The organism is Gammaproteobacteria bacterium (assembly GCA_016200485.1).
Taxonomy (GTDB): domain Bacteria; phylum Pseudomonadota; class Gammaproteobacteria; order Tenderiales; family Tenderiaceae; genus JACQEP01.
This window is the reverse complement of sequence record JACQEP010000011.1, coordinates 1-57,671: the sequence shown is the minus strand read 5'-3', so window position 1 is coordinate 57,671 and position 57,671 is coordinate 1. Positions and strand designations below refer to the sequence as shown.

General features: G+C 53.3%; 58 protein-coding genes and 1 pseudogene. 26 read left to right on the top strand and 33 right to left on the bottom strand.

The features are described from left to right. Window positions 1-86: 86 nt before the first annotated feature. The 3 genes and pseudogenes from HY272_07725 to HY272_07715 all read right to left on the bottom strand — a co-directional run bounded on the left by HY272_07725 (window position 87) and on the right by HY272_07715 (window position 2,018). Entirely contained in the window at window positions 87-878 is a 792-nt protein-coding gene (locus HY272_07725) for a methyltransferase domain-containing protein (GenBank protein MBI3772573.1), read from the bottom strand. Window positions 879-1,054: 176 nt separating this feature from the next. Next, window positions 1,055-1,626, bottom strand: a pseudogene (locus HY272_07720) (tyrosine-type recombinase/integrase). Between the two features lie 2 nt (window positions 1,627-1,628). Beyond that, entirely contained in the window at window positions 1,629-2,018 is a 390-nt protein-coding gene (locus HY272_07715; protein MBI3772572.1) for a hypothetical protein, read from the bottom strand. A gap of 99 nt (window positions 2,019-2,117) precedes the next feature. Between HY272_07715 and HY272_07710 the strand changes: the two genes are divergently transcribed. Beyond that, complete coding sequence (locus HY272_07710; protein MBI3772571.1) at window positions 2,118-2,285, top strand: hypothetical protein; 168 nt, start codon at window positions 2,118-2,120, stop codon at window positions 2,283-2,285. Between the two features lie 238 nt (window positions 2,286-2,523). After that, window positions 2,524-2,673 carry a lmo0937 family membrane protein gene (locus tag HY272_07705; GenBank protein ID MBI3772570.1) on the top strand — a complete coding sequence of 50 codons (150 nt, stop codon included), beginning with the start codon at window positions 2,524-2,526 and terminating at the stop codon, window positions 2,671-2,673. Window positions 2,674-2,897: 224 nt separating this feature from the next. Here HY272_07705 and HY272_07700 read toward each other — a convergent pair whose 3' ends face one another. The 3 genes from HY272_07700 to HY272_07690 all read right to left on the bottom strand — a co-directional run bounded on the left by HY272_07700 (window position 2,898) and on the right by HY272_07690 (window position 6,246). Continuing rightward, window positions 2,898-4,049 carry a calcium:proton antiporter gene (locus HY272_07700; protein ID MBI3772569.1) on the bottom strand — a complete coding sequence of 384 codons (1,152 nt, stop codon included), beginning with the start codon at window positions 4,047-4,049 and terminating at the stop codon, window positions 2,898-2,900. 234 nt (window positions 4,050-4,283) lie between these two features. Continuing rightward, the gene (locus HY272_07695; GenBank protein ID MBI3772568.1) at window positions 4,284-4,508 is read right to left on the bottom strand and encodes a CsbD family protein; all 225 of its coding nucleotides are present in this window, start codon (window positions 4,506-4,508) and stop codon (window positions 4,284-4,286) included. A 259-nt stretch (window positions 4,509-4,767) separates the two neighbouring features. After that, a complete protein-coding gene (locus tag HY272_07690) occupies window positions 4,768-6,246 on the bottom strand; it encodes a phosphomannomutase (protein ID MBI3772567.1) in 1,479 nt (492 codons plus the stop codon). A gap of 175 nt (window positions 6,247-6,421) precedes the next feature. Between HY272_07690 and HY272_07685 the strand changes: the two genes are divergently transcribed. From HY272_07685 to HY272_07655, 7 genes are all read left to right on the top strand, one after another. After that, entirely contained in the window at window positions 6,422-6,607 is a 186-nt protein-coding gene (locus HY272_07685; protein MBI3772566.1) for a hypothetical protein, read from the top strand. An 11-nt stretch (window positions 6,608-6,618) separates the two neighbouring features. Continuing rightward, complete coding sequence (locus HY272_07680; GenBank protein MBI3772565.1) at window positions 6,619-6,792, top strand: hemin uptake protein HemP; 174 nt, start codon at window positions 6,619-6,621, stop codon at window positions 6,790-6,792. Window positions 6,793-6,866: 74 nt separating this feature from the next. Beyond that, window positions 6,867-9,104 (top strand): TonB-dependent siderophore receptor, encoded by a 2,238-nt coding sequence (locus HY272_07675; protein ID MBI3772564.1) that lies wholly within the window; start codon window positions 6,867-6,869, stop codon window positions 9,102-9,104. Between the two features lie 150 nt (window positions 9,105-9,254). Continuing rightward, window positions 9,255-9,938 carry a Fe2+-dependent dioxygenase gene (locus HY272_07670; GenBank protein MBI3772563.1) on the top strand — a complete coding sequence of 228 codons (684 nt, stop codon included), beginning with the start codon at window positions 9,255-9,257 and terminating at the stop codon, window positions 9,936-9,938. A 1-nt stretch (window position 9,939) separates the two neighbouring features. Continuing rightward, window positions 9,940-10,599, top strand: a complete 660-nt coding sequence (locus HY272_07665) for an energy transducer TonB (protein ID MBI3772562.1) — start codon at window positions 9,940-9,942, stop codon at window positions 10,597-10,599. Window positions 10,600-10,723: 124 nt separating this feature from the next. Further along, window positions 10,724-11,461 carry a MotA/TolQ/ExbB proton channel family protein gene (locus tag HY272_07660; GenBank protein ID MBI3772561.1) on the top strand — a complete coding sequence of 246 codons (738 nt, stop codon included), beginning with the start codon at window positions 10,724-10,726 and terminating at the stop codon, window positions 11,459-11,461. A 1-nt stretch (window position 11,462) separates the two neighbouring features. Further along, complete coding sequence (locus HY272_07655) at window positions 11,463-11,876, top strand: biopolymer transporter ExbD (protein ID MBI3772560.1); 414 nt, start codon at window positions 11,463-11,465, stop codon at window positions 11,874-11,876. Between the two features lie 137 nt (window positions 11,877-12,013). Here the strand turns inward: HY272_07655 and uvrA are convergent, their stop codons facing one another. After that, entirely contained in the window at window positions 12,014-14,878 is a 2,865-nt protein-coding gene (gene uvrA, locus HY272_07650) for an excinuclease ABC subunit UvrA (protein MBI3772559.1), read from the bottom strand. Window positions 14,879-14,967: 89 nt separating this feature from the next. Between uvrA and HY272_07645 the strand changes: the two genes are divergently transcribed. The 11 genes from HY272_07645 (at window position 14,968) to lpdA (ending at window position 29,026) form a co-directional block, all read left to right on the top strand. Beyond that, the gene (locus HY272_07645; protein ID MBI3772558.1) at window positions 14,968-16,347 is read left to right on the top strand and encodes an MFS transporter; all 1,380 of its coding nucleotides are present in this window, start codon (window positions 14,968-14,970) and stop codon (window positions 16,345-16,347) included. A 70-nt stretch (window positions 16,348-16,417) separates the two neighbouring features. Further along, a complete protein-coding gene (ssb, locus tag HY272_07640) occupies window positions 16,418-16,891 on the top strand; it encodes a single-stranded DNA-binding protein (GenBank protein ID MBI3772557.1) in 474 nt (157 codons plus the stop codon). A gap of 847 nt (window positions 16,892-17,738) precedes the next feature. After that, on the top strand, window positions 17,739-18,515 hold the full coding sequence (locus HY272_07635; GenBank protein ID MBI3772556.1) for an HD domain-containing protein: 777 nt from the start codon (window positions 17,739-17,741) through the stop codon (window positions 18,513-18,515). Between the two features lie 29 nt (window positions 18,516-18,544). After that, window positions 18,545-18,826, top strand: a complete 282-nt coding sequence (locus HY272_07630; protein MBI3772555.1) for a peptidylprolyl isomerase — start codon at window positions 18,545-18,547, stop codon at window positions 18,824-18,826. Between the two features lie 170 nt (window positions 18,827-18,996). Further along, a complete protein-coding gene (gene sucC, locus HY272_07625) occupies window positions 18,997-20,166 on the top strand; it encodes an ADP-forming succinate--CoA ligase subunit beta (GenBank protein ID MBI3772554.1) in 1,170 nt (389 codons plus the stop codon). 1 nt (window position 20,167) lies between these two features. Next, window positions 20,168-21,043 carry a succinate--CoA ligase subunit alpha gene (gene sucD, locus HY272_07620; protein ID MBI3772553.1) on the top strand — a complete coding sequence of 292 codons (876 nt, stop codon included), beginning with the start codon at window positions 20,168-20,170 and terminating at the stop codon, window positions 21,041-21,043. A gap of 170 nt (window positions 21,044-21,213) precedes the next feature. Continuing rightward, complete coding sequence (locus HY272_07615; protein ID MBI3772552.1) at window positions 21,214-22,839, top strand: NAD+ synthase; 1,626 nt, start codon at window positions 21,214-21,216, stop codon at window positions 22,837-22,839. 107 nt (window positions 22,840-22,946) lie between these two features. Then, window positions 22,947-23,285 carry a P-II family nitrogen regulator gene (locus HY272_07610; protein ID MBI3772551.1) on the top strand — a complete coding sequence of 113 codons (339 nt, stop codon included), beginning with the start codon at window positions 22,947-22,949 and terminating at the stop codon, window positions 23,283-23,285. A gap of 184 nt (window positions 23,286-23,469) precedes the next feature. Further along, window positions 23,470-26,328 (top strand): 2-oxoglutarate dehydrogenase E1 component, encoded by a 2,859-nt coding sequence (locus tag HY272_07605; GenBank protein ID MBI3772550.1) that lies wholly within the window; start codon window positions 23,470-23,472, stop codon window positions 26,326-26,328. A gap of 18 nt (window positions 26,329-26,346) precedes the next feature. Further along, complete coding sequence (gene odhB, locus HY272_07600; protein ID MBI3772549.1) at window positions 26,347-27,558, top strand: 2-oxoglutarate dehydrogenase complex dihydrolipoyllysine-residue succinyltransferase; 1,212 nt, start codon at window positions 26,347-26,349, stop codon at window positions 27,556-27,558. 40 nt (window positions 27,559-27,598) lie between these two features. Next, window positions 27,599-29,026, top strand: coding sequence for a dihydrolipoyl dehydrogenase (lpdA, locus tag HY272_07595; GenBank protein ID MBI3772548.1), 1,428 nt, complete (start codon window positions 27,599-27,601; stop codon window positions 29,024-29,026). Window positions 29,027-29,060: 34 nt separating this feature from the next. Here lpdA and HY272_07590 read toward each other — a convergent pair whose 3' ends face one another. The 19 genes from HY272_07590 to HY272_07500 form a co-directional block, all read right to left on the bottom strand. Continuing rightward, window positions 29,061-29,282 carry a hypothetical protein gene (locus HY272_07590; protein MBI3772547.1) on the bottom strand — a complete coding sequence of 74 codons (222 nt, stop codon included), beginning with the start codon at window positions 29,280-29,282 and terminating at the stop codon, window positions 29,061-29,063. 204 nt (window positions 29,283-29,486) lie between these two features. Beyond that, window positions 29,487-30,077 carry a GyrI-like domain-containing protein gene (locus tag HY272_07585; protein ID MBI3772546.1) on the bottom strand — a complete coding sequence of 197 codons (591 nt, stop codon included), beginning with the start codon at window positions 30,075-30,077 and terminating at the stop codon, window positions 29,487-29,489. A 430-nt stretch (window positions 30,078-30,507) separates the two neighbouring features. Beyond that, window positions 30,508-31,578 carry a hypothetical protein gene (locus HY272_07580; protein ID MBI3772545.1) on the bottom strand — a complete coding sequence of 357 codons (1,071 nt, stop codon included), beginning with the start codon at window positions 31,576-31,578 and terminating at the stop codon, window positions 30,508-30,510. 85 nt (window positions 31,579-31,663) lie between these two features. Further along, window positions 31,664-32,035 (bottom strand): serine hydrolase, encoded by a 372-nt coding sequence (locus HY272_07575; protein ID MBI3772544.1) that lies wholly within the window; start codon window positions 32,033-32,035, stop codon window positions 31,664-31,666. Further along, complete coding sequence (locus tag HY272_07570) at window positions 31,995-32,762, bottom strand: serine hydrolase (protein ID MBI3772543.1); 768 nt, start codon at window positions 32,760-32,762, stop codon at window positions 31,995-31,997. The genes HY272_07575 and HY272_07570 overlap by 41 nt, the downstream gene beginning before the upstream one ends. 27 nt (window positions 32,763-32,789) lie before the next feature. After that, entirely contained in the window at window positions 32,790-33,191 is a 402-nt protein-coding gene (locus HY272_07565) for a nuclear transport factor 2 family protein (protein MBI3772542.1), read from the bottom strand. Window positions 33,192-33,265: 74 nt separating this feature from the next. Beyond that, a complete protein-coding gene (locus HY272_07560) occupies window positions 33,266-33,661 on the bottom strand; it encodes a VOC family protein (GenBank protein MBI3772541.1) in 396 nt (131 codons plus the stop codon). Between the two features lie 83 nt (window positions 33,662-33,744). Further along, window positions 33,745-34,776, bottom strand: coding sequence for a choloylglycine hydrolase (locus HY272_07555; GenBank protein ID MBI3772540.1), 1,032 nt, complete (start codon window positions 34,774-34,776; stop codon window positions 33,745-33,747). A gap of 92 nt (window positions 34,777-34,868) precedes the next feature. After that, the gene (locus tag HY272_07550) at window positions 34,869-35,249 is read right to left on the bottom strand and encodes a VOC family protein (protein MBI3772539.1); all 381 of its coding nucleotides are present in this window, start codon (window positions 35,247-35,249) and stop codon (window positions 34,869-34,871) included. A gap of 43 nt (window positions 35,250-35,292) precedes the next feature. Next, window positions 35,293-35,682, bottom strand: a complete 390-nt coding sequence (locus tag HY272_07545; protein MBI3772538.1) for a VOC family protein — start codon at window positions 35,680-35,682, stop codon at window positions 35,293-35,295. Beyond that, window positions 35,679-36,830: a beta-lactamase family protein gene (locus tag HY272_07540; protein MBI3772537.1), complete on the bottom strand. Its 1,152-nt coding sequence runs from the start codon at window positions 36,828-36,830 to the stop codon at window positions 35,679-35,681. Before HY272_07540 ends, HY272_07545 begins: the two co-directional genes overlap by 4 nt. A 25-nt stretch (window positions 36,831-36,855) precedes the next feature. Then, window positions 36,856-37,299, bottom strand: a complete 444-nt coding sequence (locus HY272_07535) for a hypothetical protein (GenBank protein ID MBI3772536.1) — start codon at window positions 37,297-37,299, stop codon at window positions 36,856-36,858. A gap of 380 nt (window positions 37,300-37,679) precedes the next feature. Beyond that, entirely contained in the window at window positions 37,680-37,964 is a 285-nt protein-coding gene (locus HY272_07530) for an SHOCT domain-containing protein (GenBank protein MBI3772535.1), read from the bottom strand. Window positions 37,965-38,221: 257 nt separating this feature from the next. After that, window positions 38,222-38,908, bottom strand: a complete 687-nt coding sequence (locus tag HY272_07525; protein ID MBI3772534.1) for an ABC transporter ATP-binding protein — start codon at window positions 38,906-38,908, stop codon at window positions 38,222-38,224. 13 nt (window positions 38,909-38,921) lie between these two features. Further along, a complete protein-coding gene (locus HY272_07520) occupies window positions 38,922-40,253 on the bottom strand; it encodes a hypothetical protein (protein MBI3772533.1) in 1,332 nt (443 codons plus the stop codon). After that, entirely contained in the window at window positions 40,254-41,015 is a 762-nt protein-coding gene (locus HY272_07515; protein ID MBI3772532.1) for an outer membrane lipoprotein-sorting protein, read from the bottom strand. Window position 41,016: 1 nt separating this feature from the next. Continuing rightward, entirely contained in the window at window positions 41,017-42,243 is a 1,227-nt protein-coding gene (locus HY272_07510; GenBank protein MBI3772531.1) for an ABC transporter permease, read from the bottom strand. Between the two features lie 12 nt (window positions 42,244-42,255). After that, window positions 42,256-43,479, bottom strand: a complete 1,224-nt coding sequence (locus HY272_07505) for an ABC transporter permease (protein MBI3772530.1) — start codon at window positions 43,477-43,479, stop codon at window positions 42,256-42,258. 10 nt (window positions 43,480-43,489) lie between these two features. After that, the gene (locus HY272_07500) at window positions 43,490-43,981 is read right to left on the bottom strand and encodes a DUF2141 domain-containing protein (GenBank protein ID MBI3772529.1); all 492 of its coding nucleotides are present in this window, start codon (window positions 43,979-43,981) and stop codon (window positions 43,490-43,492) included. Window positions 43,982-44,154: 173 nt separating this feature from the next. On the opposite strand from HY272_07500, the gene HY272_07495 reads away from it, so the two are divergent. Next, on the top strand, window positions 44,155-44,748 hold the full coding sequence (locus tag HY272_07495) for a TetR/AcrR family transcriptional regulator (GenBank protein MBI3772528.1): 594 nt from the start codon (window positions 44,155-44,157) through the stop codon (window positions 44,746-44,748). 156 nt (window positions 44,749-44,904) lie between these two features. On the opposite strand, the gene HY272_07490 is transcribed toward HY272_07495, so the two are convergent. The 7 genes from HY272_07490 to bamD (HY272_07460) all read right to left on the bottom strand — a co-directional run bounded on the left by HY272_07490 (window position 44,905) and on the right by bamD (HY272_07460) (window position 53,430). Continuing rightward, entirely contained in the window at window positions 44,905-46,998 is a 2,094-nt protein-coding gene (locus tag HY272_07490) for a hypothetical protein (protein MBI3772527.1), read from the bottom strand. Window positions 46,999-47,602: 604 nt separating this feature from the next. Continuing rightward, on the bottom strand, window positions 47,603-48,460 hold the full coding sequence (locus HY272_07485) for an SPFH/Band 7/PHB domain protein (protein ID MBI3772526.1): 858 nt from the start codon (window positions 48,458-48,460) through the stop codon (window positions 47,603-47,605). 2 nt (window positions 48,461-48,462) lie between these two features. Continuing rightward, on the bottom strand, window positions 48,463-48,921 hold the full coding sequence (locus HY272_07480) for an NfeD family protein (protein ID MBI3772525.1): 459 nt from the start codon (window positions 48,919-48,921) through the stop codon (window positions 48,463-48,465). A 71-nt stretch (window positions 48,922-48,992) separates the two neighbouring features. Next, a complete protein-coding gene (locus tag HY272_07475; GenBank protein MBI3772524.1) occupies window positions 48,993-49,517 on the bottom strand; it encodes a nitroreductase family protein in 525 nt (174 codons plus the stop codon). 186 nt (window positions 49,518-49,703) lie between these two features. After that, a complete protein-coding gene (locus tag HY272_07470; GenBank protein ID MBI3772523.1) occupies window positions 49,704-50,468 on the bottom strand; it encodes an outer membrane protein assembly factor BamD in 765 nt (254 codons plus the stop codon). 212 nt (window positions 50,469-50,680) lie between these two features. Then, window positions 50,681-51,892, bottom strand: coding sequence for an outer membrane protein assembly factor BamD (gene bamD, locus HY272_07465; protein MBI3772522.1), 1,212 nt, complete (start codon window positions 51,890-51,892; stop codon window positions 50,681-50,683). 86 nt (window positions 51,893-51,978) lie between these two features. Next, window positions 51,979-53,430: an outer membrane protein assembly factor BamD gene (bamD, locus tag HY272_07460; protein MBI3772521.1), complete on the bottom strand. Its 1,452-nt coding sequence runs from the start codon at window positions 53,428-53,430 to the stop codon at window positions 51,979-51,981. A gap of 124 nt (window positions 53,431-53,554) precedes the next feature. Between bamD (HY272_07460) and rluD the strand changes: the two genes are divergently transcribed. The 5 genes from rluD to def all read left to right on the top strand — a co-directional run bounded on the left by rluD (window position 53,555) and on the right by def (window position 57,322). Continuing rightward, window positions 53,555-54,517 (top strand): 23S rRNA pseudouridine(1911/1915/1917) synthase RluD, encoded by a 963-nt coding sequence (gene rluD / locus HY272_07455; protein ID MBI3772520.1) that lies wholly within the window; start codon window positions 53,555-53,557, stop codon window positions 54,515-54,517. Further along, a complete protein-coding gene (gene pgeF, locus HY272_07450; GenBank protein ID MBI3772519.1) occupies window positions 54,510-55,250 on the top strand; it encodes a peptidoglycan editing factor PgeF in 741 nt (246 codons plus the stop codon). Before rluD ends, pgeF begins: the two co-directional genes overlap by 8 nt. A gap of 236 nt (window positions 55,251-55,486) precedes the next feature. Next, window positions 55,487-56,281, top strand: a complete 795-nt coding sequence (locus tag HY272_07445) for a ZIP family metal transporter (GenBank protein ID MBI3772518.1) — start codon at window positions 55,487-55,489, stop codon at window positions 56,279-56,281. Window positions 56,282-56,296: 15 nt separating this feature from the next. Continuing rightward, window positions 56,297-56,818 carry an ACT domain-containing protein gene (locus HY272_07440; protein MBI3772517.1) on the top strand — a complete coding sequence of 174 codons (522 nt, stop codon included), beginning with the start codon at window positions 56,297-56,299 and terminating at the stop codon, window positions 56,816-56,818. 3 nt (window positions 56,819-56,821) lie between these two features. Then, entirely contained in the window at window positions 56,822-57,322 is a 501-nt protein-coding gene (gene def / locus HY272_07435; protein ID MBI3772516.1) for a peptide deformylase, read from the top strand. Window positions 57,323-57,671: the final 349 nt, after the last annotated feature.

The following is a 57,671-nucleotide window of genomic DNA, read 5'->3' as shown; positions in this document are numbered from 1 at the left end:
TTGTATGTCTTTGACAGGTAGTGATCAACTAACAGCTTGTTGAAAAACATCCGCTCCCTCAGGGAGAAGGGACTCAAATCACTTTTTCAACGGCTGCTAACGTTATCCACTTCGCTACGTGCCAGCAAATGCACATAACGCCCAAGTGAAGCAAACGGCTCCTGCCGCGCCAGTTGTCGTTCCAGTAACACTATGTTTTCGAGAGAACATTTTTCACGGGCGTCCGGCCACATCATGTCATGGAAAAAACGCACGCCACTTTTGCGGATGATGGTCATGCCGGATTGTTCCACCCATCTGCGCACCTCATCAGGGTCGAGCGGGTGTGTTGGTGTGAGACTGTGTGGGTTGCCCTGAAACTCGCCCGCAGCCACCTTGCGCAGATTACCCTTGATCAGATTGAGATAGGCCAGCGCGTGACGATTGTAGAACAGCAGCGACAGCGCCGCGCCAGGACGACAGTAACGCATCACCGTATGCAGCGTTGTTTCTGGTTCCGCCAGCCATTCCAGTACCGCGTGAAACAGCACCAGATCAAACTGGCCTTCAATATGTTCATGCAGCTGCTGCACAGGGGCGTGAATGAACTGAATGTTGGCAGATGGCAGCTCTTTGGTGAAACACTGCTTTGCTAGCTGCAACATCTCGGTCGAGTGGTCACACAACACCACCTCATGCCCCAGCTTGGCCAGGCGCAGCGCAATTTGCCCCATGCCAGCCCCTGCATCCAGAATACGTAAGGGAGGCCCCTGTAACTCCGGCAGCGACTCCAACAGATCTTCCCACACCACTTCGAGACGGATGACCCCCTTCGGACTGTCATAGATCTTGCGCTTGAACCTGTGTGACAGGTCGTCGAAATTACGATCTTGTTTCATAAAAATATGCTCTTGATTTTTTCAGTAAAAATCAATGCTATTACAAATTAATCATGCCATGGTAAACAATTTTCCATTCACACCCGTTTCCTCCTCTCCCGCAATGCGGGAGAGGGCAGGGGAGAGGGGGATTTGCGCGCACTTATCAGTCCGTAATCTGACGTCATACACCAGGATCACAACCCATCCAGCGGACTCACCACACCGTGCCCACCGCGATTTAGCACATGGGTGTAAATCATCGTCGTCGAAACATCCGCGTGCCACAATAACTCTGTGCTGCACAGGGATGTGCGAATGCCGCGAGCGCATGGATGCGCAGGAGCGGCGACTGTACGGATATCATAACCCGATTCCAGTAGATGCGTGGAAAAGCTGTGACGTAGTGCGTGACAGTTTAATTTTTTTGCATGACAGCGACGTCCCCAGCGAGTTTGACTGCCTTCTGTAATCTACTTTCATCGATATGATGGGGCCGAGTGATGCCGCTACGTGGACCGACCGAAAGCCTGCCGCTGGGAAAAACATATTGCCAGCGCCAGTCTTTGGCAGCCTTGGAATGTTTACGCTCTAGCGCATTGGGTAATAAAACTTCACCGAAGCCGCGTTTCAGATCTTCCGTGTGTAGCTACTGAACCTTTTGTAAATGATTTTTCAGAGAATCCGCCAAACGCTTGGGCAACGGTACAACGCGGCATTTTTGGCCCTTGCCATCTCTGGTTACAATCTGCTGATACTCGAAATCTAGGCTCATTTCGTTGTTGTTTGAGCTTGATCCAGTATTTTCAATTGCGACTTCAGCAATCTCAGGCGCAGATCAATATCTCGTACATATGGGTGCGCGCTCTGATACTGCTCCAGCAGTGTAGCTCGCTCGGCCTCAAGTGATTGTATACGCTCTTCGATTTCTGCGCGGCTGCGTAAAGGATGAGAGGGCACAATAGCGTAAAGACGTTCCAGAGATTCAACGCGCTCCTCGAGTTTTTGTAGACGCTGATCAATGGAGATTGATTCAGATTTTGACAAGGGTTGTGCGCATGCGCTCAACAATAGGAACCAGGAGAGCCCCGCCAGACTGCGCCATTTTCTGGCCTCACTCAGACGCGTGGATTGTAGGACTCGGTTTGTTTTCACTGGCATCACTTTTTACCCTCCTCGCGATAGCTGAAAATTTTGCTACTATTACCAGCACGGCTGGGCCGACCCCTTTAACTTTGCCTTTAAAACTCCCCGGAATACATGGCGGGCGATTCGCTGATCGATATGATCAAAGATGATCTGGTAGCGGAACTGATCGCCATCGATAGCTATTGTGACATTATCCAGCACTTCATTGAACAAGATCTCAGTACAGACCGTCTGTCGAAAGGGTATTGGCTGTGGAAGTGCAACATGCTGATGAATTGACGGACTTACCGCAGGGTTTGCCAGTTTAATTGAAAGAAAAAATCACTCGTGAAATCGAGGTGAGCCCACCTCTTGGCCGTGCCGCCTTGAAAACTCATTAATTGCGGACTATAGATTGTAGTAGAAGATAAATAATGAAAATTAGAATTTTAATGATATTGGGGAATTCAAGTGGCAGTGATCGCTGACCACCGCTCCGGTGCGTATCGTTGCCAACTTACTAACAGAGGAGTAGGAAATGTTGGAGACTATTGCAGTCATCTTGATTGTACTATGGCTACTTGGGTTGGTTAGCTCGTACACTATGGGTGGATTAATTCATATTCTTTTAGTCATTGCCATCGTGGTGATTCTGATTCGTCTCATTCAAGGTCGTCGTGTTGTGTAGTGGCCTTGGATTAGACCTATACAACTGGGCCAGTGGGCATTGCATATATTTGTGCTCGCCATGAGATGCAATATTGCCGCGGCATATTGCGCCCTTTGATCAAATAAATCAGTGGTTCCCCAGGTGGACAAATTTCAATCCATCGGTGCGAAGGCAAGACCCAAGTTCATACCGGTACTTACCCCGATTTCTTTTGAGAAAATGGAGCCGGCGAATATCTCAAATCATCGCTGGAAAATAAGCAGAAGGTAGGCGAAAAACAACAATAAGTGGACAGCGCCGAGAAGTACGTTAGTATGACTGCTCGAAAACGTCATCGTGCTTAATACTAGAGTCAACGACAGCAACGTGATGTCGACAGGCTCAAGACCGAGAATAATCGATTTGTGTGACAACAGCCCGAACGTAAGAACTGCAGGAATCGTCGACCCAATTGTGGCGAGCACCGATCCCAGCAGGATGTTAACAGATCTTTGCAGGTCATTTGTCAACGCGGCACGCACCGCACCGAATGACTCGGGGGCGAGTACCAGTATGGCAATCAGGAATCCGGCCAGTGCTACCGGCGCGCCTAATACGCTAATCGTAAAATCAATCGGCACGGCGAGTTGCCGGGAAAGGATCACCAATGGCGCCATATATGCCAGTAGCAGCAATACATGATACGGAACCGAGTGAATCTCATGGACAATCCGCCACTTCCGTTTTGCAGTTTCCGATTCCGCTGTCGGGCGTAATACTCTAAAGTACGCACGATGACGTCCGTTTTGGATTGTAAGAAAGACACCATACAAGGCGACTGATACGATTATCAGGAACGCTGCCTGGATCGGAGAAAATGTCTGGTCAGGTGATGAACTCGTGTAGTTGGGTAGAATAAGTCCGATCACGGCCAGCGGCAAAATGACCGCCAGGAAGGAATTGGCACCCTGAAGATTGTAGTCCTGCTCTTTGTACTTTAACCCGCCGATCAGTAACGTCAGTCCGACCATACCGTTTAGTACGATCATGATTACCGCAAACATCGCATCGCGTGCCAGCGTTGGGCTACCATGTCCGGTCGTCATTGTTGCGACGATGATCATCACTTCGATGCCGGTAACGGACAACGTCAATACCAATGTACCCAGTGGCTCCTGGAGTTTCTCCGCCAGGCTTTCTGCATGTCTCACAACTGCGAAAGCCGAAATAAGCATGGTGAGTAATAGCCAGGTCAGTATGACTGTGAAGCGTACCGGATGAGAAAGATCGGCAAGCAGGCTTTGGCCGAAGATGAGGAATACCAGTGTGGTCGCCAGATTAACAAGCAGCGGCCACTCCTGCAGCAGCCCCATGCCCACTTTTTTGACGGGGATCACTACGTTCGGATATTTCATAGTGGGTCAGTTCTCATACGCGAAATTTGCACGTGCAGTGCTGTGGTTAGGCACGATGGATCATCCGGCGTCGCACTCAGTGTCAATGACAGTTTCGTGCCAGTGTGCCAACGCCGAATACGAGGCTTGTTATGGCTAGGATTGCGGCAATGTACGGTTTTGTTCATGGGTGTGGTGAACAGTGATGCATAGCGTGGGGGCGAGTGCCCCCACGCTATGCCACCCCACACTATGTCATTTGGAGTGTTCCACTTCTTTTTCTTTCTGACGCGCTTGCCATGCGGCAAGCTGCTTCTCCGCTTCTTCCTTGGTGATGCCGTACGATTCCTGAATTTTGCCGGCCAGGATATCGCGTTTACCCGCAATCACATCAAGCTGATCATCGGTAAGCTTGCCCCATTGTTGCTTGACGTTACCCTTGAATTGTTTCCAATTACCTTCAATACGGTCCCAGTTCATGTTGGATTCCTTTGTGGTTGATTGAGAATTGCGACTATCATCATCAGACAGACAGACAGAATTTTTGTCCTGTGTCTCTATGGCCGCGGAGGTGATCATCCCGCTTACTCAAAACCTTGTCTGTGCGTTAGGGCACAGAGGAAGCACTTGTGGTCGCCGCCATCCTGGTTATTACGCCCAAGCAATTCGCTAACCAGCTTGAGCGATTCGACCTCTAAAAATTAAAGGTAAAAATTATGAGGGGCCAAACTTTTAATATTTACCCCTCACTTTTCCATTTTTCAATAATCTTCATGCAAATCCGATTCATCTCCAAGGCGCGATCTTCAGTCGCCGCTTCGTTGTAACAGCGAAATTCAGGGGCATTACCTGAAGGTCGGAGGTGAATAACTTCTTCGTTGTTAAAGGTGATGCGCAGACCATCGATTTGATTAGTGGTTTTTACGCTGCCAAATAGCGCTCCAAAAATGTCTTCAATCTGGGTCGCTTCATGACTGAGCGCCGCGATTCGTTTTTGACTAAGTGTGGTGGGGAATTCCTTTACCCGATCACTGGCTGTGAAGCGTTGTGGCAGCTCGGTGGTTAATTTTGAAACGCTAATATTTTTCTGCTGTGCCAGCATCAAAATGGTCAGTGGTACCAGAATAGCATCGCGGGTGGGTAAGGCAGTGAGCGTTCGCCCATCTATGTTAATGTCTGATGCGGTGAGAAATCCACCATTGGCTTCGTAGCCAACGACGATCGTCTGTTTGTCGGTAAGCGCCTGTTGCATGGCGGCGATGACATAAGGCGAACCGATGCGTGTGCGCAGCACGTTGCGGAAGTAGCTGCATTTTTCAACAGCGCTGTTACTGCTGACGGGGGTGGCAACCACGGTGGCGCCCAGGTAACGAGCGCACAGAATCCCGGCAACATCGCCGCGTAGCCATTTGCCGTGTTCATCTCCAATCAGCGGCCGGTCGGCATCGCCATCGGCGGAGATGATGGCGTCAAACGGATGTTCTTTGGCCCATTTGGCTGCGAGTTCGATATCTTCGGCGCGGACAGCTTCGGTATCGACCGGAATAAAGGTATTGGAAAAACCAAGACGAATGACTTTAGCGCCCAACGCTTCGAGAATATCGACAAAGATTTCACGGCCGACGGTGGAGTGCTGATACAGAGCGATCGTTTTTCCGTGCAGGCATTGCTGCGGGAAGAAATCGATATAGCGTTTGACGTATTCATTACGGGCGCGGTTATCCATGGCTGGCAGGTGAAATGCCTCTGTGGCCAGAAAATTGCCCTGACTATCGAATCGATTCTCGGGAATCACAATCTGTTGCTGGCGAATCCCGTTTTCGTCATCTTTTAGTATTTCACCATCGCAGCGATTGAACTTAATGCCGTTACGATCATCCGGTATGTGGCTGCCGGTAACCATCATGCTGGGAATCTTGTGCGCGATACCGAAAGCGGCAATGGTGGGTGAGGGAATCATACCGCCGTTAAAAGTGGTATATCCCTGGTCAGTAATGGCGGCACCGATGGCGCGCATGATGCGCGGGCTGCTGGGGCGCAGATCACCAGCTATCGCAATTTCACCGCCCGCTTTTAATTGACCCATGGTGTTTAAATATTGCAGAAAGCCAACCGTGTAGGCGTAACACACGCGATCGGTCATTGCCGTGACCAAGCCGCGTGCGCCGCTGGTGCCAAAGCCGACGCCGCTGCTTTGCATAAGGTTTTCAATAGTGATGATCTGGGGGCTCATGAGTGGACTCGTGAAATCCTGGGTCTGTTGAGGTGCCCATATTCTACCTGTCGTTAGGTGTTACCCATGCATTGTCTTGTAAAAAGCTTGACAACAAATCTAAATGAGAAGTATTATCATTAGCAATAAGGCGTAGGTAGTAACGATTAGGAGTGCGTTCGTGAAATTTCGTAATGTTTTATGGGTAGGACTGGCGGCCCTTGCCCCGATGTGGTTTGCCAATCATGCTACTGCTGCGGTGAGCGAATACCGGATAGCCACTGAAAAAGTCACCTGGAACTACATCCCCAGCGGGCTGATGATACCTGAGCATGGTGGCCTGGATTTCTGGCCCGTGCTGCTGTAAGGCATAACCCTATGCATTCCCAACCCGTTCCAACGATCAAAGTGGTGGAGATGAAGTCTTCCCAGCTGCCAGTGATTGAAAGCCGCGAGCTGTTGCGCGGTGGCGGCCAAGTGCTGATCCTGCACGCTGGACAGACATATAATTTGCGCCAGACCAAGGAAAACAAGCTGATTTTGACCAAGTAATATTTTCATTCAAGAGCCAGCCACCTCGGGCGTGCGCCCTAGGCAGCCAGCCATGTTTATTTGATTTTTCCGACATGGAGACTGCAATGATGCACGCCAGAAACACCAAACAATTTTCATCCCAGCCACCTGCTCGACTGTTGCCTTTGGCGGCCATGATGGCCGGATTGTCCTTCGGCGCTATGGCTGAGGAACAACCCGCCGATGAGCCGGCCTTGCCCACGGTCACGGTGAATGCCGACGCCGAGATTCCGCGGGACGGCTTGCGCGCCACCACCACGCGGGTGGGCAAGACCCTGCAGGACCCGCACGATGTGCCGCAAGCCGTCACCACGGTGACGCGTACGCTGGTGGATGAGCAGAAGGCCAGTTCGCTGCGCGAGGCGTTGCGCAATGTCTCGGGTCTCACTTTTAACGCGGCTGAAGGCGGTCGCTCGGGCGACAACATGATGCTGCGCGGTTTCTACACCTTCGGTGACATGTATCTCGATGGCATCCGCGATACCGCCCAATACAACCGTGAAGTATTCAATCTGGAACAGGTCGATGTGTTGCGCGGTTCGGCGGCGATGCTGTTTGGCCGCGGCCAGGCCGGCGGTGTCATCAATCAGGTGAGCAAGACGCCATTCCTCGCCGACCGCAACAAGATTAGCGCCAGCCTCGGCACTGACGATTACCGGCAACTGACCGGTGACTTCAACCAGCGCCTTGGCGACACCACGGCGCTGCGGCTGAATGTGATGACGCGTGACGAGGGCAGCTGGCGCTCCAATCCGGCCAATGGCAATGAGCCGGAACTTCATCGCGATGGCATCGCACCCAGCATCGGTTTCGGCCTTGGCACCAGCGATGAATTCATTCTGAGCCACATCCTGACGCAGACCGATGACAAACCGGATTACGGTATCAGCTTCGATCCAGCCACGCGCCAGCCGGGCACCAATTTCCCCGCCAGCACTTACTGGGGCACCGATCGCAATTTCGATGAGAGCGAGACTAACATCACGACTGCAACATATACCCATTACTTCTCGCCGAGTAGTTCGTGGCGCACGCAATTGCGCAGTGCCGATTACGAACGCAGCTATTGGGCGAGAACGCCGAACCTGACTCAGGCGCCGAATGCGGAAGGGATCGTGCTGGGTGGCGGTGGTATTCCGAATGGCGGCCCGACACGGACCATGGATTACGAGACCCTGACCCTGCAGACGGATTTCAACAACGCCTTCGAGGCGATGGGCATGAAGCACGAATTCCTGGTGGGCGCGGAATATTTCAAGGAAGACAGCTTCCGTCACAGTTTGCAGAACGTGGGGGGTACCACCGTCGTCAATCCGCCGTTCTATCTGCCGTATCAGGCCAACACGACGGGCACGCCGGTCGAGTTCGATTCGGTTTCCTATGCCGTGTATGCGCAAGATACCGTCGAGTTCATTCCCAGGTGGAAGGCCACGCTGGGCGCACGTCGCGACGAACTGGATGCGGATTATTCCAGCGCCACCTCGCCCCGTCTGAAATACGATGAGTGGAGCACGCGTGCCGCGCTGTCCTTCCATCCCGTGGATGAAACCCATTATTACCTGAGCATGAGCGACTCCTTCAGCCCGACAGCGGATCTCTATCAGCTTACCGTGACGCCGATGCCGCCGGAACGCAGCCAGGTGCTGGAGCTGGGCGCCAAGTGGTTGCTCCTCGACGGTGATTTGGCGTTGCGCGCTGCGCTTTATCGTGCCGAGAAGGAATGGGAACGTAATACCGATCTCGAATCCACGGCGTCGATCCTGACCAAGAAACGCCGTACCAACGGTTTGGAGTTCGAAGTCGCCGGGCGCATCACCGATGCCTGGGAAATCTTCGCCGGCTTGGCGCTGATGGACGCGAAGATTCTGGAAGTGGCTGAGAATGTTAACGCCACTACCGGCGTGATCACTGTCGCCAACGCCGGTTACCAGGGGCAACGCGCGCGCAACACGCCGCCTTACACTGCCAACGTGTGGACGACGTACACGCTCGGTAACAGCTGGAAGGCCGGTGGCGGTGCCGAGGCGAAAGGCGAACGCTACGGTTTTAACCCGAGCGGCGCAGGGGCGATACCGACACTGCCGGGTGACACGGCGTTCCATCCCAACACTGCACCAGCGTATGTGCGTTGGGATGCGATGCTGAGTTATGAACAGCGCCTGTATACGCTGACATTGAACGTGCAAAATCTGTTCGACAAAGTTTACTACGACGCCTTGTACGACAACGGTGGTTTCGCAGTGCCCGGCCAGGGGCGCAGGCTGATTCTGTCCGGTGAATATAAGTTCTAGGTGTTGCTGAAACAAGTTCTCCCTCTCCCTGAGGGAGAGGGCTGGGGTGAGGGATGGATAACACATTACTGCTTGACTATCTCCCCTCATCCTAACCTTCTCCCTGAGGGAGAAGGAACTAAAAGCTTTTTTCAATAAAGGAAGAAAATCATGCTCATCACCATTGACGACGTACTGACAGCGCGCGAATTGGCTACTATGCAGGAGTTGCTGGCGCGTTCACACTGGGCCCATGGCGAGATCACCGCCGGGACACAATCGGCCCAGGTGAAAAACAATCAGCAGCTACCGGAGAATGCCGAACATCTGCCGGTACTGCGTCGCACGGTGCTGGGCGCACTCAATCGCAATGCACTGTTTTTCACGGCGGCGCTGCCGAAGCGGATCTTTCCACCGCTGTTTAACCGCTACGGCGGCGACACCAACTTCTTCGGCAATCATGTCGACAATGCCATGCGGCCACTGCCCGATGGTAGCGGTTACATGCGCACCGATGTCTCTGCCACATTGTTCTTGGCCGAGCCCGAGAATTACGACGGCGGTGAATTAGTGATCGAGGATATGTATGGCAGTCAACGCATCAAGCTCAAGGCGGGTAGCATGGTGGTGTATCCGTCGACCTCCATTCACCAGGTGATGCCGGTGACGCACGGCCACCGCGTTGCTTGTTTTATGTGGATGCAGAGCATGGTGCGCGATACCGGTCAGCGCCGTCTGCTTTATGAAATGGACATGGCGCTGCTGCAATTGCGTCATGCGCACGGCGACACTGACCCCGTCATCCGGCTGACTGGCACCTATCACAATCTGCTACGGAAGTGGGCCGAGATCTGATATGACGCGTATTTATCCCATCTGGCAAGCACATGGCAGCGACCGGATCGTGCCGTTAATGCTGGTGATCGTCGCGCACCTGATGTTGATTGCGTGGCTAAATAACCACGCCATGCAACCCGGGTTGTCGCTGGTGTTGCCAACCATGAGCGGAATACTGGTGGCGCCGCCTGTCGCACAGCCGCCCCGGCCTAACACAGTGTCATCACGTCCGCTGTTATCGCCCATGTCGCCAATCGAAGCGCTGCCGACTGAGCACAGTATCAGCGTGCCGCCGGTCGAGCCTGAACCATCATTAGCAACTGAATCGAAAACAGAAACACCAGTGACGGCTACAGCGCCCGCAGCGGCGGAAGCTGAGATTGCACCCGTACCGGTAATTCCACCGCGGGTGGATGCGGCTCATCTCAATAATCCAGCACCCGTTTACCCACCGCTGTCGCGGCGATTGGGCGAGCAGGGGCAAGTGTTGTTCGATGTCTACATTCTCGCCGATGGCACGGTGGGCGGGATCAGGCTCAAAGTTTCCAGCGGCTTTCCACGTCTCGATGCTGCCGCACGCGAAGCAGTGCAACGCTGGCGCTACGTGCCGGCCCGGCGTGGTAATACAGCGATCGCTTACTGGTATGTGCAACCCATCGTTTTCGCGCTGGGTCACTGATTTTATGGCTGTTCACCACAGAGGCACAGAGAAGAAAATGTGTAATGGTTATGGCGCGCACCTCTCACTTCTGCGTACTCTGTGCCTCTGTGGTGAATATTGTTAATTTCAAAGGAGACAAAAAATGACAGATTACCCGTACGGACTGGCCGCCCTCTGGGCGCAAGGCGATTTCGTCATCAAGAGCATTGCCATTTTGCTGCTGATAATGTCCATCGCCACTTGGTATGTCATCGTCAGCCGCGTCTGGCGGCTGATGAAGCTGCGCCGTTATGCTCACGCGACTGCAGATTTCTGGCATGCGCAGAGTTTCGGCGAAGGGCTGCACATCCTGAATGGCCACCGTCATCATAATCCCTTTCGCCATCTAGCCGAAGAGGGCAAGGCAGCAGTGGATCACCATGCCAACAATCGCTCGGATCTTCATGGGCAGTTGAGTCTGGCCGACTGGCTGACCGCCTGTCTGCGCGGCGCCATCGACGAATCCACGGAACGGATGCAGAGCGGGCTGTCGCTACTCGCCTCGGTCGGTTCGACCGCGCCCTTCGTCGGTCTGTTCGGTACGGTGTGGGGTATTTATCACGCGCTGGTTGGGATCGGCGCCGCCGGTCAGGCCAGCATCGGCGAAGTTGCCGGACCTGTGGGTGAGGCCCTGATCATGACCGCGCTCGGTCTTGCCGTGGCGATTCCCGCCGTGCTGGGCTACAACGCACTTATCCGCGGTAATAAAACGGTACTCGGTCGCCTCAATCGCTTTGCCCATCAACTGCACGCCTATTTCATCACCGGCGCGCCGCTGACGCGCAGTTCAAATTCGTCCACGGCCAAGGTGGTCGTGGCCGCGTTGGTGGGAGGGCGCTGAGATGGCATTTGGTAACGACTTGGCCGATGGTGATGAGGTAATGAGCGAGATCAACATGACACCGCTGGTGGATGTGATGCTGGTGTTGCTGATTGTTTTCATCGTCACCGTGCCGGTGCTGACGCATTCGGTGAAGCTGGATCTGCCGCGTGCTGATAATCGTCCCAATGAAATCAAACCGGAGACGGTGATGATGTCAGTGACCGCCGACGGCGCCATCCACTGGAACGACACATTGCTCGACGATGCGGCTTTGCAAACCCGACTCACCCAAGCCGCCCGCCAGCAACCGCAGCCGGAGATTCACATTCGCGGCGACCGCAAGGTCGATTACGAACATGTGATTCAGGTCATGGCCGCCGCGCAGCGGGCGGGGATTTTGAAGTTGGGATTTGTGACGGAGCCGGGAAGGTAATTACTACCGAAGCGAAAATCCAACGCAAAGACGCTAAGCGCTATTGATCCAGTCTGAAGAAGTTTTAAGGTCGATCTGTGCGTATCCCCCTCCCCGCTTGCGGGAGGGTTGGGGAGAGGGAGTGTTTCAACAAGCGGCTAAATTCTAGATCTTCTCCGCACTTCCGCGTTGGGTTTTTGCATCGCAAGCAATGGTTTCAGAAAACGGCCGGTATGTGAATTTTCATTGGTAGCAATCTCTTCCGGCGTGCCGACACACAGTATTTCGCCACCTTTATCGCCACCCTCGGGGCCGATATCAATCAGCCAGTCGGCAGTTTTTATGACATCAAGATTATGTTCGATGATGACAATGGTGTTGCCATGGTCGCGCAATTGCAGCAGCACGCCGAGCAGTTGTTCGATGTCATGGAAGTGGAGGCCGGTAGTCGGTTCGTCGAGAATATAAATCGTGTTGCCGGTATCGCGTTTTGATAATTCACGCGATAACTTCACCCGTTGCGCTTCACCGCCAGAGAGCGTGGTCGCATTTTGACCGAGGGTGATATACGACAGGCCGACATCCATTAATGTTTGCAGCTTGCGTTTGATCATCGGTACGGCGCTGAAGAACTCTAGTGCGTCTTCGACGGTCATTTTCAGCACTTCGTAGATGTTCTTGCCCTTGTAGCGTACTTCCAGGGTTTCACGGTCGTAACGTTGGCCTTTGCAAACATCGCACGGCACATAGATATCGGGCAGGAAGTGCATTTCGACCTTGATCACGCCGTCGCCCTGGCACGCCTCGCAGCGGCCGCCCTTGACGTTGAAACTGAAACGTCCAGGACCATAGCCGCGTGACCGTGCCTCTGCCGTGCCGGAAAACAGATCACGAATTGGGGTGAACAGGCCGGTATAGGTAGCCGGATTGGAACGCGGTGTGCGGCCGATGGGGCTTTGATCGATGTCGACGACTTTGTCGAATTGATCGAGGCCGATGATCTCGGCACATGGTGCCGGATCTTCGCCCGCACCGTTGATCAACAAGGCGGCATGGCGATACAGCGTGTCATTGATGAGTGTCGATTTGCCGGAACCGGAGACGCCGGTAACGCAGGTCATCAGGCCCATCGGAATATCGACGTTTACGCCCTTGAGATTGTTGCCGCTGGCGCCGCGAATGCTCAACATGCGCGTTGGGTCCATGGCCACCCGTTTCTCGGGAACTTGGATTGCGCGTTTGCCGGAGAGATATTGGCCGGTGACTGATTCAGGCGAGCCGAGTATTTGTTGCAATGTGCCTTGAGCGATCACTTGGCCGCCATGTACACCGGCGCCGGGGCCGATGTCGACGATGTGATCGGCGCTGCGGATCGCTTCTTCGTCATGTTCGACCACGATTACGGTGTTGCCGAGATCACGCAAATAGGTCAGCGTTTTGATCAGGCGTTCATTGTCGCGTTGATGCAGACCAATCGACGGTTCATCAAGCACATACATCACGCCTACCAAACCGGCGCCGATCTGGCTGGCCAGACGGATACGTTGCGCCTCGCCGCCGGAAAGCGTATCGGCGCTGCGGTCAAGGCTCAGATAATCAAGACCGACGTTGACCAGAAATTGCAAACGGGCGCCGACTTCTTTAACAATTTTTGACGCAATCTCGCCACGATGACCCGGTAGCGTTAAATGGGTGAAGAAGTCATGCGCACGCCCTACGGCCATGGAAGTGGCTTCCGGCAGCGTAATGCCGGCGACAAAGACATTGCGTGCCTCGCGGCGCAGACGTGTGCCTTTGCAGTCTGGACATTTGTGGGTGCTTAAATATTTAGCCAGATCCTCACGTACGGCATTGGAATCGGTCTCGCGGTAACGCCGCTCCATGTTGGGGATGACGCCCTCGAAGGGGCGATGTTGATGTTGTGCGCTGCCGCGCTCGTTGAAGAAGGTAAATTCGATCAGTTCGTCACCGGTGCCTTGAAGCAGTACGCCACGTGCTTCGTCGGTGAGTTGTTCAAATGGCGTGTCGACATCGAAACCATAATGATCTGCCAGTGAGGTGAGCAACTGAAAATAATAGGCGTTACGGCGGTCCCAGCCGCGAATTGCACCCGCCGCCAAGCTTAACTCGGGATGATGAACGACGCGCGCCGGATCGAAAAACTGCTTCATGCCCAAACCATCGCAGGTTGGGCAGGCACCTGCGGGATTGTTAAATGAGAACAAACGTGGTTCAAGTTCAGCCAAACTGTAGCCGCAATGCGGGCAGGCAAACTTGGCCGAAAATACCAATTCCGATTTTGTTTCATCATCCATGAAGGCGATGCGCGCCAAGCCATCGGACAGACGCAACGCAGTTTCAAACGATTCGGACAGTCGAGCCTTGATATCCTCACGCACCTTGAAGCGATCGACGACGGCCTCGATGGTATGTTTCTGCCGCAGATCGAGCTTCGGTAATTGATCCAGCTCGATCACTTTGCCATCGACGCGGGCGCGGACAAAACCCTGGCTGCGCAATTGTTCCAGGACCTGTACGTGTTCGCCCTTGCGATCGTCGATCACTGGCGCCAGCAGCATCAGGCGCGTGTCTTCCGCCAGTGCCATCACTTGATCGACCATTTGGCTGACCGTCTGCGCTTCAAGCACAACATCATGGTCCGGGCAGCGCGGTTCACCCGCGCGCGCGAACAACAGACGCAGATAATCGTAAATCTCGGTGACGGTGCCGACGGTCGAGCGCGGATTGTGCGACGTGGATTTTTGCTCGATGGAAATCGCGGGCGACAAACCTTCGATGTGATCGACATCGGGTTTTTCCATGATTGCTAAAAATTGGCGTGCATAACTGCTCAGCGATTCGACATAGCGCCGTTGGCCTTCGGCATAAATGGTGTCGAACGCGAGCGAGGATTTGCCGGAGCCGGATAATCCCGTGATAACTATAAGTTTGTCGCGCGGCAGATCGAGGTCGATGTTTTTGAGGTTGTGGGTGCGTGCGCCGCGAATGTGGATATATTTCATGCTGCATTTCCGTCACTGATCGAACCTGATAATATACGACGTTTTCGCACCACGACGCAAAAGAGAAACTCTCCGTGAAACAAGATGGTATGAGTCCGCAAGAAAAGCGGGCAGCGGTATCTTTGGCCGGGATTTTCAGCACTCGGATGCTCGGCCTGTTCATGATCCTGCCGGTATTTGCCATTTATGCCGAGCATTTGAGTGGTTCGACGCCGATGTTGATCGGCCTGGCGATTGGGATCTACGGCCTCACACAAGCGGTGTTTCAGATTCCCTTTGGCCTATTGTCTGACCGTTTCGGACGCAAGCCAATGATTTACATCGGCCTGATCATTTTCGCGATTGGCAGTGTGGTGGCGGCGCTGTCCGATTCCATTTATGGAGTCATTCTTGGCCGTTCGATCCAGGGTGGGGGCGCGATTGCGGCGGCGGTGATGGCCTTGGCGGCGGACCTGACGCGTGAGGAACACCGCCTCAAGGCGATGGCGATCCTGGGCGCCTCGATGGGGATGTCGTTTTCGGTGGCGTTGGTCATGGGGCCGGTGTTGAGCGGCTGGATCGGTGTCCCAGGCATCTTCTGGACCACGTCGGTACTGGCCCTGGTGGCCATGGTGTTGCTCAAGTTATGGGTGCCAGACCCCATCGAAAGCCGCTTCCGCCGCGATGCACAGCCGGTGCCAGCGCAATTCAAACAGGTGCTGGGTGATGGCCAGTTGATGCGCCTTAATTTCGGCGTTTTTGTCCTGCACCTGATTTTGACGGCCAGTTTTATCGCTGTGCCGCTCTCGCTACGTGATGAAGCCGGCATCGGTACCGAATATCACTGGGCTGTCTATCTTGGCGTGATGTTGGGTGGGATCGCCCTGATGGTGCCCTTTATCATTGTCGCCGAGAAACGGCGGCGGATGAAGCAGGTGTTTTTGATCGGCATCACTCTGCTGATGCTCGGTCTGTGGGGATTGGATCTGTTGCGTCATTCGGCGTGGGGGATCATCGCCGCCTTGCTCGTATTCTTCACCGCCTTTAACCTGCTGGAGGCATCGCTGCCGTCGCTGGTGGCCAAGATGGCCCCCCCGGACAAGAAGGGCACGGCAATGGGAATTTATAGCAGTTCCCAGTTCCTGGGAGCCTTTTGTGGCGGTGCCTTTGGCGGCATGATTTACGGCACCATCGGTGCAGGCGGGATCTTCGTCTTTAGTGCCCTGATGGCGGCCTTGTGGCTGTTTTGGGCCGCGACCATGCGTAATCCACGTTACCTCAGCACCCACATGCTCAAGGTGGGTCCCGTGAACGAGGACGAGGCACGTCATCTGGAGGCGCAGTTGGCGCAGGTGCGCGGGGTGGCGGAAGCGATCGTTATCCTTGAAGATGGTGTGGCTTATCTCAAGGTCGATAACCATGCCCTGGATAAAGAAGCACTTAGCCGTTTTTCGGTGGTGCGAGGCGAAATGGCCGTAACCAGCACCTAGTGGTTCTCGGCGAAAACGGCATAAATATGGTAGTCTGAGCCACACAACCCGGAGAACAGTTTAGGAGTAGATCATGGCAAAAGGGGTAAACAAAGTCATTTTGGTGGGGAATCTGGGTAAAGACCCAGAAGTGCGTTACATGCCCAGCGGCGGCGCCGTGACCACGGTCACGATCGCAACCAGCGAATCCTGGAAAGATAAGCAGACCGGTGAACAAAAAGAGCGTACCGAATGGCACAACGTCGTTTTTTATAACCGTCTGGCTGAAATCGCCGGTGAATACCTGAAGAAGGGCTCGCAGATTTATATCGAAGGCAGCCTGCGTACAGAGAAGTATGAAAAAGACGGCGTGACCAAATATAGCACCAAAATTATCGCCAACGAAATGCAGATGCTCGGTAGCCGGAGTGGCGCGGGCGGTGGCGCTGGTGGCAGTAGCAGCGACTTTGGTAGCAGCAGCGCGCCAGCCAAGGGACAGTCATCGTCGGCACCGGCTGCAGCCGGCGCAGGATTTGACGACTTTGATGATGACATCCCGTTCTAGGGACTACCTATCTTAAACTTGTAAACATTAACCCGGTAGGACTTGTTCTTACTGGGTTTTTTTATTGTTTACGTGTTTGCCGCAGGGTTTGTGTTGGTCGTGATAGGGGATACTATGAAATTATTATAACCAGCAGTGCGTTTGCTCCTTGCGCCTGCATGTTGAGGATTCAGGGTCCGGCATTGAGTCATCGATGATAAACAAGCCAAGTATTAAAACCATCACGGTTAAAAGTCTGATCAATGTCTTGTTGACCCTGGCGATTGCGCTGCTGTTGATCACTGCGTTTAACTTTCGTGCCCTTTCCACGAAGGCTATTAAGAACCAGGCGCTGGCCCATGCTGAACTGGTCAAGGCGGGACTGACTGCCCACATGAAAGCGGGCGTCATGGAGCAGCGTGATTACTATCTGGAAGAGATCAGACAGCTGCATCAGATCATATCGCTGAATGTCATTCGTGGCGATGCCGTGTCGAGGCAGTTTGGTCCAGGTAAAGACTTGGAGCAAGTGCCGGACCCCGTCGCTAGGCGGGCATTTGATGCCAAAGCGCCGGTTTTTATCCTCAATGAGTTTTCGGTCAGGCCAACAGTCCGTGTCATCATTCCCTACATCGCGTCACAGAGGGCCGCATTGAACTGTCTAGCCTGTCATATGGTGGACGAGGGAACGGTGCTGGGTGCGGTGGATATTGAGCTGGATGTCACCGAATATCGCAATCACTCGCTGTGGGTCATGGCGGGCCTGGTGTTGTTGTCGATACTGGCGTTCATCCTTATCTTTGTGAATACTTCGCGTACCATCAGTCATTATGTCCAGCAACCGCTGGAAACGCTGATCGACAACGCCATGACCGCCTATAAGAAACAGCAGCCGATGAGTCCGGATCGATTTGAGACGCGCGAGTTTTCGCATGTGGCGGATGAAATCAATCTCTTCAACTCGGAGATTATCGCCCATCAGGACATGCTCAAACAAAAGAATGAAGAATTGATCGCGCTGAATGATGAAATCGAGAGCACCCTCCGTGAGACGGTCTACACCATGGGTGTCATTGAGGAAAAACGCTCCAAAGAGACAGCCAATCACACGAGGCGTGTCGCGCTTTATTGTCAGCTGCTGGCGCAAAAACTGGGATTGTCTCCCAGTCAGGTGGATCTGGTGACTGCAGCTTCGCCGCTGCATGATATAGGTAAGCTGGGAATTCCTGATGAAGTGCTGTTGAAACCCGATCGCCTCACCGAAGCTGAACGCAAGATTATGATGAATCATCCTGCCATTGGCTATGCCATGCTCAAGCACTCCCAGCGCGATATTCTGGTGGCGGCAGGAGTGATTGCGCATCAACATCATGAAAAGTGGGATGGTAGTGGTTATCCCCAAGGGTTGGCTGGTGAAAATATTCATATTTTTGCGCGCATCAGCGCGCTTGCCGATGTCTTTGACGCGCTCTTTTCGCCGCGCGTCTACAAGGAGAAGTGGCCAATTGAAGAGGTGAAGTCATGGATCAGCGGGCAGACTGGCAAGCATTTCGATCCGCAGCTGGCAGCCATTTTTCTGGATAATGTCGATGAATTTGTGGCGATCTATGATCGCTATCCCGTCGATAAAGAATCGTTAATGTAGTGGTCAATTCGTAAAATAAGGAGATAACTGTGGCAAAGGCATCGGCAAGGCATTTATTAGTGAATACCGAAACGCAGTGTAATGAGATCAAGGCACAGATCGAGGCAGGGGCCGCCTTTGCCGAGATGGCGAAAAAATTCTCCACCTGTCCCTCCGGACGTGATGGGGGCGACCTCGGTGAATTCAGTCGCGGCATGATGGTGCCGGAGTTCGACACAGTGGTTTTCAGTGCGCCGTTGAACGTGGTGCAAGGCCCGGTGAAGACCCAGTTTGGTTACCATTTATTGGAAGTGACCAGCCGCAGCGAGTGATCAATACGGGTTTACCCCCGATTCATAAAGGGGTGGTCTGGGCATGGCTAATATTTCTTGATGATCAGGGGTGCGGTATGATGCTGGGATATACTGCGGATAGCGAGCGTATCGGTTTTCTGAAGCAGCGACCGTTCGCTTTGATGGCCATAACTGAAAGATAGGACATAATGAACCTGCACGAATATCAAGCCAAACAATTATTCGCCGAATATGGCGTTCCTGTGCTGAAAGGCGCTGCGGTCAAGACCGTCGCCGAGGCCGAAGCCGCCGCCAAGACGCTGGGGGGCAATGGCTGGGTGATCAAGGCCCAGGTCCATGCCGGTGGTCGTGGCAAGGCCGGTGGTGTGAAACTGGTGAAGAGTGTGGATGAACTCAAGGCGGCGGCCCAGAAATATCTGGGATCGCGCCTGGTCACGCATCAAACCGATGCCAAAGGCTTGCCGATCAATACGGTTTTGATTGAATCGTTGTGCGATATCGCTAAAGAGTTGTATGTCAGTCTGATGGTGGATCGTAGTAGCGAGCGTGTGGTGATCATGGCCTCGGCGATGGGCGGTATGGATATCGAGGAAGTGGCCGCCAAGCAGCCTGAGGCGCTGATCAAAATTGTGGTCGATCCGGTGGTAGGGTTGATGCCCTATCAATGTCGCCAGATCAGTTTTGGCATGGGCCTGCCGGTCGAGTTGGCTGGACCGATGACCAAACTGCTTACCGGCCTATACAAGATGTTCATCGAAAAAGATTGCAGTCTGGTGGAGATCAATCCGCTGGTGATTACCAAAGCCGGTGAACTGTTAGCGTTGGATGCCAAGGTGGGTATCGACGGCAGCGCATTGTATCGTCAGAAATCGGTGGCAGCGATGCAGGATGCGTCGCAAGAAGATCCTACCGAACACGAAGCGGAACAACACGGTTTAAATTACGTTACCCTCGACGGCAACATTGGCTGCATGGTCAACGGTGCCGGTTTGGCGATGGCGACTATGGATTTGATTAAACTTCACGGCGGTATGCCTGCCAATTTTCTCGATGTCGGTGGTGGTACCACGGCTGAGAAAGTGGCCGAGGCTTTTAAACTGATTCTTGCCGACAAGAAGGTGAAGGCAGTGTTGGTCAATATCTTTGGCGGCATCGTACGTTGTAACTTGATTGCTGAAGGCATTATCTCTGCCGTAAAAGAAGTTGGCGTTACGATTCCTGTGGTGGTGCGGCTTGAGGGCACCAACGCTCAGCAGGGACGTGAATTACTGGATAATAGTGGTTTGGCGATTGCCAGTGCGCTTGACCTGACTGATGCAGCGCAGAAGGTTGTTGCTGCTTCAAAAGGAGGCAAGTGAGATGTCAGTGCTGGTTAATAAAAATACCAAAGTTATTTGCCAAGGGTTCACCGGAAAACAGGGTACGTTCCATTCCGAACAGGCGATCGCCTATGGCACCAAGATGGTCGGTGGTGTGACGCCGGGCAAGGGTGGCCAAACACATTTGGGATTGCCGGTGTTCGATACCGTGCATGATGCCGTGAAAGCTACTGGCGCCGATGCGACGATGATTTATGTACCCGCCGCCTTTGCTGCCGATGCGATTCTTGAAGCCGCGGATGCCGGCATCAGCGTGATTGCCTGCATCACCGAAGGTATTCCGGTGCAGGATATGCTCAAGGTGAAATATGCGCTGGCAGGCAGTGCTTCGCGCTTGATTGGCCCGAACTGTCCGGGCTTGATTACACCGGGCGAATGCAAGATCGGCATCATGCCGGGTAATATTCACAAGCCGGGCAAGATCGGTATCGTCTCGCGTTCTGGCACATTGACGTATGAAGCCGTGTTTCAAACGACTAATAATGGTTTGGGACAGAGCACCTGTATCGGTATCGGTGGCGATCCGATTCAAGGTACGGATTTTATCGATTGCCTCGAACTGTTCCAGGACGATCCGCAGACCGAAGGTATCGTCATGGTGGGCGAGATTGGTGGTATGGCCGAAGAAGCAGCGGCTGAATACATCAAGGCGCATGTCACCAAACCTGTAGTTGCTTACATCGCGGGGGTTACCGCACCGCCGGGTAAACGCATGGGGCATGCGGGTGCGATTGTCGCCGGTGGCAAGGGCACGGCCGAAGAAAAATTCAAGGCACTGGCTGCGGCCGGTGCGCATGTGGTTCGCTCGCCAGCGGAGATCGGCAAGCGCATGGCGGAGGTTTTGGGCGGTTATTAACCCGGCCCCTAAACACATTGTGATAAAACTCCTTCCCCTTTTAGGGGGAAGGTAGGGATGGGGGTAAAATGTTCGAAAGTAACAGGTACTCCACCCCCACCCTGGCCCTCCCCCTGCAATGGGGAGGGAACTTGATCTTCATTATTTTATTACTGAGTTAATAGTTTGTTATGACGCAACGTCTGCGCATCATTCTCGCTCAACTTAATCCCCTGGTCGGTGATATCGCGGGTAATGCCGCCAAGATCATCGCTGCCGCCGAGCGGGCACGTGATGAGTTCAACGCGGATCTAATTCTGTTCCCTGAATTGTGTCTCACCGGTTATCCGCCTGAGGATTTGCTGTTACGTCCCGGGCTTTATCGCCGTGTCGCCACGGCGATGAAACAGCTGCAAGATATCCGCGGAATCGCGCTGGTGGTGGGCTATCCGGAAAAAACTACTCAAGGCGTATTCAATAGCGCCGCATTGATTGCCGACGGGAAAATCCAGGCCAATTATCGCAAGCAATCTTTGCCCAACTACAGCGTCTTCGACGAAAAACGTTATTTCGAAGCATGCACTGAGTCATGCGTGATTGATTTTAAGGGCGTTCCTGTTGCGCTATCGATTTGCGAAGACATGTGGCACCCCGGCGTCATGGCGCAAGCAAAAAACCGTGGCGCCAAATTGATGCTCAATCTCAACGCCTCGCCGTTTCATCTCAATAAAGGATTCGAGCGTGAAGCCACCATGCGTCAACGGCTGCAGGAAGGTGCGATACCGATTGTGTATTGCAATCAAATCGGCGGTCAGGATGAGTTGGTGTTCGATGGCGAGTCTTTTGTCATGGATGCCGATGGCGCGGTGGTGATGCGTGGCCAAGCCTTTGTCGAAGCGCTTTATCCTGTCGATTTCGAGATCGGCGCACAAGTGATCGCCGTACCGGGTGTGATTCATGCACCGATGTCGGAAGAGGCTAGCGTTTATCAGGCAATTGTCCTCGGCGTGCGTGATTATATTGAGAAAAACGGCTTCAGCGGCGTGGTGATCGGCTTGTCTGGCGGTGTCGATTCCGCATTGACGCTGGCGATTGCCGTGGATGCCATCGGTGCTGATCGAGTTGAAGGTGTGCGCATGCCGTCACGCTTTACTGCCGAGATGAGTCTTGAAGACGCCATGGTTGAGGCTAAGGCATTAGGCGTGGAATGCCACACGATTTCAATCGAACAAGCCTTTCAGTCATTTTTGAGCATGCTGCAGGAAGAGTTTGCCGAATTTTCCGGGCGTCCCTGGGATACGACAGAGGAAAATATTCAGGCCCGTTGCCGTGGAATTTTGTTGATGGCCATTTCCAACAAGAAACGTAAGATCGTACTCACTACGGGCAACAAGAGCGAAATGGCGGTGGGTTATGCTACGCTTTATGGCGATATGGCGGGCGGCTACGCGCCGATTAAAGATGTACCCAAGACTTTGGTCTATCGTCTGGCGCGCTATCGTAACTGTATCTCGCCGGTGATCCCGGATCGGGTGTTGGAACGGCCACCGTCAGCAGAGTTGGCGCCCAATCAAAAAGATGAGGATAGTCTGCCGCCGTACGATATTCTCGATCCGATCATCGAGATGTATATTGAAAAGGATATGTGTGCCGAAGATATTATCGCCGCCGGTTATGACGAGGCAATGGTTGACCGCGTAGTACAATTGGTGAATCGTAACGAATACAAGCGGCGACAGGCGCCGCCGGGAGTGCGCATCAGCCGCCGTGCTTTTGGCCGCGACCGGCGTTATCCGATCACTTCGGCGTATAAATAGGCTGACAGGTTGCCGAAAGATGCTTTATTGTTCCTTTCTCCTCCGGCGTAGAGGCGGGTTTTAAACCCGCCTCTACCTATACCTGAAAACAAACAAAGGGGTACCTTATGAAAAAAATCGAAGCAGTGATTAAGCCCTTCAAACTGGATGATGTGCGTGAAGCACTGTCGGAAATCGGCGTCACTGGCATGACTGTGACCGAGGTAAAAGGTTTTGGCCGGCAAAAAGGGCATACCGAACTGTATCGGGGTGCGGAATACGTGGTCGATTTTCTGCCTAAAGTGAAAATCGAAATTGTGGTGGCTGCAGAACAGTTGGATCGTTGCGTCGAAGTGATCGCTGAAGCGGCTCGAACCGGCAAGATCGGTGACGGCAAGATTTTTGTCACCACGGTGGAGAGAATTGTCCGAATTAGAACGGGTGAAGAAAACAAGGACGCAATCTAGCGTCCGTAGGGGCGATTCACGAATCGCCCATGCAGGAGATTACTGTTATTCAGCGATACGCCTAACAACTAAATTTGCTGCATGTTCGTAGGTATTCTGTTGAAAACTAAAAAAATTCCTTGAGTTTTGGCTTGAAAGGACGAAACATTAACTGGGGTGTCTATCACGTGGGCGATGAAGCGCCATGAGCCAGCAAAAAGCACAGAATACATTGGATAAATTGTTAAAAAACAGTTACTTGTACGGCGGGAACGCCGTCTTTATCGAGCAGCTTTATTATCAGTTTTTAGATGACCCCAATGCGGTGGAACCGGTTTGGCGGTCATATTTCGAATCGCTGCAACAGGAACCCGGTCCGCTGGCAGCGGATGTCAATCACGATCAGGTCCTCAAGAACTTCCTTGCGCTCTCCCGTTATGCCCCCGTAGTGGCAGGTAGTGGGGTCGCCGCCGCCGAGAGCAAGCAGGTCGCCGTCCTGCAATTGATTAATGCCTATCGTGTGCGTGGTCATCAACAGGCCAAGCTTGATCCGTTGGGTTTGCAGGCACAACAACCGTTAGCCGAACTTGATCCCGTGTTCCACGCCCTGACAGAGTCGGACATGGAGACTGTCTTCAGCACGGGTTCGCTGGCCGGGCCGCCCCAGGCTTCCTTGCGGGAGATTGTGAGTCATCTCCAGGATACGTATTGCCGTCACATTGGTGCGGAATACATGCATATTTCGGATACTGCGCAAAAACGCTGGATCCAACAGCAATTGGAAGGCGGTCGCGGAGAGCCCAAGTTATCGCCTGATTTCAGACGCCATATTTTGCGCAAAGTCGTGGCGGCAGAGGGGCTGGAGCAATATCTACATACCAAATATGTAGGGCAGAAGCGCTTTTCGCTGGAAGGTGGCGAGAGCCTGATTCCGTTATTGGATGAATTGGTTTGGCGCGCCGGAAGCCATAAAGTAAGTGAAGCAGTGATTGGTATGGCCCACCGCGGCCGTCTCAATGTGCTGGTCAATATCATGGGCAAGAATCCTGCTGCATTGTTCCAGGAGTTCGAAGGTGTTTTTGAACACGCGGCCAATGTCGGGGGTGACGTCAAATATCACCAGGGATTTTCTTCCGATATGAAAACGCCAGGTGGTGTTGTACATCTGGCATTGGCGTTCAATCCTTCGCATCTGGAGATTGTCAATCCCGTGGTCGAAGGTTCTGTGCGAGCGCGCCAGCATCGCCGTCGCGATCTGGATGGTAGTCAGGTGTTGCCGGTATTGATCCACGGCGACGCAGCGTTTTCGGGCCAAGGCGTGGTGATGGAAACTTTGCAGATGTCGCAGGCACGGGGTTACACCACTTGTGGTACCGTGCATATCATTATCAACAACCAGATTGGTTTTACCACCAGTAACCCGCTCGATGTGCGTTCGACCATGTATTGCACCGAGGTCGCGCGCATGATCCAGGCACCCATTTTCCATGTGAATGGCGATGATCCCGAAGCGGTGATTTTCGTGACTCAAATGGCGCTTGATTATCGGCTCAAGTTCAAGCGCGATGTGGTGATCGATCTCGTCTGTTATCGTCGTCATGGTCACAATGAGGCCGATGAACCATCGCTGACGCAACCAGTGATGTACAGCGCGATTCGGCCGCATGCCACGACGCTGAAGCTTTACTCGCAGCGTCTGATCGATGCCGGTGTGCTGGCGCAGGCCGATGTCGATGCCTTGATCAAGGAATATCGCGATATGCTCGATGCAGGCAAATTGGTGTCGCGCGAAATTGTGTTTGGTGTCAAAAATGAATTTGGTGTTGATTGGGCTCCGTACAAGGGCAAGGACTGGACCGAAGCGGCAGATACCACTGTCCCGCTGGCAGTGATCCGCGAATTAATGGAGAAAACGAGCGTTTTCCCACCGGATTTCGATGTCCATCCGCGCGCGCTCAAGGTGGTGGCCGATCGTCTGAAAATGGCGGCGGGCGAGCTGCCGCTGGATTGGGGCTTTGCCGAGATTATGGCCTATGCCACCTTGTTGACTGAAGGGCACCCTGTGCGCTTGTCGGGACAGGACAGCGGTCGTGGTACGTTCTCGCATCGTCACGCCGTGTTTCATAATCAAAAACGGCGCGAAGCCTATGTGCCTTTGCAAAACCTCAGCGACGATCAAGGTCATTTCCGCGTCATCGATTCGCTGTTGTCGGAAGAGGCGGTGCTGGGTTTTGAATACGGTTACGCAACGACATCACCCAATTCACTCGTACTCTGGGAGGCGCAGTTTGGTGATTTCGCCAATGGTGCCCAGGTTGTCATTGATCAATTCATCAGTGCCGGGGAAGTGAAGTGGGGTCGGCTTTGTGGCTTGGTGTTATTGTTGCCGCACGGTTACGACGGTCAAGGCCCGGAACATTCGTCTGCACGTCTTGAGCGTTATCTTCAGCTGTGCGCGGGAGACAACATTCAAGTCTGCTATCCCACGACACCAGCGCAAATGTTTCATATGTTGCGCCGGCAAATGGTGCGTCCTTATCGCAAACCACTGGTGGTGATGACGCCCAAGAGTTTATTGCGCCATAAACTATCGACATCCTCGGTAGAAGACCTGACCAAGGGCGGCTTTAATGTGGTGATTGATGAGGTTGACCCGATTAAACCAGCGCAGGTGAAGCGAGTGGTATTCTGTAGTGGTAAGGTCTATTACGATTTGCTGGAACAACGGCGGACGCAACAACTTAAAGATATCGCCATCGTCCGTATTGAGCAGCTTTATCCGTTCCCGGAAGAAGCTGTGGCCAAGATTATTAGCCGCTATAGCAAGGCGCAGGAATATGTCTGGTGTCAGGAAGAACCGCAAAATCAAGGGGCGTGGACCTTCATTCAAGCCCTGTTGAGAATGCAGCTGGAAGATAAAACGGATCTTTATTATGCCGGTCGCGCACCTTATGCCGCGCCAGCAGAGGGGCATTTGAAAACGCATCTCGCCAATCAGGCGGAGCTGGTGCAGGCAGCGCTTAGCGGAAAGGCTAAGGGTGTGATTTTGCGTGCGGCCGGTTAATGAACAAGGGAGCTGATTATGCTGATTGAAGTCAAAGTGCCGGTATTATCCGAGTCTGTGTCAGACGGCGTTCTGGCGCGCTGGCGGAAAAAATCAGGCGAGGCAGTCGCTCGTGATGAACAGTTGGTCGATCTGGAAACTGATAAGGTCATGCTGGAAATTGTCGCGCCCCAAGATGGGGTGTTAAAAGAGATTAAGAAGGTTGATGGTGCTATCGTGGTCAGCAATGAAGTGATCGCGATTATTGATACTGAAGCCAAAGCCGCTGCCAAGAGCACGGGGAAAAGCGACACTAAATCCGCGAAAGCAGAAACCAAGCTTGCTGCGCAAGCGGCCGCCAATACTGATTTGAGCCCAGCAGTCCGTAAAATGGTAGCTGAAAATAAATTACAGTCAGAGAAAATTGCCGGCACCGGCCGTGATGGACGCATCACCAAGGAAGATGTGATTAAGCATCTTGATGAGGCCAAGAAACCTGCGGAATCAATACCAACACCACCACCGGCTATGGTACAGATAGGGGCGGGTGGGCGCCCAGAACAGCGGGTGCCGATGACACGCCTGCGTGCACGCATTGCTGAGCGATTAGTAACAGCGCAACATACTGCCGCCATGTTGACATCATTTAATGAAATCAACATGAAGCCGGTCATGGATCTGCGTGCGAAATATCAAGAGGCATTTATTAAAAAATATGACATTAAACTCGGTTTTATGTCGTTCTTTATTCGTGCCTGTGCCGAGGCGTTAAAGGAATATCCGATCATCAATGCCTCGATCGATGGCAGTGACATTATCTACCATGGGTATTATGACATTGGTGTCGCGGTGAGTACCGAACGCGGGCTGGTGGTGCCGATTATTCGCGATGCGGATCGCATGTCCATCGCGCAATTGGAACAGTCGGTGGTCAATTATGCCAAAAAGGCACGCGACGGCAAGCTGGGTATGGATGATTTGAGCGGTGGCACGTTCAGTATTACCAATGGCGGTGTGTTTGGGTCGTTGATGTCGACCCCCATCCTCAATCTGCCGCAAAGCGCGATTCTTGGCATGCACAAGATCGCGGATCGGCCAGTGGTGGAAAATGGTCAGATTGTAATTCGGCCCATGATGTACGTAGCGCTGTCTTATGACCATCGCATTATCGACGGTCGTGATGCGGTTTCATTCCTGGTGCGTATCAAGGAAGAGTTGGAAGATCCGGCGCGTATTCTTCTGGAAGTATAAACGCAGAGCGCGCTGTGCGCACCCTGCAGTGGGAGGAAACATGGATAAGTTCGACGTGGTGGTCATTGGTGGTGGGCCAGGCGGTTATGTCGCGGCGATCCGTTGCGCACAGTTGGGAGTTAAAGTCGCCGTTATCGATAAATGGCTGGGGCCGGATGGCAAGCCCAGCCTCGGCGGTACTTGCCTCAACGTCGGCTGTATCCCTTCCAAGGCCATGCTTGATTCTTCACATCATTATCATCGTCTGCAACATGAGTTCGCGCAGCACGGCATCAATGTCAAAAATGTCAGTCTTGATATCAAACAGATGTTGGCACGTAAGGAGGCGGTGTGCCGTACTTTGACTGGCGGTATCGCCATGTTATTTGCCAAGCACAAGATTAGCTGGTTACAAGGGCATGGCAGCCTGCTTGGTGAACGCAAAGTAGAATTTACTCCGCATAAGGATGGCAAAAAATCTACTGCAGTCACGGTTGAGGCGGAGCATATTATTATCGCCACAGGCTCAGTGCCGGCAGAGGCCGCTGAAACGCCATTCGACGGAAAATTTATCGTTGATTCCACGGGTGCATTGAGTTTTGAGCAAGTACCAAAACGCTTGGCGGTGATCGGCGGTGGTGTAATTGGTTTGGAGTTGTCTTCAGTTTGGAGCCGGCTCGGATCAGAAGTCAGTATTTTTATTCGCCGCGAACGGTTTTTGCCTAATGTCGATCAACAGCTTGCCGATGCCGCGCATAAAATTCTTGGTGCTCAGGGTTTGGATATTCGCCTGGGCGCACGTCCGGTCAGCGCCAAGGTAAATAAAAATCAAGTCACGCTTCACTATCAGGAAAAAGGCGAAGACAAAAAACAGAATTTTGATCGTGTGTTGGTAGCGGCGGGCCGTAAACCCAATACCGATGGACTCAATGCCAAAGAAGTGGGTTTGCAACTTGATGACCGTGGTTTTATTGAGGTCGATAAACTTTGTCGCACCAACGTGGCGGGCATTTATGCGATTGGTGACGTGGTGCGCGGGCCGATGCTGGCGCACAAGGCCTCGGAAGAAGGGGTTGCTGTCGCCGAACATATTGCGGGCCAGGCAGGGCATGTAAATTATGCCACGATTCCCTGGATTATTTATACCTGGCCTGAAATTGCGTGGGTGGGCAAGACCTCGCAGGAGTTGCGCACCGATGGTGTTGATTTCAAGGAAGGTGTGTTTCCGTTCAACGCCAATGGCCGCGCTCATGCCATGGGCGATCCTTCTGGCATGGTTAAAATCGTTAGCGATGCGGTAACTGATCGTATCTTGGGTGTTCACATCCTGGGGGCGAACGCATCGGAATTGATTGCCGAAGCGGTAGTGGCGATGGAATTTCAAGCCAGTGCCGAAGACTTGGCCCGTATTGTTCACGCTCATCCTACGTTGTCCGAGGCAGTGCATGAGGCAGCGCTAGGTGTTGATAAACGTAGTTTGCATCGATAAACGCAATTCGAGCGGTCTTCGTCATTGCGCGAACTCATAACTGAGTTTGGTGATGCGGCCGCGCCAATACGGCAGCGGCTCTTCCGGCAATAGCCGTTCCCACTTTGCAAATCAGCACGCTAATCAGGAACCGTGATGGTGATACGCCTTCTGGCGTCTTCAAGTCAGTTACAACGCTGGCAAGGCCATATACCAAGAACGGCACGATGTAGATGATGGCTGATACTAAAACAATATTGAATAATACTATTTCCATTGGCACACACCTATAAAAAATAAACCTAGAACTTGCAGTCCAGCCGCTACTTCATATGTGTTGGCTAACGTTAATCTCTGCGGGTGTAATTCCCCGCAGCTTGCTGCGAAAGATTGTAGTAGGGGCGATTCATGAATCGCCCCTACGCCGCAAAGCCCAGCCTGGCGGCGTTATCATCGAGTGCAACGCCTTGTTACCTTATTCTTACTCTTTCGATTTCAAAAATTCATCAAATATCTCTTTAGGCAGATTCATCGAAGAAATATATTCAATTCTTTCATTTTGCATATCGTAAAGCTCCATTATTGGCGTCTGGTTGTATCGGTGTTCTTTAATATAGGCGCCCAGCGCCGGATAGACTTTCATTATCCCAATGAAGATCGATATCATCCCCTTGTAGGGAAATTCAGCTACCACGCTATTCGATGACGGGTATTCCCTGACGCCATATTTGCTGCTGACTTTGCTCAACTCCTCGCGAGTTTTACCTTCAACGACACAGCCAACTATGCTCCTTAGTTGGGCCTTGTCCACTTGTCGCGGATCATCATAATAAAGGCCGAAACCTTTGGTTGGCGCCAGCGAATAGTTGTTCTTCAGATCGCTACACAGTTCATTTATGACAGTTCCGACATTCTTGTAGTCCCCGATATGCTTCTTGTAGATCAGCAAATATGGTCCGACAACTTTCTCCGAGACGCTCACCGAAGCAAATAAACCATATCGAGAAAGAACCAATAACAATGTTATGAAAACGACAGAAATAACAATTACGGTTACTTTGAAAATTTTCATTTTTGCCTCCTATGTGATTGGTATATCGCTCTGGCTGGCTGGACGCGCCTTGTTTACGATTTTGAATAAACTTGCCAGTGAGCACAAAGTATTGTGGCGGGGCAAGGTAGATGATATTTGCGATGTTTCACATCAATATCACTGAAAGGAGTACTTTGGCCGTTTATCGCTACGGATTGCGGTAAGTGCCAGAGTTCAAAATACACCTTGGCAACCTGACATTCAAGCAACATGCAAGTTGCTCATGGGTGGCTCCCATATCGAGGAAGTCAACTGGGCTAAGTTGCCATGTACTAACTTTTTGAGCTTGCTATCCCATGTCGCCACCTTTGTGTCCAGTGCTAGGCTTTAGCTGCGGCGAAGTGCCTTCCAGTCAAGGTTAAGTGATTTTTATGTGAACGAGCCGAATCTGGCATCGTGATTTCTTCCGTCATCGTTTTCCTGCGCGCTCCCACACCCCGGACATAGTTGGCGCCGCGCCAAGTTCGATGACACCTCTCCATCGGTAGGTGGTCGGCCAAGTGCGAAACGTGCGTACCACACGTGTAAAAATCTCCATGCTCAGAGGCAGATCGGACGGCTTCCAGTGCTCGGTGACATCAAGCTCGACAGCGACGCGGTCACCCTCGCGTGACACATGGTATGAGCCAGCCGTGATGGGTATTCCCGCGATCCGTATCGACCACCGCCCGGAGGCGGAGCCACCAGCGGGAAGGTCAAGCAGGTTCGGGAAGCTGGGCAGAAAATCGACTTCGACTTGACGGGGCTCTTGCCCGGCGCCGATCCGGGTGACGTTTCCCTCTGCGTCCGCGACGATCGACATCTCGTCGACTTCAGCACTCCCCGGCACGGGTAACTCCACGACCCAGGGCCGGCTCATGGGAGGGTTCAGCGTGCCGATGACGGGCCTTGCGACGTAGCGTATGAACCAGACGCGCCGCCCGTGCAAGAGTATGGGCAAAGTTGCCGGATGTAGCGCGCGATCACCGATACGCGCCTCGACCAGAGATCCTGCGCGGCGGACGAGGTCGATGTCGGGCATGTAGACAAGGAAAAGCTGGAGCGGCTTCTCGATGTCGGCACCTACAGGAGCCAGCAACGGAAAACCACGCTTCCCGGGCGCGTCCTCGCGGATGCGGAGCTCGATCTGGTGGCCCCGCGCATCGGTGAATGCCATGTGGAGATCCACGCCGCGCTCGGTGATTTCAAAGCGCGCCGGCTCGATGGTCACTTCTGCAAAGTCGCCGATGCCGGTGCCGACGACGAAGGTGCTCCTGTCGACATGGACACCCGGCTGCCAGTAGACGTCGACTCTCCCGTCCTTTCTATAGCGCAGCACCCTCATACCCTTGCCGTTGACGGCATCATCGAATACTTGCGGCTCGAATCCTTCGAATTCAGGATCGCCTTTGAAGCTGGCGACGAGGAGCCTCTCCATGCGATCGATGCCCACCCGGATTGGCAACATCACCCGGCACAGAGATCGGTCACTTGTCATCATAAGTTCACCTCTCATGCTTCTCTTCCTGAGCGTCATTGGATACCATCCGACAGCGACATGAAGACCTGCGTCCATTCATCCCGGCTCAAGCCCCCATGCTTTGGCCAAGGCGAACGATGATTACACCGGCGGAAGGGTTGATGTACAGAAACTGTCCGAGGTGGCCATTTGCCATAAAGTCGGGACGATCCTCGGCGACCAGCCACCATAGGTGCTGGTAATTCCAGGCGCTGCCGGCGCTCGTATCGATCCGGGAAGATTTCATCACCCAAGCATCAGGAACGATGCGCTGCCCGTTCCACTGGCCCTTGTTCAAATAAAGGCGGCCAAATTTGGCAAAATCCCGCGCGGTGGCAGCCAAACAACATCCGGTTTTTTCCAGTCCGTCCGGTGCATGGTCTATGCTCCAGATACCGTCATACTCCATCCCCAACGGTTGCCAGAGACGCTCCTGCATATATGCGGTGATGCTTTTTCCGTCCAGCGCGTTTAAGCGCGAGCGTCAGCAAATAGGCATCGCCCGACTTGTAAATAAACCGGGTGCCCGGCTGTTCCCGTAATCCGAGGTTCAATATTTCCTGTTCGAGTCGATCCGTGTAATAGAAGCGGACGTGCAACCCTAAAGGAAAATCGTTTTCCGCGTAGTCAATGCCGGAAGTCATTTGCAGAAGGTGCCTCAGCGTGACTGAGGCGAATCCCTTCTCCCTTAGTTCCGGGACAAAATCCGTCACTGGCTGGTCAACCGATTTCAGGTAACCGTCAGCAATGGCGCAACCCACCAAAATAGACAGGAACGATTTCGTCATGGAGAACGACAAGGATGGCGTGGTGCGATCAAAACCTTCAAGGTACTTCTCGAGTACGATCGCATCGTTCTTCACTATCAGAAAGGCGACAGTCCCGGTCGCGGGCAGCAGTTCCGAAAGCGGAACATCATGACGGTTACCAAAGTTGACCCGCAGAGGAGTATTCCCCTCATGCCCGCCTTCACGGAATCGAAATGGCAGCGGTGCGGCTGTCAGGCGGCGCTGGGGAAAGATACGGTAGTCATCGGTGCCGGAAAGGTTGTAAACGACTGTCCGGTAGACCGTCATCGGCCCGGCCGCTACGATCCACCATATCACTACTGCGGCTACCAGGGAAAAAAAGACCGCGCTATATTGTTTTATCCGTCGAGTACCCATCTCTCCTTCCCAGGCAACATTGCCGTGTTAGGCCGGGTACGGAGAGAACTGGTCTGCAACAGCCCACCACCTGCCGTTTTCTTTGACGAAGAAAAACATGTCTCGGCCTCCCATGTTGATTGTCTGTCCGCCCATATCAAAGGACATATCAAAATTGTAGGCAACCACTGCCGAGTTGCCATAGACATGGATTACCGGATCAATTTCTTCCCAGCGGTGAATGTGTGCGGCACTGGCAAAGTTTTTCCAGCCAGCAATGCAGGCGGCACCACCATCGAGACGATTACGGTCGGTAGCCGTAATGGCAACCATGTCTCGATGAAAAAAATGTGCGAGGTCGTCGGGATTGCCTTTTGTCCATGCGTCATTCATTGCACGAACAGTTGCCCAGATTTCCTGCTTTACCGAATCGTCAAATTTGATAGTCATAAAAAAATTCCTTATGTGAAATTATGGTTAGGCAGCCAAGGGGCGACGCGCTTTTGCGCCCGCTGACCGCAGAGTCAGGCTTTGAAGTACTGCTTGAATTCTGCACTTGGTTCACGCTCGGAGAAAATGTAGAGCACTACGCCATTGGGGTCTTGAATAGCGAAACCACGATCACCCCACGGATGATCTTCAAGCGGCATGACCGGTTGCAGGCCAGCGGCAATTAGCCGGTTGTGCTCGGCATCAACATCGGCAACGGAAAAGTTGTACGTGAGGCCAGCGGGATTGCAGAGCGGTTGGCCAGGTTGTGGGGACATGAATTGCAGAGTTGAGGATTCCTTGCCGAACCGGAGGTTCACATACCATCCGCAATCGAATGTGACATTGGCCCCGAAGTATCCGACGTAGAAATCACGGGACTCGACAACCTTGTCCGTAGTTATACAAGCTGATATCGCTTTTGTAAGCATGACATGCCTCCTGTGAAATCTAAAATTTTACGTTGGGGGCGCCGCGTTTTTGCGGCACCCCTCTCGAACGCAGGGTTATGTGGCTAATGCGTTGTCCCCATCCCTTTGTGAGCAACCAATGAGGCGAGACGTCGATCATCCTGATACTTCGTCCTGCTTGGATTTCCATCTGCCCTACAGATTGCGAGTGTGCGCAAGTCAGCAACGACCGACCACAGGGTATTAAAACGCCCCCACCACTTGTACTGACACACGAAGCCGTGCTCTCCGGAAAGGATTTTCTCGCAATAGTCCATATCAACGGCACTGGGTGGAGATTGTAAAGCTCCTAGTATTGAATCGTACCGCGTCAGCGATTGATACCAGTTTCTATCGTCCTCTTTCTCAAAGGGGAGCATCTCTGGATCCCGAAAGTTATTCGTGGCAATGATGTAAGAATTGCCTGGTTCCGGGTATCTCACAGCGATCTTCTCGGGACCAGCCTCTACGACCGCCATATTGCCGGATTGATCTGCTAAAACGAAGTTCTGCGACGTCGAGAATTTCATACTACTCAGCACATTGACGCCATCGCTGACGGAGCCGCATTTCTCAAGAATACACCGCACCGCCAGAATGAAATTGATTCCAGGTTCCGAAACTTTGCCTCCAACAAAGGTGGCACCTATAGCCAAGCCTTTCTCGTTAATGCCATCCTCACGGCCAATAAAGACATCCGACTGGCCTATGAATGCGTTGTAACCCTTTGGCACAATCAGGCTGCTTTCAATATGGCGCTTGAGTGCTTTGAGGTAGTCATGGTTTCTCGCAAAGTAGGTTGTCATTCCACTCTTGACTGCAAAGCAACTACACTTAGGCGCACTATTGGTCACGCCGATGCTTAAAATGAAACCCACCACTTGATCATAGGATGCCTTGCATCCATCAGCAAAACCCCGAATCTCTTCCAGAATTTCGGGGAAGGCCGATTTGACTGCGCGCTGGGATTCAGCAATTACCTTTGCATCGGTTTTTATGCGGGGCAGCTGCGTAATACGAAAACCCCGCTCGTATAGTAGGGCACCATAGTATTGGCCCATTTCATAGTGCGTTCCCTCAAGATTTGGCTGATGCATAGGTTATACCTCCGTATACGTGACGCTTTAGCAAGAAGCGGATCATGCCGCCCAACATCCGCTGGAATAAATTGTTGGGCATCGAACCTCATTCACTTGGCCGTCGGATCGGCCTGGATGATCCCGAAACGAAGACCGCCGGGCTCCGCACAGGTGGCATACCAGCCGATGCCGGGAATCGGCATCTTGGGTTCGATCACACGCCCGCCGCTGGCCTGCACCTTCGCGATGGCCTCATCGAGATTGGCGACCGGCACGGTAAGCTGAGTCACAGGCGTACCGCCCGCGATTGGCGCGTCTTTCAACGCTCCGATTCCCCCATCAATTCCCGGTTCACCCGCAGGCCCCGCCTGTATCCGGTAATACTCGTAGGGCATCGGGAAGCGCTCGAACTGCCAGCCGAAGACCGCTTCGAAGAACTTTCGTGCTTGACCGACATCGTGTACTGTAAGATCGAAGTAAGCAGGTTTCATATTTGCGCCCTCCATAGTTACACTACAAGACCAGCATTTCCTGCTACAACAAATTTGAAGATGCCGGAGTAATAAGCTGAATTACAGCACCCGTTGGGTCAGCGACCATACACGCTCGGCCAACGCCGGGAACATCATGTGGTGGTTCAATGATGGTGCCACCGAGTTCGCTGACGTGAGCGGCGCAAGCATCAACATCGGCGACAGCAATGAACGCTTGCCACCAAGATGGACGAGACCGTGAATAGTCGGTTGTGGGATTCATCATTCCCCCTACATCAGTGCCCCCGCAACTGAAAATTGTGTAAGGGCCGAAGGGGCCGGCATCTATTTCGCGACGGTTCCAACCGAGCAACCCACAGTAGAAGTCTCCACAGTTCTTTTGATCCGTAGTTACGAGTTGGTTCCAGAAGAATTTTCCATGTTCAGTCATATCAGGAACATTGCATCCAGATCGCTTAAAAACTTTTTTGTATCAAAAGTGGTCTGATTGACCATCACAACAGTAGCAACCCCTTTGGCCGGATATATTCTCATCTCACTGTGAAATCCGGCACCGCCCCCCTCTTTGAAGAAATACCTGATCCCTGCCAGATCGCCAATATGCCAGCCTAGCGTCATTTCGATATTTTTATTAGAGTTATTTTGTGTCTGCTGAAATAATAAATCTCTAGTCGTGTCGGATATCAGCACGGAATGTTCGCCTAGCAGGTCTTGCAGAATTCGACTGAAGGCCGATGCGGAACCAATCGCACCGCCAAAGGATGGGCCATCGAGGTAGACATCATTGATGCACAGCCAGTCGCCTTCGTACTCCCCCAACACATCGTTATTCAGCAGAAAACCTTTGACTAAATTCATCAAGGAGTATTTTTTCAGGTAGCCGTGCGCGTGATTTTCTGGGCGAACAATGGTAAAACTCAACTCCTCGGGTTTTATCATCAAGGGGGTGAGGATGTACTGGTTGACGTATTCTGGATATATTTGCTTCGCTACTTTCTCAATAATCTTTCCTAATAGCCAGTAAGCAATGTTGGAATATAAATACTTCTCGCCAGGGCGAAATTTCTGGTTCGGATTCTTTGCAAGAATTTTTTTCAGCGCCGCATTCTCATCGAAACTCACATGCTTCTCCGGTGTATGAACCCACCTTAGAGGCAATGGGTTTGAAATCCCAGATGTGTGGTTGAGCAGCTGTTTGATCGTGATGCTTGGGTCGTATGGATGATAGACATAGCTGCTCGCCCTATCATCAAGCCGAATCTTGTCAGCTTCAACCAATTGCAGTATCGCGATGGCAGTGAGCGGCTTGGTCATGGAAAAAGCCGCCATCGTGGTATTCCGATCTACCGGGACATGGTGCTTGATATCAGCCAAACCACCAGAGTATTCGTAAACCATACTTTGGGCATTTACCACGATGTACTGAATGCCGGGATTTTCCGGCTGAAGGTGTTTTTCAATTTGAGCAGATACGACCTTTTGGTTATTCAGCGATACTATTTTTTGGGCATACGCTGCATTTCCCTGAAGCAAAAACAGGGAGATCGATAATGCGTTTTTGAAATCACTCGTGACCATTGGGCAATTCACGCGTTGCATTGAGCTAAGGTTTGCGCGCCAGAAAGAAAGCAATAACCACTCCTTCAACCAGCGAGCCCGACAGCAGAATAATCAGCTCAAGAACATTCAGCAGGAGCGGCTCGCCCAGCAAGGTGTTGTAGATAAACCACTCCTGAAACAACCAGTACATAGCCCAAATCGTTAGCCCCCAGAACAGCCCTTTTTTCAGCCAGGTTTGACCAGGTAACGATGGCATGAGTACGCTGAAAAGCCAGGCATGAATGATGCTCAATATGACAAGACCCGCAACCGAGACCGGGATGTTACGTTTCGGGGTAATCTCTATAAAAAGGTGGCTTTGCCATGCCGGGTTGTAAAGTATCGACTGGATCGGCGGGCTGGAAAATAATGCACCCAATACTCCGTTGCCGATGAAGCCGCCAACGAGGCCTCCAAGCAGGATTTTCAGTGCGCTATTCTTCGTCATTTTTTCCTCCTGTAGTTAGTCACGGTTTAACTAATGGCAGTCAAAAATGCAGCTTTTTGGCTGTCCACTGGATCGAAGGGTTCGGCGTTTTCGAGGTGTCAAAAACTTGAATCTCCTGCTTTGTTTCGAGTAGTGCTGTTCGAGACGCTCTATTGGCGCATCATCATAATCATAGCCATGATCGCGACCATAACCAACATCATTATGATGACCATCAGAGGGTTCTTGATCATGTGTCTAAGCATGCCGCATTTTTGGCACTTCCCGGAGTTCGGTTGATGAACGTCAGGATACATGGGGCAAAAATAGAGTTTCTTGGTGTTTGGACTTTGATTCATTCGATGTTCCTCCCCGAATTGATACTTCGTTGTTTGAAATCGCTAGCGCTGCCCACTCGAAAGGATGGCGGCCTTTTTCTCCTCGTACTCTTGCTTCTGTATCTCGCCCTTTGCGAACCGCTCGTTCAGTATCTGCAGCGCGGAATACGTCGGATCACCCCATGAGCGGCCCGGCCTAGACGCTTGATCCATCATCTGACACGGCCCCCAATGACGATGTCCGCCGCCCGATCTGTGACCGAGAAAGAAAATGGCGACACAGATGATGATCATGAACAACATGAACAGCGGGAATATCCACCAGAATTCCCAGCCGCCGTGCCACATGTGCCAATGACCCGGCCAATCCCAGGGGGGCTGCTGCGGTTCAGCCGGCTGCGGCGTCTGCTGCGCAAATGCCAGCAATGGGTGAAACAGAGCGAAGAGGGTAAAAGTCAGGTATGCCGAGCATTTCGTTTTCATGATGATGTCCTTTCTCGATAGTTGATCATTGCCGTCCTGCGTCTATGGGTAGCGCAACACCGGCCCCACGCGGCATCACTACGCCGCACGTAAACAAAATATTAACGAAATCGCCAAGCTTGTTAAGCAGCCACTCGCTGATCCTCATTGATACGCCCATCCAGAATGCTGACCACCCGCTTTGCATGTTTGACTATCTTGGGGTCATGCGTGGCGAAGAGGAGGGTGACGTGTTGTTCTTGATTCAAGCGCTGCATGAGGCCAAGAATTTCTTCGCCGGTCTTCGAGTCCAGATTGGCAGTGGGCTCATCGGATAGCACAATGCTCGGGTTGGTGACCAGTGCCCTTGCTATGGCTACGCGCTGGCGCTGGCCGCCGCTCAGCTCCTCGGTTTTGTGTTCGGCGCGGTCGGACAACCCAACACGCTCCAGCATCGCGTAGACCCTGTCATGACGTTCCTGCTTGGGAATCTTTTGCAACACCAGCGGCAGTTCGACGTTGCCGAAAACACTCAGCACGGGGATGAGATTGAAGGACTGAAAAATGAAGCCGATCCGGTCGCGGCGGATTTTCGCGAGTGCGTGATCGCTCAGTTGGTTTACGGGCTGATCATCTATCCATACTTCGCCAGAGCTGGGCTGATCGAGTGCCCCCATCAATTGCAGCAGGGTCGATTTGCCGCTGCCTGAGGGTCCGACCAGCGCGACGAATTCACCCTGTTCGATTTCGAGCGAGGCATCGCGCAGCGCATGCACGGTGGTCTTGCCGAGCTTGTAGGTTTTGCTCACTGATTTTAGTCTGATGCTCATGTCTTAACCTCCATTAAAAGTTGGCGCCCAGCCAGAGTTCCAGCGCGTTGGACACAGTGTTGTTACCAAATTCGGTATCGCGTGTACCTTGATTGCGCAGCAGCACGATCCGCAGTTCGAAATAATCGGTGATTGCGTAGTTTCCCTGCGCACGCAGCAAATGCGAGCGGTCTCTTGCCACGAGCGCGCTTACATCCAGGGTGTAGCGCTCGCGCCACTCATCCTGGTAACGCATCAGCAGATAATCGCGGTTCATCCAGGTCACCTTGTAATCACGCGCAATCCCGGTAGCCAAGCTTCCTGGGGGCTGCAAGTCGGCAGCCTGAAAATAGTTCAGGCGTTCCGCTTTGGAATAGCCTTGGTCGTTGCGGTAATATTCGACGCCGATACTGCGCTTGCCGCCAAGGTTGAGCGTGGATCCCGCGACGGTTTGCCAGTAAACATTGTTTTTTACGGTGCTTGCGCCGGAGGTGTCGTAATAGTTGCGGTAGTTGTCGGCGAAGTGTGCCGCTTCCATGTAAACGGTGACCCCCGGATACACGTCCGCTGAGAAAGAGCCGCCCAGCATCCGTTCGTAAGCACGTCCGTCACGGTACCGTGCGCCATCGAAGTAATAGAGCGCGTAGTCGCTTTTTGCGGCGGCATGGCTCAACTTGATACCCATGCGATTCTGGTCGCTGGCGTAGTTGCGGTCATAGTTGCGCGTGGCGATCACGTCCAGCGCTTGAGCGCCGCGGGTGCGATTCACCCACAGCATCGGTTGGCCCTCGGTTTCGCGGCTCGGGTTGGTGGGGTCGCGCGGCGGCACCACCACATTGACCGGGTTGAACCCTTGCGCGTGCCCCCACACAATGCGGCGCTTGCCCAGGTTGGCGAACCAGCCTTCGCCTTTCCAGTCCACGAATAACTCGTCTACACGCCCCCCTTGGTTCGACATGCCGTACTGATCGATGTAGCTTGCGTTGGAGGCGAATCCCTTAAATAGCCAACGCCATTTCTGTGCCTCATCAAGGTGCTGGCTCAGGGTCAGCCGTGTTTCAAAAATCTGGCGCTGCCTGTCCAGCTGCATGACGCGATTTCCGGGGTTGATACGCGAGTCCTGGTTCAGGTCGTTATAGACACTCTTGAGAAACACCGAGCCTTCCATCTTGATGCGTGCGGCGCGCTGCGGCTCATCCGGCGTTGGTTTGTTGTCTTTGGTGCCGAGCACTGAGAATGGATCATCGCCCCCAAACGGGTCTGGTGCATCAGGCACGGGTTCCGCCCGGACGTTCGCCGCGAGCAGCGCGGTAAGTACGCCCATTGTCATCACGATATGAGTAGAAGTTTTCACTTGTCTGCTCACTCAGCGCTTCATCAGCGAGCTTTCGCGGAAAGTTTCCGGCGGAAAACCCGGCCCGGGTGTTTGCTTGAGGTAGCGGATCACGGTCTTCTTGTCGCGCTCCAGTACGCTGCTCATGACAAAGGTGTCCGGCCCGCTCACCTTCGGCGACGATGCCTTCATGTCCAGGCGTTTCAGCAGCTGTTGTGAAAATGTATAGTAATCACGCCGCAGCGGGAAGAAGTCGGACTTGCGCACCCAGTAGATAATTTTGGCATACGGAGTGCTCTCGTCTTTCGCCAGCAATTCGAGCTTGTAGGTTTCCACATCGCCCAGCTTTTCCGTGCCGATCAGCGTCGGCACATATTCAATGCTCAAGCGTGGAGACAGCAGATCGGTGTTGGAAAAATCGCTATTGGAGAGGCTGTTGGATTCCGATATGCGCACCGCACGGTTGATGTTCGGCAGGAACAGCCAGTAATTCCTGCGCCCCGCCTGCAACATTTTTTCGCCCTCGTTGCGCGGCGGATAGGTCGTTTCCGCCAGCACATGGTCGGTGTCCTGATATTTCAGGTTCATGCGGTAAGTCTTGCGCAGTTCGTTCTCGCGATAGACCAGCAGTTCCAGCTCGGTCGTGCTGTTCTTGAGGTTGAGGTCCCACTTGTCGTCCGCACGGTCTAGTATTTGTAAGGCGTTGGGCTCGGCATAGCTGCTGAGTGGCGCCAGAATCAGGAGAGCACCGGCAAGCAGCATGGCTCCAAATTTTTCAAGTCGTATGGTCTTCATGTCAGGCCTCCGTCAATGCTTCGATGGGATTCAGATTCGCCGAGGTCGCTGCGGGCCACCATGCACCCAGCACGCTCACCAGTATCGGCATGGCCACGCCCAGCATGCTGGTAAACGTATCCATTTGCGGGATGATGACCAGAATTTGGTGAGTGCCCGGTGGCGGCGGCAGATGAATGCCGCCGTGGGTGGCGATGAACTGCGTCAACGCGCTGGCAAGCAGCAGGCCGGCCAATGCGCCGATAACGCCGATGATGAACCCCTCGGTCAGGAACAGGCGCCGCACCTGGTTTTTTTCCATTCCCAGCGCGCGCAGCGTGCCAATTTCTTTTTTCCGCTCCAGCACTGCCATCGCCATCACGTTGCCGATGCCGCCGCCGACCAGGATAAACAGCACGATGCCGACGACGATGGAAATGAACTTGAACGATGGGATCGCCCGAGGATAGACCGGAATCAGCACCTGATAGCCGCGCAGCGAAAACAACACCTGTTCGTTGCGCAGTTCAGCCTCGACCCGTTGCATCAAGGCGGGAATGCCGTCGAAATCTTCTGCGCCCACCACCACCTGCGACACGCGGTCATGCACCCTGAGCAACTTCTGCGCATCGTCCAGCGGCATTTCCAGATATATCGTGGAGGGGAAATGCCGTCCGTTCTTGGTGCCCACCAGCGTGGCATAGGTCAGGTTGAGGCCGCCATGCAAAGTCTGCACCACGATCGTGACCGGATCGCCGATCTTGATGCCCAGCATGTCCGCCAGGTCAGCGCCCAGGATGACTCCACCGCTCGTATCGCCGAGTTGTTTTCCGGCGACGATCAGGTCCTGCTGCTGGCTCAGGGTTTGCCGCTGCCGCGCAACGTCCACAGCCCTGCCGTCGAAGAAGGTGCTCTTGACGCCACTGCTCACCATGCCGGAAAAATTCAGTTTTCCGTAGGCCGCACGCACACCCGGCATTTTTGAGATTCTCTCCACCAGCGCGGCGCTGTTTTCCAGCGTCACCTTCAACGGTTCGGATTTGCCCATCTCCTGATAATCCCTATGCTCGACCTGGAATGCGCCGGTATTGGAATTGATTTCAAATTTGGCCCAATCGCGTTGCATGCCGTTGATGAAGTTTCCCGAACCGATAATCACCAGCACGCCGAACACGATGGAAAATTCGGTCAGCATCGTCCGGCGCAGGTTACGCCACAGGTTTTTGTAAGCCAGGCTAAAGAGCATCATGTCTTCCCCCATTCAGCGGTAATTCAACGATTCGATGACGCTTATCCGGGTTGCGGCGTGTATCGGTGCGACGGCCGCGATGAGGATGCAGATGATGGGCGCCGCCACCGACACTGCCAGGCTGGTGGCGTTCAGTATCGGATGCACCACCTGGTTGACGATGCCGCCCAGCGGAATGCCGAAGTACCGCCCGAGCAACACCAGCGCGACACCGAAGGCCAATCCAACCAGCGCCCCGCCGAAGCCGACGATGGCGGACTCGGTATAGAGCAAGCGGTACACGTCACGTTTATTCATGCCGATAGCGCGCAGCGTGCCGATTTCCCGGATGCGCTCGAAGAACGTCATCAGCAAGGCATTGCTTGTCACCACGCCGACCATCAGGATCAGGATGATGGAGATCAGCCTGCTGACACCCTCGAACATTCCGACCATGCGGCTGTAGATTTCGTTGTCGTACCAGGGAACCACCCGCCATGGCATGCCACGCGATTCGAAATAACGGTTGAGTTCCGCTTCGACGGTGGGAACATTTTTCGTGTCGTCTATGCGCACCACCAGTTGCGTCGCGCCGTCGCCAAGATCAAGAAGGTTGTCCTTCATCATCTTGCCCAAAGTGGTGAACACCAGGCTTTGCTCCAGCACCTCATCCGGCGGGAAGGTCACCACGCCACGGACATGCACCAGTGCGTTGCTGTTTTCGCCATGCACGGTTTTCGATAACAGCACCAATTCATCGCCGATGTTTAATTTAAAGTTCTTCGCTAGCGCACGGCCAATCAGCACGCCGTCCGGATCGCTCTCGGACAATAATTGGCCAGTAACCAAATTCTTGCCGTAGTCGGACAGAACCGTGGGCAGCGTGGCAAGGTCGGAGGCGAATGCAAAGAACGTGGTGCTCTTGTCGTTATTGCCCATCAGCCCGCCCGTCATCACACGCGGCATGACTGAGCGCACATGCGGGTTCTTCATGACTTCTGTTTTTAGTTCGCGATAATCGCGGATCAGGATCTTTTCCTGTTCGGCAAGGAAATATTTCTTGTAATCGCGGTGCTGGACTCGCACATGACCGTCGATCTGGTTGACCAGCGCATCCGACATGCTCACGGAAATGCCCGCGGTGATGCCATTAACGAACACCACCATGCTCACGCCCACCCCGATTGCCGCGAGTGTGGAGAGGGTGCGCCGCCGGTTGCGCCGCAGGTTATTCCAGGCAATATCCAGAAAAAGCATGATCAGCTCCTTATTCGAGCGTTATCTCCAAGACGCCGGTATCCGCAGAAAATGGAAATTGCAATTTTTCAAAGCTGGGGAATCCGGAAAACAAACCGAGGTGGAAATTATTGGAAAAACCGAACGACTCGGCAGGGAACCTGAAAACGTTATGATCCAGTTTTCCATTGCCGTTTTCATCGTGAAATACGGAAACGGCATACTTACCATAAGCCAGATTTGGAAAGTTGATGGTGGCGCTGCCATCGTGAATTTCTGCTTGTTCGCGCCGATAAGCCTTGTCTGGTTTCAGCACATCGTCCCCCTCACGGAAGAGATTCGCCACCGCATGACCGCGTTCATGGGAGAAACCGTGCACCTGGATAGAAAGCGTTCCGGATGAATCGGCAGCAAGGGCAGTTCCGGAAAAAATCAAGGATACAAGCGTGACAGCTCTTGTTCCCTTAATAAAATTGATAATAGTCTTGTTTTGAACCTCGTGCCAGAAATTAGCTATACCCATGAATATCTACTCTATTGATTGACCTATCTGAATACGAGTCCTAATATGAACATATGTTCATTACTAATGGTAAAGGCCGAAAAGCGGAGATGCCAGAACAGTGATAGCTATTTTGTTTTCTACGGAACAAAAATGCGTATTTTGTTCAAAATTGCGAATCGCGAGGCACAGCTATGCAAAATAAAACAGAGGGCAGGCGCACTCAAAAAACACGCAAGGCGCTTAATAATGCATTGTTTTCTCTGATGGTTGAGAAAAACTATGAGTCTATTGCCGTGCAGGAAATTTTAGATCGTGCAGACATAGGACGATCAACTTTTTATTCACACTTTCGTGATAAAGATGCGCTTCTTGTTGATGGCCTTCAAGGTCTTCGAGAACTCTTGCACAGCGCACAAAAATCGGCATCTCGAAATTCCATGGATAGTTATGAAAAAGTAATTGGGTTTAGTTTGGCGATGTTTGAACATGCCCACGACCATAAGGATATATATCTTTCGCTCGTCGGGGGGTATGGCTGGACTATCGTGCGTCAACATATTGAAGAAATGATTGTGCAGCTAATGAAGAAAGAAGCACGACCCCTTTATAAAAATTCAGCCGATTCTGAAATCCCATTCGATCTCTTTATTGACTTTTTGGGGGCTACGTTTATCGCAGTCATGACCTGGTGGTCTCATTATAAAAAACCTATTAGCCCAAAAGAGATTAATACACTTTTCCGCTCATTAGTTATTCCCACTCTTAGTGATAATTTGAGGCGTTAATCAGGAATGAAGTGCTGGTGATGCAACGATACCCGGCAGCATGCATTTCAGCGAGGGGGCTAAATGGCCTATTTTTTATCGATGTAATAGTGCGTCGAATTGTTGCGTCAAACAAAACCTGGCCGGTATTACACCGGCCAGGGATATGTTTGATTGTTAACAAATGCAGTTTTCAATGGCGATAGCCTTGATCTGCTCCTGGTAGTAAATGAATTGTCGTCCATCGCGCACATGTGCTGTAGCCCACAGCTTCAATGCAAACGCACAAGTGGTTGTGACACCATCCAGCATGTCGATACCGGTCGGCGCGTTGGTGGCATCAACTACCTTATTGATTGCGGAAGGTAAACCAGTGTTCGAGCTGCCGCTGTCGAGCACATGTACTGCCGGATTGACGCCTTTGGTGTATTGCAAGCCCCAGGCGTGCAGCCGGCCGTTTTCCTGTGACACGCTGATATTCAGGTTCAGTGGTGGCACGGATGAGCCGGGAATGACGCCGCACTCGTTGAGCACCGCCGGGATGTCGATGTTGACCACTGGCGGTTTGTTATCGAGCGTGATGACAAGGTCACAACGATCCAGCATCGGCGGCAACACGGCGGGTGGTACCACGGTGCCGTCGCGATAATCCACGCCCATTGCGGACGTGAGTTTGTTGCCGTTTTCGTCGAACACTTCCAGCCGCAATACATATTTGCCAGTGTCCACTTCCGCGAGCAGTGTATTCCAGGTGCCAATCCAGTCCGGGTTATACCAATAGTAGTCACTGAAATTACGTACTGCATAGAGTGCCTGCACGCCATTGACGGTCTGTGGGCCGAGCACATGGCTATCACTGAGCAGTGTACCCTTGTTGACGCGAGTATCCGACAGCGCCGCAGTTATAGGAACGAAATTACTGCTGCCATGCGCTGCATATGACAAACGATAATAGCGAGCCGGTGCGCCGGTGCTTAGCGCATCACCAAACTGACCGTACACTAGCAAGGTACTACCGTAAGCGACATTGCTGGGTGGTCCAGGTTGCCGGTACAAACCGCTGCCTTGATTGATGAGATAGACTTCATCGTCACCGATGCGGGTGAAGAATACCGGCGAACCTGCCGGGCGTGGATCGCAGTCCGGTGTGCCACATATGATTTCCTCATTATCAAGGAACAGATCAATGTGGGCGTTGCTGATATTCCAGCGCGTACTGGTGTAGGGGTCAAGATAGATGACATGTGCGACGCCATTGATCACTTGCGTGACGCGAATAATGATGTCGGGGCGAGCATCGAAACGTAAACGGCCACGGCGAAAATGGAACGGCCACCATTTAAAGCAACAACGGAAATAGCCGTGGCAGTCAGTGGTGGTTTCGCAAACGAGTTGTGTACTGTAAAAACAGTGCGGAAACAGCAGCCACGGCGCCAATTTAGATGTGATCGTCAGACGATCGAGGCGGCTTGCCAGTGAGGGTTGTAGTGCCGCGATTTCACCCACACGGCCCATGCTGAGACTGGCAGCAGGCGGGGCAGGCTGCGGATCGAAACCAACGGCCTCGCCCGCATGCATCAAGCTCATCGCCCGCGCGCGCGGTGGCAAGGGTTGTGGATTAAGACTCACGCTGCCGCCGAAATTGAGTTCCGGCGCAGGGTCCGGGCCGGGGATGGGGCGGGGTGGAATGGGAGATTGCCTGATTAACTCCGGCAGTCGGATGACCGGCCGATCAATCAGTTTATCCCACCCGTTGCGGATCCAGGGCCAGAGACAGGATTCGCGGTCGACATCGAAGATTTCAACTTTAACAAATGGAACCGGACAAATATCCGTGTGGCCGTCGTGATGCGAAATCTTGCGCACATGACCCGAGATGCAAATGCGCTGCGGCCACCAGGGCCACCAGATATCGCGTCTGATGTTGAGGTCTGGCCGAATGAGAAATACACCGCCGTCCTGCTGCCAGTCCTTGGCGGCAAATTTTTTGATATAGCCCGATGAAGCGCGCACTTGCGCCGGATTGCCCTTTGGTGCAATCACCAGCTCGACGTCTGCCGGTTGTGCCAGTCGTGGCGCTATGTTAAATGCACCACTTTTGTCTACGGCAGCGCTGCCGAGAAATTCTCCAACGCGGTTGTAGACATAGGCGGTCAGTTCAAGTTCAGCGGTTTCGGAATCCGCCTCTGCAAGTTTGACTTGCCCTTCGATACGGAGTTCGCCTTTTACATAGCGTCCGCCGCTTTCACTTTCCGAGTAATGTGTGACCATGACAACACCCTCCGTGGTAGATGACATATGAATCGGCTGCCGAGTAGCCGAGGTCCGGTACTCTAAAGTTTGCGGTTAAATTGCGAAATCACTCATTGGTACCGCATACCAAGGTATACGTTGATAAATAATGGAAATGGATGAGTGAAGAGCAGCTATTTACTTGAAGATCACGGAAAAATTTGCCACTGTTTGATTTGACCGTAGCACGCCGCTGAATAAGCTATAAAAAATAGCTTATTCATAATGATATTCCTTCCGGCTATTTTTTATTGCAGTAGATTAGCCGCTGAGTTCGCTCGCAGTTCGTAGAGTGAATGGTCAGGGCTGTTCTTATATAGTCGGCTCAGTAAGCATAGCACCGGAGTTTCTTTTCACAAGTGAGCTTAAGGAACCTCTGATTAATCTCTGCGGGTGTAATTCCCCGCAGCTTACTGCGAAAGATTTGTAGGGATGATTCATGAATCGCCCCTACGCCGCAAGCCCCGCCTGGCGGCGTTATCGCGGCGAAGCTGTTCCTACGATTTAATACCCCGGCCGCTTGTGCGATGAGACATGCAAAAAAGTAGATCTTGAGCATCTATGCGAGCGCGCGGTGGTGTGGTCAGTTGACTCCCTTGCGACCAATCAGGCTTTGCACGCTCTGAATCAGATCAGCTGGCAACACGATGGTAGTATTGCCCTGTTTGGTGGCGACTTCTTTCAGTGCGGCAATATATTTTTCGCCTAACAAAAAGTAAGCGGGTACTGTGTTGTCGGCAATGGCGGCGGTGACCATGCCGATGGCTGTGGCAGAGCTTTTGGCCAGGGCGATCTGTGCTTCGGCTTCGCGTTTGGCAGCTTCAAGTTTTCCCTCGGCATTGAGTATCGCGGCGGTCTTTTCACCTTCGGCGCGAGTGACGGCGGCTTTGCGTTCTCTTTCTGCGGCGGCCTGTTGTTCCATCGACTGTTGCATGGTGAGGGAAGGTTTGATGTCCTGGATTTCAACGGATTTGAGAGTCAGGCCCCAATCGGCGACATCGTCAGCGATGGATGACTTGAGTTCAGCCTTGATCTTGTCGCGAGAAGAAAGCGCTTCGTCCAGCATCATGCTGCCGATGATGGAGCGAAGAGAGGTTTGTACCATGTTGGTGACGGCCTGATTGTAATCAGACACACCATACACAGCATTCTGCGTGTCCGTGACTTTGACGAAGGCGATGGCATTGGTCATCAAGACGGCGTTGTCTTTGGTGATGACCTCTTGTTCAGGTACATCGAGAATGATGTCTTTGGTGGTGACACGGTAGGCGACGCGATCGATGTAGGGAATCAGGATGTGTAGCCCAGGGGTGAGTGTAGAGTGATATTTGCCCAGCCGTTCGACCACCCATTCACTGCCTTGCGGAACGATGCGAATGCCAGTACCAATGGTAACAGCGACGAAAATGACAAAAATGATGGCCAAAAAAGTAAGTTCCATGGCTATTTTGCTCCGTTATTGTGATCAATCTTGGATACTTTGAGATACTGTCCAACCACATCGACAATCTTCGCTTTTTCATTGGCGGGGATTGTTTCGTCGGCGATGACAGGCCATTTATCCGAGCCAAGTATCGGACGCTGGAACATGATTTCGCCTTTCTTCATTTCAGATACTTCTTTGATGACTAAACCAGTTTCGCCAAGAAAGGCCTCTTTGGATAGACCGGCTTTGGTGCGGTCCGGATTTTTGAAGAACCGAAACCAGGCGTAGGTGAAGCCGATCGAGATAATGGCCCATAGGACTAATTGTGTCGTGAAGCTAAGATCAAAGGCCAGCATCAGCAGGCCGACGATGATCGCGCCCGCGCCGAACCAGATCAGGAAAAATGTAGGGACCACCAGTTCCAACATGGCAATCACAAGTCCCGCGACAATCCAGTACCACCACTCTAATTCCATTGAGGTTTCTCCCTCGAATTACATGGCCGTGTTAGCGGCCGAATCGGCGCGGATGTGATAGTCAGCACAGGTTAGTCGAGATAATTGACGATATCATCCAGCCGCCGGCGCGGAGTGGGTTCGGGTAATTCGGCGGGATAACCAAGACTGAGGAGTGCTACCGGCACGAGATTATTAGATATATCGAGCGCTTTTCGGACACGGCTTTCGTCGAAATATCCAATCCAGGTCGATCCCATGCCCGCAGCGACAATCGCGAGCTGGGCATAGGCGGCGGCAATGGTGGCGTCTTTGGTGGCATAAAGCGTACGGCCGCGATCACCATACTTTTCGGCTGAACGTTGTGGATCGGCACAAAAAACCAGGCACACAGGCGCTTCGGCGATGAAGCTTTGATTGTCGGCGGCGGCGGAAAGCGCTTGGCGTTTGCTGGCATCGCTGACAACTAAAATCCGGTAAGCCTGGAGATCGCCCGCAGAGGGTGCGGCGCAAGCGGTTTCCAGGATAGCGTGGAGTTTTTCGCGCTCGACCGGGAGATCGCTGCGATAGCGGCGGACTGAGTGACGGTGACGGACGGTTTCGAAAAAATCCCACATGATTGTCTCCTTGCTTTGCTGAGTGTCTTCCTTCTAAAAATCTCAATTTCACCACAGAGACACAGAGAAAAGTCAGGTGGTTGTTTTATTTTTGGGGCTCAACTCTGGGATGAGCGCCATCGGATCGCCAACCTATTGATTCCGTTTTCTCTTTTTCTCTGTGTCTCTGTGGCTAGGAACTTAGGTTCAAACGTTATTGAGCGCCTTCAACGCTGGGCTATCCGGATAGTTTAGCTTTAACACATCCAGTGCGTCATTGGCCAGATCATTGAGCTGGAGCTGGCGATAGGCCTGCACCATGATGCTCAGGGCTTGCGGGATGGCGGGTGTTTGGGGATAGGTTTCCAGGAGGTATTTGCCGCGATTGGCAGCGGCGAGATAGGCCTGACGGCGCAGGTAATAGTCAGCGACGTGTAGTTCATACTGCGCTAGGTGATTACGCAGGTGAATCATGCGTTGGCGCGCATCGTCGGCGTAACGGCTATTGGGGAATTGTTGGATCAAGTCGGCAAAATTGCGGAAGGCTTCACGGGCGGGTTTCGGGTCGCGGGTGGTCGGATCGAGGCCCAGGAAAAGATCGAAGCTGCTCAAGCCCCGGTCAAAATTGGCCAGGCCCTTGAGGTAATAGGCGTACTCGACGTTCTTGTGGCGCGGATAGAGTTTGATGAAGCGGTCGGCGGCGGCAATGGCAGATTCAGGTTCATCGAACTTGTAATAGGCATAGCCGATTTCGAGCTGCGCCTGTTCGGTATACGGGCCAAAGGGATGGCGCACCTCCAGGTCTTCAAAGTGCTTGACGGCGGTTTGGTAATCGCTCGATTTCATGGCTTTTTGCGCCTCTTCGTAGTAGCGCTGGGCGGTCCAGGTGCTGGGATCGTCCTTGGTGGTGGCGCAACCGGCAAGGAGGAGGGTGGTCAGGGTGAATAAGCTAATGATTTTCCGCAACGACATGACGCAATTCTGGGCTGGCTTCTGTGGGGTTAGTGGCTGCCTAGACTATCACAAGCCGAAGGGGCTGTCTTTGCACACAATTTATCTCAACTTCATGCTTGCCGCCCCACTGAGGGTCAGCCACCCGAGGCGAAGAGCAGGGCCCACGGCGTAAGCCGGGGATGCGACCGCCGGTGGGCGGCTTGGGATTCGACGGCCACTGCTCAGCGCGGTTATCTGGATTTAATGTCTTTTTGTACATCGCGTAACGGCCGTATCCACGCATCCTGGGTGCCGAGTTGGTTGAGGATATCGCGGCGGGCGGCACGGGCATCGGCGAGGTTGGCATAAAGACCATAGAGTACCGAGTACCATTCGCCCTTGGCCTGGTGTTTGCGGTAGTAGGCGACGTCCTGGCCGATGTCATGCTGATTGACAAAGTTGCGTACCCAGCGTGCTTGTGAGGTGCCAGCGATTTGCAGGGTGTAGAAGTCACCACGTTGCCGGAGTAACCACGCTTCGTCACGCAGGCCTTTAAGATAGAGTTCTGTCTGTTTGGGATCTTCAGCGCTGGGGGAAGGTTCGCCTGTGGACGCGAAGGGTGCAGGCTGCGGCTGGGCAACGACGGGTTCAGCGCCCGTGGGTAATTCGGCGGTCATCGATTCACGGGCCGGGCTTGCCTCTTCATCAATCGGCTCCGCAACGGCGATCGCTGGTTTTGTTGCCGTTACCGGTTCGGGTGTTGCTGGCGTCGCCGTTGGGGTGGCCGGTGCATGGTTGAGCTGAACCAGCAGTTTCATGGCTTCGGTAGCGACCTGGGTATCCGCGTAATGCTCGGCGACGTAGCGGGCGCGGGTGCGGGCAGAATCCTTGTTGCCTTTTTCCAGGGCTTGTTGCGCCAACTGCAATTCATGATTGGCCAGACGGTCGCGCAATAAATTCAGCCGCGCGTGGGCATCGCGCGCGTAATTGCTGTCTGGATAATGTTGGATCAAGGCAAGAAAACTATCATAAGCGGCGCGGGCTTGATTGGCGATGTTTGGGTCATCCAATTTGACCGGATCATTAAGCGCATTAATGCCACGTTCAAAATCGGCGAGGCCGCGCAAATAATAGGCATAGGCGTCATCTTTGTCATCGGGATAAAGCGTTAAATATTTATCGGCGGCGGCAATCGTGGCGTCGTAGCGAAGATTTTTGTAATGGGCGTAGGCAATTTGTAAATAGGATTCGCGGGTATGCGAGTCCAGCGGATAACGTACGGTGAGTTCCTGCAGATAATCTGCGGCGGTACCGTAATTGTTAAGTTGCATTGCGGCGTGGGCTTCTTCCCGATACCGATCGGCGGACCAGGATTGACGCTGATCGCGGGGGTTCATCGAACTACAGCCGCTGAAGATGAGGGCCGCAGTGAATATCGCAATGACTAGCCGCTGAATCGCCATCTCACACAAAGCCGGAAGTTCCCAGTACCAAAGACTGGGTTCAGCCTAACATAGGCGGAGCAGTTTTGTCTCTGGAATTAACCCGGTTACTTTGTGCTGCGGATGGCGCTATGCACGTCGCTGAATTTGCGCACCCAAGGTTGAGCGCCGGCGGATTCGGCGACGGTTTTGGCCGCCTCCGCGGCGGCTTGCTTGGTAGGATAGCTGCCGTAGGTGACGGAGAAAAACTCTTTGTTGTCGCGTATGTTGCGGAAGTAGGCGGCCTCGTCTCCAAGTTGGTGTTGACGAATAAATTGCTGGGCAGATTTTTCCTGCGACACAGCGGTTACCTGAAGGGTGTAGTATCGTGGGTTCTGGCTTAGCAACCATTCTTCACGTCGCGGCCCCGACGTGGTATTGGTTTTTGCCGGTGCGCTTGTTTCGGGTTTGTTTGCGGTTGCTGCCGGCGCTGCGGGTGCAGGAGCAGGTACCGGCGCTGTTTGAATTACGGGTGTAATGCTCGGTATTACAGCAGCAGCTGCGGCGGTGATTTCAACGGCAGCAGGTTGCGATTTGTCGACAGGCTGAACAGTTTCTGTTGGTTTGGGGGTTGGAACAGGTTCGGAAATGTCGGTGGCTTTTGGTTTGGAAGAGTTCTGAACCATGGCCAGACGACTTTGCCGAATGTCGATTTGTGCTGAACTGACTTCGCGTACCCAGGGTTGGCGCCGCAAGATGGGATCAGGCAACAATGAGCCGGCTTCCATCGCTGCGCGTTTATTCAGGTATACGCCATAGAGCAAAACATAGACAGAGCCATTCTCGTTCCGCAACTCGTAGATAATCGCCTTGTCTTTAAGCTCATTTGTTTTAATGAGTTGCTGCAGCTCTTCAGGCTTGGGGTCGGCCGTCAACTGCAAGGTGAAATAGGAGGGCGGTTGTCCGAGCAGCCAGTTTGCATCTTTGATTCCATCGCTGGAAATGGCTTCGTTCTTGGGAGTAGTCTCAGCCACCTGAGTATTGTTGCGACGTAGCATCAACAGTTCCAACAGATGCGTACTTTTTTGGCGCGCATCGGCCACGTACTGACTGCCGGGATAACGATCAATCAATAAACCAAAATAACCAAGCGCCTGGTCAGTGATGGCGGCGATACGGGCGTTGCCTTGATCGGTGTTTGCAGTAGCAAACATTTGTGTGGCTTCATCGTAACGGGTGAGTCCGGCGAGATAATAAGCGTAAGGCAGATGCGGGTGATCGGGTTGTTCGGCAATGAAACTATCCAGCATATTAATTGCCGCATCGCTGTCTGCCAGTTTGTAATAGGCGTAGCCCATTTCGATGAGCGCTTGATTGGCGTAGGGGTCGTGCGGATAGAGTTTACGTAACTGGTCGAAATAAGTGAGCGCGCCCTGAAGGTCGCCGCTGGTCATCGAACTCTTGCCGTTTTGATAATAATCCTCGGCGGTCGCCGCCCAAGTCTGAAATGGGGCGTCCAGCAGCAGTAATCCACATAGCGCTAACTTTTTAATGTGGTTGCAGAGAGTCCGTTTTGCCATGTTGTCCCTTTTATCCATGTCAGCTTTAGGTAGTTTAGCGGGGATTTGTTAGGATAGCTGCCTCGATGGTCAGTGACCAGCGCAATGCTCCTTTAAACCATATGCCTACGACAAAGTCTTATAAATGTTAGCGCACGATTATTTAACGGTTGAAGTCCCGGAAACCTTAACCGGCCAGCGTTTGGACCAGGCCCTGGCCCAGCTATTTCCGGACTATTCCAGGGCCCGGCTCCAACACTGGATCAAGGAGGGGCAGGTGCTGGTCGATGGCGAGGTCTGGCGACCCAAGGATAAAGTGATCGGTGGCGAGCAGGTCGAGCTCACCGCTGTTACCGAGATTGAGGTGGATTGGCAGCCGCAGGACATCCCGTTAACGGTGGTGTATGAGGATGAGGACATCCTGGTGGTCAACAAGCCGGCGGGGATGGTGGTACACCCGGCGGCCGGTAATCCGGACGGCACCCTGGTCAATGCCCTGTTGCATTATGCCCCCGAGGTGGCCGCGGTGCCACGGGCGGGGATTATCCATCGTTTGGACAAGGACACTAGCGGCCTGCTGGTTGTCGCGCGCCACATCAAGTCGCAGAAGCGATTGGTGGAGATGATGCAGCTGCGCGAGATCAAACGCCAGTATCAAGCCGTGGTCTGCGGCGTGATGACCGGCGGCGGCACCGTTGAGGCGCCGATTGGTCGCCACCCCGTCGACCGCAAACGGATGGCGGTGGTGGAGACGGGCAAAGAGGCGATCACCCACTACCGCGTGACCGAGCGCTTTCGCGCCCATACCTTTATCCAAGTGAACTTAGAAACTGGCCGCACCCACCAGATCCGCGTCCACATGGCGTATATCCATTACCCGTTGGTCGGTGATCCGGTTTATGGCGGGCGCCTGAAACTGCCGCCCGATAGCGGCGAGCGGATACAAACTGCATTGCGCCAGTTCAACCGCCAGGCGCTGCATGCGGCGTGCCTCGGTTTGGAGCAACCGATGACCGGCGAGTGGCTGGAATGGGAAACCCCCGCGCCAGCAGACATGACCGAATTGCTGGACGTCCTGAGAGAGGATCTCCGTGAGCACGGTGGTTAACGGCTGGATCGTTCCCGATTGGCCCGCTCCAGCGCGGGTGCGGGCCGGCACCACCACCCGCCAGGGCGGTGTGAGCGTGGCGCCGTGGAATAGCCTCAATCTTGGCGATCACGTCAGCGATGAGCCACAAGCCGTGGCCGAAAACCGCCGCCGCTTGCGTCAAGCGCGGGGCTTGCCTGCCGAGCCGCTGTGGCTGGAACAGGTACATGGCATCGATGTAATCGATGTGGCTACCGCGCACGGTAAACCGATGGCCGATGCCAGTGTTGCCGATCGCCCGGGTCTGGTCTGTGCCGTGCTGACGGCGGACTGTCTGCCAGTGTTGTTATGCGATGTGCAAGGTACCCATGTCGGCGCCGCCCATGCCGGTTGGCGCGGGCTGGTGAATGGGGTGATCGAACAAACTGTACTCCGCATGGGCAGCCCCGCGAATGATCTGCTGGCCTGGCTTGGCCCTGCTATCGGCCCGGACGCATTTGAGGTCGGCGACGAGGTACGACAGGCCTTTATCGCCCATGATCCCGCTGCCGCCGCGGCCTTCGTACCGTCACCTGCCGGGCGCTGGCTGGCCGATATTTACCAGCTGGCCCGTCTGCGTTTGCAGCGATTGGGGGTAAACCAAATTTATGGTGGGCATTGGTGTACCTTTACTGATGCCGAGCGCTTCTATTCTTATCGTCGTGAGGGTGTCACGGGTCGCATGGCGAGCCTGATCTGGCTCGCCGCTGGCTGAAAAACGCACCGAGGGGCGCTTCGTGGCTGATGTCGGCCAAATATCGGGATTCATGTAGGGGCGATTCATGAATCGCCCCTACGATTGATTTTCACCCGCTTCTGCTGCATCCCCTGATCGCGTTTTTCAACAAGCTGCTGGAGCAGGGCCTGGAATAGGCACCCGCTCATTCCTTACCCTTTTTCTTTCCCCTACGCTAATATAGTGCGCCTTTGTTCTTGGAAGATGTTGCCGCAATGTCCCTGCTCACATTAATCATTATTTTCAGCCTGGTCGGCGGCGTGCTGAGCGTGCTCCTCGCCTCGGTCGTGTTATTGCTCAATGACCGACAACGCGATCACATCATTCCGCATATGATCAGTTTCGCCATCGGCGCGATGCTGGGCGCGGCCTTTCTCGCCTTGTTGCCACATGCTTTGGAAAATCCGGCCGTGGATGCGCATGACATTACCTTTACGGTATTGATCGGTATCCTCGGATTTTTCCTCCTGGAAAAACTCGTCTTGTGGCGTCACTGTCACACCTCCACCTGCGAGGCCCACGGCACCGAACCCGTCGTAACACATGAACACCATGAACATTCCGCCGCCATCTTCGTATTGATCGGTGACAGTCTGCACAATCTGGTCGATGGCGTGCTGATCGGCGCCGCATTTCTTACCGATGCACATTTGGGGATCGTCACCGCGCTTGCCGTTGCCGCGCATGAAATACCGCAAGAGCTCGGCGATTTTATTGTGTTACTGAAGGGTGGCTTCAGTCGCAAACGCGCATTGATCTGGAACGTACTCACCAGCCTAACTACTGTCATTGGTGCATTAGCCACTTATTTTGCGTTGCAGAGTTTTGCACACATTCTGCCGTATGTGCTGGCCATTGCCGCCGCCTGTTTTATTTACGTTGCCGTTGCCGACCTGATTCCCGGTCTACACAAACGCCTGCATTTCAGCGCTACCATGCAGCAAATGGCGCTCATCTCCGCTGGAGTCGCGGTGATATACTTCGCTCATTCCACGTTACACAACGGATAACGCAGGAGGTCACCCATGGCCAAATGGTACATGCTCACACTCGTCGGCAAAGACCGACCCGGCATCGTCGCCCACGTTACCGCCGCATTATTCGATGGCGGTTGCGATCTCGGCGAAACCTCAATGCTGCGCCTCGGCGACTGCTTCACCATCATGATGATGGTGAAGCACAACGGCGGCGCCAAAGCCTTGCAGCAACAGTTAGCCCCCGTTGCAGAATCGCTGGGCCTGCATTTTCACATCGACAAAATCGACGGCCACCTGCATCGTCATCTGCAGCCGGATGTGCATATTGCCGTTTATGGCGCCGACCGCCCAGGCATCGTCGCCAAAGTCACCAACGCTCTCGACGAAGCAGGATTGAATATCGTCAATCTTGATTCCGATGTCGGCGGCACCGAAGACAAACCGATCTACATCATGCACATCGACGGCGTCGCGTGCGAAGGCATTGCCGCACTCGAATCCGCACTCGCCATCGTTACCCAGGAAGGAATTCAGGCCAAACTCACGCCCATTGATGTCATGATTGGGTGATTCGTGTCTGTGTTTGAAATCCTCACCTATCCCGACCCGCGTCTGAAACAAATCTCAGTGCCGGTCGTACACTTCGATGATGAATTACGCCAGTTCATTATCGACATCGAACAAATCATGCGCAGCAGCCCCGGCGGCGTCGGCATCGCCGCACCGCAAGTCGGCCGCCTGCAACGCATCGTCATTGTCGATGTCTCCCGCAAATCCAAAATCGAACATCACGGCAGACTGGTGCTGATCAATCCTGAAATTACCGCTTACGAAGGCTACACCAAAGGCCGCGAAGGCTGCATGTCTGTGCCCGATTACACCGGAAACGTCATGCGCGCCGAACGCATCAGCGTTGAATATTGTGACGAACACAGTACCCAACACACCCTCCAAACCAGCGGCTACGAAGCCCGCGCCATTCAGCATGAAATCGATCATCTGGATGGCTTGTTGTTCCTTGATCGGCTTGTGAGCCGACGGAATGATTTGTTTCGGCGTAAAAACTATCATTAAAGTGTGTGATATATACCAATACTCGCTGTTTGCTACATGGCTATTTTCTAAATTTTATAAGCCACTACCGCGCACCCCTCGCTAGCCTTATACGCAGTCAACTAAAGTCCTATCCTTTAACTGTCGATATACGCTATGGAAGTCAAAGAGCCTGCTGGCGTGCTATGGGGTAGCACGCGCTGGCGCTTTGCACTGTGTTCGGGGGTGGGGTAATCTCCCCATTTTTAGCTGCTGCCAAAAGTAGAGGTCATGCGGCTACTGCCAGCATTTGTTTTGGTGGTAATCCATCATTAGCCTTGTGAGGGCGTTCATTATTGTAAAACCATAACCATGAGGTTGCATAGTTCTG

Coding starts and splice junctions, on each gene's coding strand:
- HY272_07525 (MBI3772534.1), bottom strand. CDS start 38,908: ATGAGCATCAGACTAAAATCAGTGAGCAAAACCTACAAGCTCGGCAAG.
- HY272_07575 (MBI3772544.1), bottom strand. CDS start 32,035: ATGCAGGAGCGTCTCTGGCAACCGTTGGGGATGGAGTATGACGGTATC.
- HY272_07510 (MBI3772531.1), bottom strand. CDS start 42,243: ATGATGCTCTTTAGCCTGGCTTACAAAAACCTGTGGCGTAACCTGCGC.
- HY272_07695 (MBI3772568.1), bottom strand. CDS start 4,508: ATGAACTGGGACCGTATTGAAGGTAATTGGAAACAATTCAAGGGTAAC.
- HY272_07540 (MBI3772537.1), bottom strand. CDS start 36,830: ATGGTCACGAGTGATTTCAAAAACGCATTATCGATCTCCCTGTTTTTG.
- HY272_07480 (MBI3772525.1), bottom strand. CDS start 48,921: ATGGAATTAGAGTGGTGGTACTGGATTGTCGCGGGACTTGTGATTGCC.
- HY272_07590 (MBI3772547.1), bottom strand. CDS start 29,282: ATGGAAATAGTATTATTCAATATTGTTTTAGTATCAGCCATCATCTAC.
- HY272_07635 (MBI3772556.1), top strand. CDS start 17,739: ATGACCGCCTATAAGAAACAGCAGCCGATGAGTCCGGATCGATTTGAG.
- sucD (MBI3772553.1), top strand. CDS start 20,168: ATGTCAGTGCTGGTTAATAAAAATACCAAAGTTATTTGCCAAGGGTTC.
- HY272_07665 (MBI3772562.1), top strand. CDS start 9,940: ATGACGCGTATTTATCCCATCTGGCAAGCACATGGCAGCGACCGGATC.
- HY272_07550 (MBI3772539.1), bottom strand. CDS start 35,249: ATGAAACCTGCTTACTTCGATCTTACAGTACACGATGTCGGTCAAGCA.
- HY272_07605 (MBI3772550.1), top strand. CDS start 23,470: ATGAGCCAGCAAAAAGCACAGAATACATTGGATAAATTGTTAAAAAAC.
- HY272_07670 (MBI3772563.1), top strand. CDS start 9,255: ATGCTCATCACCATTGACGACGTACTGACAGCGCGCGAATTGGCTACT.
- HY272_07485 (MBI3772526.1), bottom strand. CDS start 48,460: ATGGAACTTACTTTTTTGGCCATCATTTTTGTCATTTTCGTCGCTGTT.
- HY272_07535 (MBI3772536.1), bottom strand. CDS start 37,299: ATGACGAAGAATAGCGCACTGAAAATCCTGCTTGGAGGCCTCGTTGGC.
- HY272_07680 (MBI3772565.1), top strand. CDS start 6,619: ATGCATTCCCAACCCGTTCCAACGATCAAAGTGGTGGAGATGAAGTCT.
- HY272_07555 (MBI3772540.1), bottom strand. CDS start 34,776: ATGCATCAGCCAAATCTTGAGGGAACGCACTATGAAATGGGCCAATAC.
- HY272_07560 (MBI3772541.1), bottom strand. CDS start 33,661: ATGCTTACAAAAGCGATATCAGCTTGTATAACTACGGACAAGGTTGTC.
- rluD (MBI3772520.1), top strand. CDS start 53,555: ATGTTAGCGCACGATTATTTAACGGTTGAAGTCCCGGAAACCTTAACC.
- HY272_07580 (MBI3772545.1), bottom strand. CDS start 31,578: ATGATGACAAGTGACCGATCTCTGTGCCGGGTGATGTTGCCAATCCGG.
- HY272_07585 (MBI3772546.1), bottom strand. CDS start 30,077: ATGAAAATTTTCAAAGTAACCGTAATTGTTATTTCTGTCGTTTTCATA.
- HY272_07530 (MBI3772535.1), bottom strand. CDS start 37,964: ATGTGGCACGGCGGCTGGGAATTCTGGTGGATATTCCCGCTGTTCATG.
- lpdA (MBI3772548.1), top strand. CDS start 27,599: ATGGATAAGTTCGACGTGGTGGTCATTGGTGGTGGGCCAGGCGGTTAT.
- HY272_07570 (MBI3772543.1), bottom strand. CDS start 32,762: ATGGGTACTCGACGGATAAAACAATATAGCGCGGTCTTTTTTTCCCTG.
- HY272_07515 (MBI3772532.1), bottom strand. CDS start 41,015: ATGAAGACCATACGACTTGAAAAATTTGGAGCCATGCTGCTTGCCGGT.
- HY272_07705 (MBI3772570.1), top strand. CDS start 2,524: ATGTTGGAGACTATTGCAGTCATCTTGATTGTACTATGGCTACTTGGG.
- HY272_07475 (MBI3772524.1), bottom strand. CDS start 49,517: ATGTGGGATTTTTTCGAAACCGTCCGTCACCGTCACTCAGTCCGCCGC.
- HY272_07615 (MBI3772552.1), top strand. CDS start 21,214: ATGACGCAACGTCTGCGCATCATTCTCGCTCAACTTAATCCCCTGGTC.
- HY272_07505 (MBI3772530.1), bottom strand. CDS start 43,479: ATGCTTTTTCTGGATATTGCCTGGAATAACCTGCGGCGCAACCGGCGG.
- HY272_07645 (MBI3772558.1), top strand. CDS start 14,968: ATGAGTCCGCAAGAAAAGCGGGCAGCGGTATCTTTGGCCGGGATTTTC.
- bamD (MBI3772522.1), bottom strand. CDS start 51,892: ATGGCGATTCAGCGGCTAGTCATTGCGATATTCACTGCGGCCCTCATC.
- HY272_07565 (MBI3772542.1), bottom strand. CDS start 33,191: ATGACTATCAAATTTGACGATTCGGTAAAGCAGGAAATCTGGGCAACT.
- HY272_07710 (MBI3772571.1), top strand. CDS start 2,118: ATGGCGGGCGATTCGCTGATCGATATGATCAAAGATGATCTGGTAGCG.
- uvrA (MBI3772559.1), bottom strand. CDS start 14,878: ATGAAATATATCCACATTCGCGGCGCACGCACCCACAACCTCAAAAAC.
- sucC (MBI3772554.1), top strand. CDS start 18,997: ATGAACCTGCACGAATATCAAGCCAAACAATTATTCGCCGAATATGGC.
- HY272_07445 (MBI3772518.1), top strand. CDS start 55,487: ATGTCCCTGCTCACATTAATCATTATTTTCAGCCTGGTCGGCGGCGTG.
- HY272_07440 (MBI3772517.1), top strand. CDS start 56,297: ATGGCCAAATGGTACATGCTCACACTCGTCGGCAAAGACCGACCCGGC.
- HY272_07610 (MBI3772551.1), top strand. CDS start 22,947: ATGAAAAAAATCGAAGCAGTGATTAAGCCCTTCAAACTGGATGATGTG.
- HY272_07655 (MBI3772560.1), top strand. CDS start 11,463: ATGGCATTTGGTAACGACTTGGCCGATGGTGATGAGGTAATGAGCGAG.
- HY272_07470 (MBI3772523.1), bottom strand. CDS start 50,468: ATGTCGTTGCGGAAAATCATTAGCTTATTCACCCTGACCACCCTCCTC.
- HY272_07545 (MBI3772538.1), bottom strand. CDS start 35,682: ATGACTGAACATGGAAAATTCTTCTGGAACCAACTCGTAACTACGGAT.
- HY272_07675 (MBI3772564.1), top strand. CDS start 6,867: ATGGAGACTGCAATGATGCACGCCAGAAACACCAAACAATTTTCATCC.
- HY272_07725 (MBI3772573.1), bottom strand. CDS start 878: ATGAAACAAGATCGTAATTTCGACGACCTGTCACACAGGTTCAAGCGC.
- HY272_07715 (MBI3772572.1), bottom strand. CDS start 2,018: ATGCCAGTGAAAACAAACCGAGTCCTACAATCCACGCGTCTGAGTGAG.
- HY272_07490 (MBI3772527.1), bottom strand. CDS start 46,998: ATGGTCACACATTACTCGGAAAGTGAAAGCGGCGGACGCTATGTAAAA.
- HY272_07660 (MBI3772561.1), top strand. CDS start 10,724: ATGACAGATTACCCGTACGGACTGGCCGCCCTCTGGGCGCAAGGCGAT.
- bamD (MBI3772521.1), bottom strand. CDS start 53,430: ATGGCAAAACGGACTCTCTGCAACCACATTAAAAAGTTAGCGCTATGT.
- HY272_07495 (MBI3772528.1), top strand. CDS start 44,155: ATGCAAAATAAAACAGAGGGCAGGCGCACTCAAAAAACACGCAAGGCG.
- HY272_07700 (MBI3772569.1), bottom strand. CDS start 4,049: ATGAAATATCCGAACGTAGTGATCCCCGTCAAAAAAGTGGGCATGGGG.
- odhB (MBI3772549.1), top strand. CDS start 26,347: ATGCTGATTGAAGTCAAAGTGCCGGTATTATCCGAGTCTGTGTCAGAC.
- HY272_07500 (MBI3772529.1), bottom strand. CDS start 43,981: ATGGGTATAGCTAATTTCTGGCACGAGGTTCAAAACAAGACTATTATC.